The 57,671-nt window shown below is 41.7% G+C and carries 50 protein-coding genes and 3 pseudogenes (2 of these 53 cut by a window edge); 28 read left to right on the top strand and 25 right to left on the bottom strand.

Annotated features, from left to right (window positions below):
• Positions 1-795, bottom strand: the 5' portion of a protein-coding gene (locus V7K31_RS24740) for a protein adenylyltransferase SelO (protein WP_335097567.1). The gene continues 663 nt to the left of window position 1, outside the view; 795 of the gene's 1,458 nt are visible here — the first part of the coding sequence; it begins with the start codon at positions 793-795; its stop codon lies off the left edge, out of view.
• Between the two features lie 122 nt (positions 796-917).
• Between V7K31_RS24740 and V7K31_RS24745 the strand changes: the two genes are divergently transcribed.
• On the top strand, positions 918-1,580 hold the full coding sequence (locus V7K31_RS24745; RefSeq protein ID WP_335097570.1) for an SMI1/KNR4 family protein: 663 nt from the start codon (positions 918-920) through the stop codon (positions 1,578-1,580).
• Positions 1,581-1,858: 278 nt separating this feature from the next.
• On the opposite strand, the gene V7K31_RS24750 is transcribed toward V7K31_RS24745, so the two are convergent.
• On the bottom strand, positions 1,859-2,314 hold the full coding sequence (locus V7K31_RS24750) for a hypothetical protein (RefSeq protein ID WP_335097572.1): 456 nt from the start codon (positions 2,312-2,314) through the stop codon (positions 1,859-1,861).
• Between the two features lie 434 nt (positions 2,315-2,748).
• A complete protein-coding gene (locus V7K31_RS24755; protein WP_335097574.1) occupies positions 2,749-3,324 on the bottom strand; it encodes a GNAT family N-acetyltransferase in 576 nt (191 codons plus the stop codon).
• A gap of 297 nt (positions 3,325-3,621) precedes the next feature.
• Between V7K31_RS24755 and bioB the strand changes: the two genes are divergently transcribed.
• Positions 3,622-4,629, top strand: coding sequence for a biotin synthase BioB (gene bioB / locus V7K31_RS24760; protein WP_334944341.1), 1,008 nt, complete (start codon positions 3,622-3,624; stop codon positions 4,627-4,629).
• A gap of 373 nt (positions 4,630-5,002) precedes the next feature.
• Here the strand turns inward: bioB and V7K31_RS24765 are convergent, their stop codons facing one another.
• Both V7K31_RS24765 and V7K31_RS24770 read right to left on the bottom strand, forming a co-directional pair.
• Positions 5,003-6,541, bottom strand: a complete 1,539-nt coding sequence (locus V7K31_RS24765; RefSeq protein ID WP_335097576.1) for a M16 family metallopeptidase — start codon at positions 6,539-6,541, stop codon at positions 5,003-5,005.
• Positions 6,542-6,587: 46 nt separating this feature from the next.
• Entirely contained in the window at positions 6,588-8,231 is a 1,644-nt protein-coding gene (locus V7K31_RS24770; protein WP_335097579.1) for a M16 family metallopeptidase, read from the bottom strand.
• 149 nt (positions 8,232-8,380) lie between these two features.
• On the opposite strand from V7K31_RS24770, the gene V7K31_RS24775 reads away from it, so the two are divergent.
• Positions 8,381-8,995, top strand: coding sequence for a TetR/AcrR family transcriptional regulator (locus tag V7K31_RS24775; protein ID WP_335097582.1), 615 nt, complete (start codon positions 8,381-8,383; stop codon positions 8,993-8,995).
• A gap of 280 nt (positions 8,996-9,275) precedes the next feature.
• On the opposite strand, the gene V7K31_RS24780 is transcribed toward V7K31_RS24775, so the two are convergent.
• Complete coding sequence (locus V7K31_RS24780; protein ID WP_335097585.1) at positions 9,276-10,667, bottom strand: malic enzyme-like NAD(P)-binding protein; 1,392 nt, start codon at positions 10,665-10,667, stop codon at positions 9,276-9,278.
• Between the two features lie 364 nt (positions 10,668-11,031).
• On the opposite strand from V7K31_RS24780, the gene V7K31_RS24785 reads away from it, so the two are divergent.
• The gene (locus tag V7K31_RS24785; protein ID WP_335097588.1) at positions 11,032-11,964 is read left to right on the top strand and encodes an alpha/beta fold hydrolase; all 933 of its coding nucleotides are present in this window, start codon (positions 11,032-11,034) and stop codon (positions 11,962-11,964) included.
• A 168-nt stretch (positions 11,965-12,132) separates the two neighbouring features.
• Here V7K31_RS24785 and V7K31_RS24790 read toward each other — a convergent pair whose 3' ends face one another.
• Positions 12,133-12,501, bottom strand: coding sequence for a phospholipid-binding protein (locus tag V7K31_RS24790; RefSeq protein WP_335097591.1), 369 nt, complete (start codon positions 12,499-12,501; stop codon positions 12,133-12,135).
• A gap of 268 nt (positions 12,502-12,769) precedes the next feature.
• Here V7K31_RS24790 and ilvN point away from each other — a divergent pair, with 268 nt between their 5' ends.
• A complete protein-coding gene (gene ilvN / locus V7K31_RS24795; RefSeq protein ID WP_298906950.1) occupies positions 12,770-13,288 on the top strand; it encodes an acetolactate synthase small subunit in 519 nt (172 codons plus the stop codon).
• Between the two features lie 754 nt (positions 13,289-14,042).
• Positions 14,043-14,243, top strand: a complete 201-nt coding sequence (locus V7K31_RS24800) for a heavy-metal-associated domain-containing protein (RefSeq protein WP_335097594.1) — start codon at positions 14,043-14,045, stop codon at positions 14,241-14,243.
• 273 nt (positions 14,244-14,516) lie between these two features.
• On the opposite strand, the gene V7K31_RS24805 is transcribed toward V7K31_RS24800, so the two are convergent.
• From V7K31_RS24805 to V7K31_RS24830, 6 genes are all read right to left on the bottom strand, one after another.
• On the bottom strand, positions 14,517-15,479 hold the full coding sequence (locus tag V7K31_RS24805) for a general stress protein (protein WP_335097596.1): 963 nt from the start codon (positions 15,477-15,479) through the stop codon (positions 14,517-14,519).
• Between the two features lie 253 nt (positions 15,480-15,732).
• Entirely contained in the window at positions 15,733-16,353 is a 621-nt protein-coding gene (locus V7K31_RS24810) for a protein-S-isoprenylcysteine O-methyltransferase (RefSeq protein ID WP_335097600.1), read from the bottom strand.
• Between the two features lie 330 nt (positions 16,354-16,683).
• Positions 16,684-17,550: a DUF4435 domain-containing protein gene (locus V7K31_RS24815; protein ID WP_335097602.1), complete on the bottom strand. Its 867-nt coding sequence runs from the start codon at positions 17,548-17,550 to the stop codon at positions 16,684-16,686.
• Positions 17,547-18,881: an AAA family ATPase gene (locus V7K31_RS24820; protein WP_335097604.1), complete on the bottom strand. Its 1,335-nt coding sequence runs from the start codon at positions 18,879-18,881 to the stop codon at positions 17,547-17,549. Before V7K31_RS24820 ends, V7K31_RS24815 begins: the two co-directional genes overlap by 4 nt.
• A 125-nt stretch (positions 18,882-19,006) precedes the next feature.
• Complete coding sequence (locus V7K31_RS24825; RefSeq protein ID WP_335097607.1) at positions 19,007-21,268, bottom strand: pentapeptide repeat-containing protein; 2,262 nt, start codon at positions 21,266-21,268, stop codon at positions 19,007-19,009.
• A gap of 9 nt (positions 21,269-21,277) precedes the next feature.
• Positions 21,278-22,285, bottom strand: a complete 1,008-nt coding sequence (locus tag V7K31_RS24830; protein ID WP_335097610.1) for a zinc-dependent alcohol dehydrogenase family protein — start codon at positions 22,283-22,285, stop codon at positions 21,278-21,280.
• A 69-nt stretch (positions 22,286-22,354) separates the two neighbouring features.
• Here V7K31_RS24830 and V7K31_RS24835 point away from each other — a divergent pair, with 69 nt between their 5' ends.
• The 3 genes from V7K31_RS24835 to V7K31_RS24845 all read left to right on the top strand — a co-directional run bounded on the left by V7K31_RS24835 (position 22,355) and on the right by V7K31_RS24845 (position 24,925).
• Positions 22,355-22,618, top strand: a complete 264-nt coding sequence (locus V7K31_RS24835) for a hypothetical protein (protein ID WP_335097613.1) — start codon at positions 22,355-22,357, stop codon at positions 22,616-22,618.
• 107 nt (positions 22,619-22,725) lie between these two features.
• Entirely contained in the window at positions 22,726-24,363 is a 1,638-nt protein-coding gene (locus V7K31_RS24840) for a mucoidy inhibitor MuiA family protein (protein WP_335097616.1), read from the top strand.
• A gap of 301 nt (positions 24,364-24,664) precedes the next feature.
• On the top strand, positions 24,665-24,925 hold the full coding sequence (locus V7K31_RS24845; RefSeq protein ID WP_335097619.1) for a hypothetical protein: 261 nt from the start codon (positions 24,665-24,667) through the stop codon (positions 24,923-24,925).
• 236 nt (positions 24,926-25,161) lie between these two features.
• On the opposite strand, the gene V7K31_RS24850 is transcribed toward V7K31_RS24845, so the two are convergent.
• Positions 25,162-25,362, bottom strand: a complete 201-nt coding sequence (locus tag V7K31_RS24850) for a hypothetical protein (RefSeq protein ID WP_334944303.1) — start codon at positions 25,360-25,362, stop codon at positions 25,162-25,164.
• Between the two features lie 163 nt (positions 25,363-25,525).
• Here V7K31_RS24850 and mnmE point away from each other — a divergent pair, with 163 nt between their 5' ends.
• The 4 genes and pseudogenes from mnmE to V7K31_RS24870 form a co-directional block, all read left to right on the top strand.
• Entirely contained in the window at positions 25,526-26,920 is a 1,395-nt protein-coding gene (gene mnmE, locus V7K31_RS24855) for a tRNA uridine-5-carboxymethylaminomethyl(34) synthesis GTPase MnmE (RefSeq protein WP_335097622.1), read from the top strand.
• A 95-nt stretch (positions 26,921-27,015) separates the two neighbouring features.
• On the top strand, positions 27,016-27,519 hold the full coding sequence (locus tag V7K31_RS24860) for a GNAT family N-acetyltransferase (protein ID WP_335097625.1): 504 nt from the start codon (positions 27,016-27,018) through the stop codon (positions 27,517-27,519).
• Between the two features lie 6 nt (positions 27,520-27,525).
• Positions 27,526-28,296 (top strand): SDR family NAD(P)-dependent oxidoreductase, encoded by a 771-nt coding sequence (locus tag V7K31_RS24865; RefSeq protein WP_335097627.1) that lies wholly within the window; start codon positions 27,526-27,528, stop codon positions 28,294-28,296.
• A gap of 679 nt (positions 28,297-28,975) precedes the next feature.
• A pseudogene (locus V7K31_RS24870) lies at positions 28,976-29,110 on the top strand (ISKra4 family transposase); the annotation flags it as partial.
• A 180-nt stretch (positions 29,111-29,290) separates the two neighbouring features.
• On the opposite strand, the gene dacB reads toward V7K31_RS24870, so the two are convergent.
• The 4 genes and pseudogenes from dacB to V7K31_RS31960 all read right to left on the bottom strand — a co-directional run bounded on the left by dacB (position 29,291) and on the right by V7K31_RS31960 (position 32,097).
• Complete coding sequence (gene dacB / locus V7K31_RS24875) at positions 29,291-30,754, bottom strand: D-alanyl-D-alanine carboxypeptidase/D-alanyl-D-alanine endopeptidase (RefSeq protein ID WP_335097630.1); 1,464 nt, start codon at positions 30,752-30,754, stop codon at positions 29,291-29,293.
• A 75-nt stretch (positions 30,755-30,829) separates the two neighbouring features.
• Positions 30,830-31,372: a tellurite resistance TerB family protein gene (locus V7K31_RS24880; protein WP_335097633.1), complete on the bottom strand. Its 543-nt coding sequence runs from the start codon at positions 31,370-31,372 to the stop codon at positions 30,830-30,832.
• Between the two features lie 369 nt (positions 31,373-31,741).
• Positions 31,742-32,030: pseudogene (locus V7K31_RS24885) on the bottom strand (IS4 family transposase); the annotation flags it as partial.
• Positions 32,020-32,097, bottom strand: coding sequence for an IS4/Tn5 family transposase DNA-binding protein (locus tag V7K31_RS31960; RefSeq protein ID WP_442941374.1), 78 nt, complete (start codon positions 32,095-32,097; stop codon positions 32,020-32,022). The gene V7K31_RS31960 and the pseudogene V7K31_RS24885, both read right to left, overlap by 11 nt.
• Positions 32,098-32,585: 488 nt before the next feature.
• On the opposite strand from V7K31_RS31960, the gene V7K31_RS24890 reads away from it, so the two are divergent.
• Positions 32,586-32,957, top strand: coding sequence for a hypothetical protein (locus tag V7K31_RS24890; protein WP_334831340.1), 372 nt, complete (start codon positions 32,586-32,588; stop codon positions 32,955-32,957).
• A 234-nt stretch (positions 32,958-33,191) separates the two neighbouring features.
• On the opposite strand, the gene V7K31_RS24895 is transcribed toward V7K31_RS24890, so the two are convergent.
• Complete coding sequence (locus V7K31_RS24895) at positions 33,192-34,331, bottom strand: glycosyltransferase family 4 protein (RefSeq protein WP_335097636.1); 1,140 nt, start codon at positions 34,329-34,331, stop codon at positions 33,192-33,194.
• Between the two features lie 63 nt (positions 34,332-34,394).
• On the bottom strand, positions 34,395-35,564 hold the full coding sequence (locus tag V7K31_RS24900; RefSeq protein ID WP_335097639.1) for a glycosyltransferase family 4 protein: 1,170 nt from the start codon (positions 35,562-35,564) through the stop codon (positions 34,395-34,397).
• 667 nt (positions 35,565-36,231) lie between these two features.
• Here V7K31_RS24900 and V7K31_RS24905 point away from each other — a divergent pair.
• The 3 genes from V7K31_RS24905 (at position 36,232) to V7K31_RS24915 (ending at position 40,238) form a co-directional block, all read left to right on the top strand.
• Positions 36,232-38,445: a hypothetical protein gene (locus V7K31_RS24905; protein ID WP_335097640.1), complete on the top strand. Its 2,214-nt coding sequence runs from the start codon at positions 36,232-36,234 to the stop codon at positions 38,443-38,445.
• A 189-nt stretch (positions 38,446-38,634) separates the two neighbouring features.
• Positions 38,635-39,255, top strand: coding sequence for a PEP-CTERM sorting domain-containing protein (locus tag V7K31_RS24910; RefSeq protein WP_335097642.1), 621 nt, complete (start codon positions 38,635-38,637; stop codon positions 39,253-39,255).
• An 83-nt stretch (positions 39,256-39,338) separates the two neighbouring features.
• Entirely contained in the window at positions 39,339-40,238 is a 900-nt protein-coding gene (locus V7K31_RS24915; protein WP_335097645.1) for an Rpn family recombination-promoting nuclease/putative transposase, read from the top strand.
• Here V7K31_RS24915 and V7K31_RS24920 read toward each other — a convergent pair.
• Positions 40,235-41,113, bottom strand: coding sequence for an aspartoacylase (locus tag V7K31_RS24920; RefSeq protein ID WP_335097647.1), 879 nt, complete (start codon positions 41,111-41,113; stop codon positions 40,235-40,237). The genes V7K31_RS24915 and V7K31_RS24920 overlap by 4 nt on opposite strands.
• A 533-nt stretch (positions 41,114-41,646) precedes the next feature.
• Between V7K31_RS24920 and V7K31_RS24925 the strand changes: the two genes are divergently transcribed.
• Positions 41,647-42,849 carry an AGE family epimerase/isomerase gene (locus V7K31_RS24925; protein ID WP_335097650.1) on the top strand — a complete coding sequence of 401 codons (1,203 nt, stop codon included), beginning with the start codon at positions 41,647-41,649 and terminating at the stop codon, positions 42,847-42,849.
• 94 nt (positions 42,850-42,943) lie between these two features.
• Here the strand turns inward: V7K31_RS24925 and V7K31_RS24930 are convergent, their stop codons facing one another.
• Positions 42,944-43,699 (bottom strand): response regulator, encoded by a 756-nt coding sequence (locus V7K31_RS24930; RefSeq protein WP_335097651.1) that lies wholly within the window; start codon positions 43,697-43,699, stop codon positions 42,944-42,946.
• Positions 43,700-44,024: 325 nt separating this feature from the next.
• On the opposite strand from V7K31_RS24930, the gene lipA reads away from it, so the two are divergent.
• Positions 44,025-44,948, top strand: coding sequence for a lipoyl synthase (gene lipA / locus V7K31_RS24935; RefSeq protein ID WP_335097653.1), 924 nt, complete (start codon positions 44,025-44,027; stop codon positions 44,946-44,948).
• Between the two features lie 176 nt (positions 44,949-45,124).
• Entirely contained in the window at positions 45,125-45,262 is a 138-nt protein-coding gene (locus tag V7K31_RS24940; protein WP_334949164.1) for a photosystem I protein PsaX, read from the top strand.
• 21 nt (positions 45,263-45,283) lie between these two features.
• Here V7K31_RS24940 and V7K31_RS24945 read toward each other — a convergent pair whose 3' ends face one another.
• Positions 45,284-46,150, bottom strand: a complete 867-nt coding sequence (locus V7K31_RS24945; protein ID WP_335097655.1) for a branched-chain amino acid ABC transporter permease — start codon at positions 46,148-46,150, stop codon at positions 45,284-45,286.
• 225 nt (positions 46,151-46,375) lie between these two features.
• Between V7K31_RS24945 and hrmK the strand changes: the two genes are divergently transcribed.
• Together hrmK and larE are read left to right on the top strand one after the other, a co-directional pair.
• Positions 46,376-48,226, top strand: coding sequence for a hybrid histidine kinase/response regulator HrmK (gene hrmK / locus V7K31_RS24950; protein WP_335097657.1), 1,851 nt, complete (start codon positions 46,376-46,378; stop codon positions 48,224-48,226).
• A 118-nt stretch (positions 48,227-48,344) separates the two neighbouring features.
• The gene (larE, locus tag V7K31_RS24955; RefSeq protein WP_335097660.1) at positions 48,345-49,175 is read left to right on the top strand and encodes an ATP-dependent sacrificial sulfur transferase LarE; all 831 of its coding nucleotides are present in this window, start codon (positions 48,345-48,347) and stop codon (positions 49,173-49,175) included.
• A gap of 53 nt (positions 49,176-49,228) precedes the next feature.
• Here larE and V7K31_RS24960 read toward each other — a convergent pair whose 3' ends face one another.
• Positions 49,229-50,296 carry an SGNH/GDSL hydrolase family protein gene (locus V7K31_RS24960; RefSeq protein ID WP_335097663.1) on the bottom strand — a complete coding sequence of 356 codons (1,068 nt, stop codon included), beginning with the start codon at positions 50,294-50,296 and terminating at the stop codon, positions 49,229-49,231.
• 954 nt (positions 50,297-51,250) lie between these two features.
• Between V7K31_RS24960 and V7K31_RS24965 the strand changes: the two genes are divergently transcribed.
• Complete coding sequence (locus V7K31_RS24965) at positions 51,251-51,463, top strand: hypothetical protein (protein WP_335097665.1); 213 nt, start codon at positions 51,251-51,253, stop codon at positions 51,461-51,463.
• 140 nt (positions 51,464-51,603) lie between these two features.
• Here V7K31_RS24965 and V7K31_RS24970 read toward each other — a convergent pair.
• Positions 51,604-51,840, bottom strand: a pseudogene (locus tag V7K31_RS24970) (DNA methyltransferase); the annotation flags it as partial.
• 544 nt (positions 51,841-52,384) lie between these two features.
• Here V7K31_RS24970 and V7K31_RS24975 point away from each other — a divergent pair.
• The 5 genes from V7K31_RS24975 to V7K31_RS24995 all read left to right on the top strand — a co-directional run.
• On the top strand, positions 52,385-53,110 hold the full coding sequence (locus tag V7K31_RS24975; protein WP_335097667.1) for a Uma2 family endonuclease: 726 nt from the start codon (positions 52,385-52,387) through the stop codon (positions 53,108-53,110).
• Positions 53,111-53,341: 231 nt separating this feature from the next.
• Positions 53,342-54,124 carry a COP23 domain-containing protein gene (locus V7K31_RS24980; protein ID WP_335097670.1) on the top strand — a complete coding sequence of 261 codons (783 nt, stop codon included), beginning with the start codon at positions 53,342-53,344 and terminating at the stop codon, positions 54,122-54,124.
• Between the two features lie 319 nt (positions 54,125-54,443).
• Positions 54,444-54,668: a type II toxin-antitoxin system HicA family toxin gene (locus V7K31_RS24985; protein WP_335097673.1), complete on the top strand. Its 225-nt coding sequence runs from the start codon at positions 54,444-54,446 to the stop codon at positions 54,666-54,668.
• Between the two features lie 170 nt (positions 54,669-54,838).
• Positions 54,839-56,626, top strand: coding sequence for an aspartate--tRNA ligase (gene aspS / locus V7K31_RS24990; protein ID WP_335097676.1), 1,788 nt, complete (start codon positions 54,839-54,841; stop codon positions 56,624-56,626).
• Positions 56,627-56,733: 107 nt separating this feature from the next.
• Positions 56,734-57,671, top strand: the 5' portion of a protein-coding gene (locus V7K31_RS24995) for a DNA cytosine methyltransferase (RefSeq protein WP_335097678.1). It continues 235 nt past the right edge of the window; 938 of the gene's 1,173 nt are visible here — the first part of the coding sequence; the start codon lies at positions 56,734-56,736; its stop codon lies beyond the right edge, outside the window.

The following is a 57,671-nucleotide window of genomic DNA, read 5'->3' on the forward strand; positions in this document are numbered from 1 at the left end:
GTCAGTATTCAGAACTCCATGACAAAAGCCAGCCGCCATCCACTGCGCCGCTAGTTCTGCAACCCGTTTAACTAATTGGGCGTAAAACAGGGCATATTTATCTTGTTCAGTACTTAAGTGTCGATAATACTGCTCAATTACGTGGTCTAAGAGCTTCTTAGTTAAATCTGGACGCTGGAAATAGTGCAGTCGCTCAAAAGTCCCAAACCGAATATGAGAACTGCTCATCCTGACCATCACAGACGAACGGGTAGGCGAAGGTTCATCGCCCCGCCAGAGTGGTACACCTGTTTCAATCATGGTCAGACAGCGCGAAGTACGTACACCCAAGTAGTGCAGTGCTTCCGCAGCCAGAACTTCCCGCATTCCACCTTTAAGCGTGAGCATACCATCGCCACCACGGGAGTAGGGCGTCCTCCCAGAACCTTTTGTGCCAAAATCGTACAATTCGCTATCATTGGCGCGTACTTGCCCGTAGAGAAAACCTCTACCATCACCCAAGTGTCCGTTATATTCACCAAATTGATAGCCGTGGTAACGCAGTGCCAACAAGGGTTTACGTCCCTGAAATTTACCAAAAGCTGTGATAAAATCTTCGTCTTTGACTACTTGGGGGTCTAGACCGAAACGGGGTAATAGTTCATCGTTACGCCAACGCAGGATGTGTTGGGGAAATTCCGCCCCTGCAACCTCATCGTAGTAGTCACCGCCTAGAGATTCTAAGGCGCTTTCGTAGTTGAGGGTGAGAAAAGGATTGCTAGAATTCTTGTAGTTTGGAGTTTCAGCCAGAGTCATTACGAGCAAAGCTTAATTCATTCTTCCCTTAATACTACCTCTGGCTTCAGCATCAGCATAAACCCAAAAAGCGACCCATATCTAAAATATGGCAGCGCCACCATCAAAATCTGGAGCGCATAATGAATAAAATTTTGCAATTAAAGAAAAAGTTAACTCAATTAGCTATTTTAGACGCTACATTTGAGGTTTTTGGCTCAGAATCACACGAATATCAATTTAAACCTTGTTTGAGTCACAAAGATATTCAAGTGTTTGAATCCAGATACAATATTACGTTACCAAGTGAATATCGAAACTTTCTCTTAGAAATTGGTAATGGTGGTGCAGGTCCAGGATACGGCTTATCTGGTCTGCTGGGAGTTGAAAATGAAGATGTCATCGCAGAAAAAATATACCAAGAGAACTACGAAATTCTCTCTAAACCATTTCCTTTAACAGAAGCATGGAATGATTTGGATTTGATTGTCAACAATAATCCGGGTTTTGTTGCCAACAGTGATGCCTACTTCGACGATAAATTCATCCAGGGTACTCTCACCATTACAAATTATGGTTGTGGAATTTATGCGATGTTAGTCATTATTGGGGAGCAGTCAGGAAAAATCTGGATAGATGACCGTACTAATGATAATGGGATATATCCTGCTTCATTGAGTTTTTGTCATGCTTTCCATGACATTAATGCTGATGATTTTCATCAAGATAGTGATGAGGAGCAGGCTTTGAGTTTTTATGATTGGTATGAAGACTGGCTCAACCGAAGTTTGGATCAAATCCGCTAGTGAAAAGGATAGTTATAAACCGCATCTAGACAGGTATAAAAACTTAATTTTCTCTTAATCCGCCTCCTCGGACTTTGTTTGTATAGCCGCGAATTCCATTCGGGAGCATCTCAATAAGTGTAAAAAGCCTTGTAAAACCTCACCCCAACCCTCTGGGATGCTTTGGAGAGGGAGCAAGAATCTTGTTTGTTTTTCTTCTGGTATATTTGCAAAACTGAGATGCTCCCTTCCATTCGCCCCGGCTCTAGATTGACTGTAATTAAATAAAACTCAGTTTTTTATTTTGTAATTGGTTGTGATGTTGGTGCAGTAATTCCTACTGAGTTTGATGTTGGTTGTGATGCCTGTGAAGATAGAATTTTTCTCACTTGTAGGTTATAAGCTTGCAAAATTGATTGAACTTTTTTCTGTTGATCTTGATTCAGATCCAAAGATGTTAAGACTGTTCTAATTCTCTGACGGGATTGCAATGCTGCCTTAAATTTAGTAGTTTGAGACTGGTTTAATAGAGCCTCAATATCCTTATCTCTTTGCTGGCGAGCCATTTGGATTTGTAGGCGCTGTTGATTTGTGAGTTTGCTTGTCTGGCGTGATGCAGAACTAGTCTGAGTTTTTAAGGCTGGTGTAGTGGCAGGATCTGGAACTGGTGCTGCCAAGACAACTCCGTGTAAGATACTAGCAAAGGCGAAGATAGTAGAAAAGACAGATAAACGCTTTATAGAATTAATCGACATTTTGAAAAACTCCTCAATCATTTAATAAAAGTTGACACATCGGCTCAAGTAAACCTTGATAACTGAGCCAAGTCGTGAACAAATATTACTATTGCATTGGCTTGTGGAGTTGTTGTGTATTTATTATGAATTTGCTATGAAAAGTGTAAGTTGGACACACGACAGCTTATTTAGCTAAAAATAGCTGTAAGCATTGCCTACTCTACAAAAATAGCCTAATTTGCGTTAATAAATAGCATTTATAAATCAGTAAATTTAGAAGCAGGGATAAGTAGGTAGGCGTAATTAAATATAAGATCAAACCTCACCCTCAATCCCTCTCCGTGAGTTCGGAGAGGGAAGCCGGAGGTAGGGTGAGGTTTTATATTTAATTTGACCCACTTACTTAGTTGGGAAATATAATAAATATTATTGAAAATTATACTCAGACATTTTTAAAATTTAGGTGCTTGCCAATTAGGATTGATGAGACTTGTCATAATATGATCTTCCCATTGCCCATTAATTAATAGATAGTCTCTAGCATATCCTTCAATGACAAAACCGAGTCTTTTGAGTACATTGCCACTGCTGCGATTGTGAGGCATATAATTAGCCATAATCCGGTGAAAATTTAACTCTTGAAATACATATTGAGTTGCGGCTTTGAGTCCTTCTGTCATATATCCTTTACCTTGTTTATTTTCAGCAAGGCTGTATCCTACATAGCAAAAATGAGCGGCTCCTCGGAAAAAATTACTAAAATTGACCGTTCCAATAATTATATTTGGATTTTTTTTGGTAAAAATAAATAGTTTTAACGATTGCCCATTGATAAATTCCAGAAAATTATTCTCTATTTGATACTGCCAATATTCTTCAGTGAAAAAACCATCAGCCCAAAGAGGGTAGAATGGAGTGAGATAAGTTTTATTATCATTGAAGTATTTGAGAATTTGGGGTATATCTTCATGGATCGATGGTCGTAATAATAGGCGATCGCTTGTTATTAGTGGCAGTTCTGATATCATAAATTACTTAATCTACGGGATCTCTTCCCAAAACATTCTTGCTAATTTTGTAAATTCTCTCATCCCTCCGGTTTAGCAGCAGTCAAGTGAGTATTTTTGCTCTTAATCTGCCATTCAACCAAAATCTTGATAAGCTGATGTTTAATATCTAGAGCGGAAAGATTGAGAGCCAATGGGTGAAAAAGTACAGGGCGCGGCATAACTTCGATAAAATCGCTTTGCCCAAACGCTGTACCGCAGGAGATTCAACCAAAAGACAGCTCAAGATTTAACCCAGTCTACAAGAAGGATAGTGATGTGGTGGGAATACGCTACGATTGGCAGGAATTAGAGATTCGGGCGATATACAACACGCCATTGCTAGAGCTGATTTATCAAGCTGCTAGCGTGCATCGTCAATATCATGACCCAACAAAAATACAAGTTTGTAAGCTCATATCTATAAAAACGGGAGGCTGTCCAGAAGATTGTAGCTACTGTGCCCAATCTTCCCGCTATAAAACAGAGGTAAAGGCGCAAGCACTCCTAGAAAAGGAAACGGTAGTTAACATCGCCCAGAAAGCGAAAGAAACTGGTGTTAGTCGCATCTGCATGGGTGCTGCTTGGCGCGAAGTGCGGGATAACTCACAATTTGAGGAAGTCCTGGAAATGGTCAAGGATGTAACCGCAATGGGCTTAGAAGTGTGCTGCACTCTGGGTATGTTGACGGCAAATCAGGCCAGGAAATTGGCAGAAGCGGGACTTTACGCCTACAACCATAACTTAGATACCTCGCAGGAATATTACAGCACAATTATTACCACGAGGACATATAGCGATCGCTTGAACACAATTGAGAATGTCCGTCAGACAAATGTGACTGTATGTTCCGGCGGTATCCTGGGTTTGGGCGAAACTGCTGATGACCGTGTTGGTATGTTACAAACTTTGGCAAACTTACATCCACATCCAGAGTCCGTGCCGATTAATATTCTCTCACAAGTAGCGGGTACACCCTTAGAAAATCAGCCTGATGTCCCTATTTGGGATATTGTGCGGATGATTGCCACAGCCAGGATTTTAATGCCAGCTTCCGATGTGCGTCTTAGTGCTGGTAGGGCTAGACTTTCTCAAGTAGAACAAGCTTTCTGCTTTATGGCAGGAGCCAATTCGATCTTTTCCAGCGACGATAACAAGATGTTGACGGTGACAACTCCCTGTCCAGATTACGATACTGACCGAGAAATGCTGAATTTACTTGGTTTGGGAATGCGTCCACCTTCCCAAAGACACCAGAAGGTAGCAAGTCCGGCTGTTGTGGCGTAAGTCCTGAGAGTGAAGAAAAAACCTCTGGGAACTCCAGAGGTTTTGGTTCCTGATTTAGTTTCTACTTGCTACTACAATTTGTCCTCAGTCATTTCCCGATAGTGAAAGGAAATTATTTGAATGCCGAGAACCTCGACTTACCTCACCCTCAATCCCTCTCCGATATAAAGGAGAGGGAAGCTAGAGACAGGATCAAGTTTTGCGTAAAATTGTGGCTAATTGAGGGTTGGAATTTTAACGCAAAGGAAAGGCAGCGCAGTCTTGGGGGTTTCCCCCATGAGCGACTGCCGTCGCTGAGGGAAGCGCAGAGGTACGCAGAGAATTCGCTAGGAATTAATGAAATGTTGTACTAAGTTTCTACCTATGTACGCGATTAATTCTTCGGCTGTGGCTGCGAACCAGGAATCGTTACATCTATTGGCGTTACCTGTGCTGCTAGCTGCGTCAATGGCGGTTGAATGGCAGTTTGATTCCCTACCACTAGAGTCACGATCTTTTCTGGCTTGAGGTATTCTCGTGCTACCCGTTGCACATCGGCGGCTGTGGTGACGGCGACGGCTTTTTGATAGCGAAAGAGAAAATCAGCAGGATAGCCGTAATATTCGTATCGTATCAACCGTGACAAAGTTTGGCTGGGATCTTGAAAGTTGAATACAAAGGAGTTAAGTGTAGACTCTTTGGCAAAAGCCAGTTCTTTTGCTGTGACTCTTTGAGTTTGGGTGCGCTTGATTTGCTCTTGTAAGGCTTTGACAAACTGGACGGTAGCATCCGATCGCGTTTGTCCACCAGCAATAAATATTCCCGGATAATCGTAGCGGGGACTCCACTGGCCATAGACAGAGTAAGCTAAACCTTGACGCGATCGCACTTCATTAAATAAGCGTCCACCAAATCCATTTAACACCCCATTCAATACATCCAGCGCCGCATAATCGGGATTGTCGAATCGTCCACCTAAATGGCCCAGAAGCACACTACTTTGGGTTAGTTGTGGCTGATTGACAAAAAAGACTCCACCTGTATTAGCTGGCGAAACATCTGGTAATTTGGGTTTAGCAATACCTGGGTTGCGATTCCAGTCGCCAAACTTAGCTTGAACGAGCGATCGCATTTTCTTCGCCTCAAAATCCCCCACAATCCCCAAAATCATATTATTGGGGTGGAAATATTGCCGATAAAACTTGAGCAAATCTTCACGAGAAACTTGATCCACCGTTGCATACTCGATTGTGCGAGCATAGGGGCTATCTTTCCCATAAATCAGTTTTTTAAATTCTCGACTAGCAATTCCACCTGGATTGTCATTGCGACGGGCAATGCCACCCTTAGCTTGTGTCTTAGCCAAGTCTAGCTTTTCTTGAGCAAATACTGGCGATCGCAGCACCTCGGCAAATAGCCCAAACACCGTTTCTAAATCTTCACTGAGTGCGTCAAAGCTAGCACCACCAGAAGCTTCACCAATACTAGCTTCCACAGATGCCGCCCGTTGTTCCAATATCTCATTGAGTTCATCAGGCGAATGCTGCTTAGTTCCCCCACTTCGGATCACCGCACCTGTAAAACCAGCTAAACCGACTTTCTGTTGTGGTTCCAAGCGATTTCCTGTCCGCACAAACGCCGTCCCATTCACCAACGGCAATTCGTGATCCTCCATCAAATAGACAACCAAGCCGTTTTGAAGAACAAACCGCTCATACTTAGGTAACTTAATCTCAGGTAGCGGTGGTAACTGCAACTCTGTATAATGCTTTGCCTGAGTCGTCGCCGCCAGAGAAAAATTACAAGTTAAAAGTAAACACGCAAAAACAGCAACCAAAGCATAAATCAACCCCTTTCCATTTTGGATTTTAGATTTTAGATTTTGGATTTTCAACGCTATCTGCCTTTTACCCTTCACCTTATACCTCTGCATATCTTTCTTCCTTCGCGCCCTTCGCGCCCTTCGTGGTTCGTTACTCTTAAGCTTCTTTCGACAACAACTTACCAATCGTGCGATTCTCAGCCGTAAAAGTCTCCTTAGCCACCCGCTCAATATCAGATGTTGTCACCGCCGAAATCTTATCCAAATGCTTAAACAAATTCCGCCAAGAGCCAGTTTTCACCTCATATTCCAACAATTGTTCAGCCATCCCCATATTTGAATCGAGGCTACGTAACAAACCCGCCCGTGCTTGAGTTTTCACCCGTTGCAAATCAGCCGCCGCTACAGGCTCAGTTTTTAATTTGTCAATTTCTTGGCGCAAAGCCACCGCCAATTCATCAACTGTATGACCAGGAGCCGTGAGAGCATAGAAAAACATCAGATTTGGGTACTTATCTCCAGGAAATCCACTATAACCTTCAGCACTTAGCGCCAAACGCTGCTTTTCTACCAAAGATTTATATAGCCGCGACGTGCGCCCATCACTTAATAAACTGCCAATGATTTCATAGACGGCATTATCTGGATGGGTAATTGCCGGACGATGATAACCTTCTAAATACCAGGGTTGAGAAGTTAGCTGTAAAGTAACTTCTCGTGTTTGTTGTTGTGGCGGTTCCACCGGGATTTGTTCAACAGCCTTGGTTTTTGCTTGATAGCGGCCAAAATAAGTTTGCGCCAGTTTTTTCACCTCAGCCGCGTTGACATCTCCGACAATGGCGATCGCTAAATTACTTGGTACGTAGTGAGTATCAAAAAACTTTTGGACATCTTCTGGTGTCAGATTGCGGATATCTTCGTCATAACCAATCACCGGACGCTTATAAGGATGGACATTGTAAGCAGTATCAATAAATTTCTCCAGCATTAATCCAATGGGTGAATTTTCCACCCGCATCCGCCGCTCCTCTAAAATTACATCTTTCTCTTTATAAAACTCACGACTAATTACAGGATCGAGAAACCGCTCCGACTCCAGCGACATCCAAAGTTCCAGCTTATTGGCAGGAAAGCTATAAAAATAACGGGTGGCTTCAGTTGAAGTATTGGCATTTAAACCCACACCTCCGGCTTGTTCGACAATTTGCCCCAATTCGTTTTGCTTGACAAGTTTACCTGCTTGTGATTCTACTTGCTTAAACTCAACTTGTAACCGCGCAACTTCATCTTTTTTGCCATCGGTTTTCGCTGTTTTAATTTGAGCATCTAACTGCTGCAAGCGCTCTAGTAGGGGTTTTTCTGCCTTATAGTCTTGTGTACCAATGCGCGTTGTGCCTTTAAAAGCCAAATGCTCCAGAAAGTGAGCTACACCAGTTTTACCATCTACCTCATCGACACCACCAACATTCGCATAGGTAAGAAAGGAAACCACAGGCGCTTGATGTCTTTCCAAGACAATGAATTTTAGACCATTATCGAGGCGAAACTCCGTTAACTGTTTGATCGCTCGATCCAGATAAGGTTGAATCGAACTTTCAACTGGTGGAATTTGAGTTTTAGCTGTTTGGGGAGGAAATACTGTCTGAGTTTGAGCCAGAGCAATTTCTGGCAGCAAACCGTACCAAAAGATAATCAAAGTTAACAAAATGACAAACAATCGCCGCAATGTGACAGATACTTGATCTGACCAATCCAAAATCCCAAATTTCAAATCCAAAATTGACCGACTGTTCTGGTTCATAAGCGAAAATTAAGATAAAGTTACACTACCTAAGAAACAGGGTACTTAGCAAAAGAGCGTTAATCTTGTATTAAGCTTTTTAAGCTTTTTTACTCGATGTTAGACAATAATGCTACAAATCGTGTTTCGCAAATATCACCATAACTTTTATGCGACTTTTTAATTCTTCCCCGCCTTCAGAGGCTCAGACGCGTACCCGGATTTTAGAGACAGCACAACGGTTGTTTGCCTCTAAGGGATTTGACGGCACTACCACCCGTGATTTAGCACAAACAGCAGGTGTCGCTGAAGGCACTCTATTTCGTCATTTTCCCAATAAAAAAGCAATTTTGGTGGAAGTAGCTACGAGTGGCTGGGTGGAGATTCTGACAGATTTACTGACAGAATTAAGTGAAATGGGTAGTTATAAAGCCATAGCTCAAGTGATGCGTCACCGGATGTGGAATTTCCAAAAAAATGCCGATGTGATGCGTGTTTGTTTTATGGAGGTGCAGTTTCACCCCGATTTGCGCGATCGCATCCAATTAGAAGTGATTACCAAAATGACTGATGTCGGCGAAGCGTTCTTTCAAACAGCGATGGATAAAGGCATTTATCGCCAAACGGACGCCAAGCTAGTTGCAAAAGTTTTCTTGGGAATGTTTGCGATCGCAGGTTTTTCTAACAACACCCTTCTTGAACCTGACGCTTCCCCCCAAGAAATGCAGCAAATGGCCGAAGGACTCGCTGATATCTTCCTGAATGGAGTCTTAGCCAAAGACTGAAGAGTTAGGAGTTAAGCTGTTGCGGCTTTAATTTGCACTAATATTTTTTTCAATATGATTGTGGGGTGGGACGAAAAGCCCACCCTGATAGTGCCATGAAAGCACCCTGCTAACCCTCCTTAAAAAGGAGGGGATTAGAGCAAGGGACTTCCAAATAAAAAATATCCAATTATTTATTGTGGGGTGGGCATCTTGCCCGCCCGGTAACCAAAGGCGGGCAAGATGCCCACCCCACAAGATTGAATAATTTATTTCTTGGAAATCCCCAAGCCTTTTATATTTAATTCTGAGCGATACCTTCTTCACGCGCAGCGCGTTGCACAGCCGCAGCAACAGCAGTGACGACGCGCTTATCAAAGACTGAAGGAATAATATGTTCCCGATCCAAATCTGAAGGCTTGACTAAGGAGGCGATCGCATTTGCAGCTTCCAGACACATTGTGGTGGTAATTGTCTGTGCGCGACAATCTAAAGCACCACGGAATACCCCTGGAAAAGCTAGGACGTTATTGATTTGATTGGGGTAGTCGCTGCGACCAGTAGCGATCACAGCCACATCTTCACTGATTAATTCTGGCTGAATCTCTGGAATCGGATTTGCCATTGCAAACACAATTGGGTCTTTGGCCATTGAATGCACCATTTCTGGTGTCAATACTCCCGGTACACTGACACCAATAAAGACATCTGCCTCTGGCATGGCACCCGCTAATGTCCCCTGAGCTTTCACGGCAAATTCGAGTTTTTCTTCTGTCAAGTCGGTGCGACTAGTAGAGATAATCCCTTTAGAGTCGCACATCCAGATTTTTTCTGCCCCAGCTTTCCGGAGTAACCGAGCGATCGCTACTCCCGCCGCCCCAGCACCGTTAATCACAATCTTGATTTGGGCTATTGACTTTTGTACCAACTTTAGGGAATTAAACAACGCGGCTAAGGTGACAATTGCTGTACCGTGCTGGTCATCGTGAAAAACGGGGATATCTAACTCTTGGCGCAATCTCTTTTCAATTTCAAAGCAGCGAGGTGCAGCGATATCTTCTAAATTCACGCCCCCAAATACCGGAGCGATATTCTTAACTGTCTGGATAATCTCATCTGTATCTTGGGTGGCCAGACAAATGGGAAAAGCATCCAGCCCCGCAAATTCCTTAAACAGCATTGCTTTACCTTCCATGACTGGTAGGGCGGCTGCTGGTCCGAGATTTCCCAAACCCAAAATGGCACTACCATCGGTAACAATGGCAACAGTGTTTTGTTTGATGGTTAACTTGTAAACTTCCTCTGGGTCTTGAGCGATCGCCGTACAAATTCGACCGACTCCGGGCGTGTAAGCCATTGCGAGATCGGAAACACTCCTCAGGGGAATTCTGCTGACAATGCTGATTTTGCCACCGCGATGCAAATTAAAAGTGCGATCGTAGACACTGAGTAACTTGATGTCTGGTAATGCTTTCACTGCTTGCACAATAGTTTCAGCGTGTTCGGTACTAGCAGCATCAACGGTAATATCGCGGGTGGACTCTTTGCGGGTTTGCTCGATTAAATCAATTTGACCGAGATTACCGCCACTGGCTGCGATCGCCTGGGTTACTGACGCTAACATCCCGATGCGATTGGGAATCTGCAAGCGCAGCGTCAAACTAAAACTAGAATTAGGAGTTAGGTCTGCCATGTTGATTTTAGATTTTAAGTTTTAGATTTTATCAGCAGTTACGCAAACAATAGCCGAAACCGTAATTTTCTGGTAGGGGCAATTGATGAATTGCCCCTACCGCGTGTGATTTTGCGTAATATCATGTCCGGGTAATTAGTTGTGATTCCCATAGTCATTGCACCCCACCCCTTAATCCCCTCCCCGCCGGCGGGGAGGGGAGACAAAACGCAGCTTTGGCGGGGTGGGGTTCTTCGGGTTTAATAAGTAATCAAGCGGACATGATATAAGTGCTATTTATATTCAATTGAGACGAAATTCTCAAAATAATGGCAAAAATCAAAGTTTTATAATAGAATTTAACGCTGAAAAATCGGAGGTAAGTGTGACCACTGCGATACACTGGCAAGAACGGGTTGGTAATCAAAGGGATTGGGTTTGGCGCGGCTGGCAAACTCGCTACACTTACATTCGCCCTAGCCAAAATCACCACAATACAACACCCCTGATATTGCTACATGGCTTTGGCGCTTCCATTGGTCATTGGCGACATAATTTAGAGGTGTTGGGTGAACATCACACAGTCTACGCCATAGATATGTTGGGTTTTGGCGCTTCTGAAAAAGCCGCAGCTAATTACAGCATTCAATTCTGGGTAGAGCAGGTTTACGACTTTTGGCAAACATTTATCCGACAGCCAGCGATATTAATAGGCAATTCTAACGGTTCACTGATTTCTATGGTCGCTGCCGCCGCTCATCCCGATATGGTGCGGGGTATGGTGATGATGAGTTTACCCGACCCCTCATTAGAGCAAGAAGCAATTCCTCCTGTGCTGCAACCAGTTGTCAGAGCAATTAAAAATATTGTTGCTTCGCCGTTGATTCTTAAACCTGTGTTTAACTTCGTGCGCCGTCCTGGGGTGGTGCGTCGCTGGGCAGGTCTTGCCTACACTAACCCAGAGGCGATTACCGATGAACTGATCGAAATTTTAGCAGAGCCTGCCCAAGACCGGGGTTCCGCTAGGGCTTTTAGTGCTTTGTTCAAAGCTGCGATCGGAATTAATTTTAGTCCTAGTGTCAAGAAAGTATTACCAACCTTAACAATTCCCATGCTGTTAATTTGGGGACAAAAAGACCGGTTTGTTCCCCCAGCCTTGGCTAACCAATTCGCCCAATGCAACCAGAAATTGGAGGTGCTGAAATTGGAGGATGTCGGGCATTGTCCCCATGATGAATGTCCAGAACAAGTTAACCAAGCTATTTTAGATTGGATTGAGAGATGGGTTAGCGCTCGCCAACCGTTGGTTATGCCCTAAATATTATGCAATGGGTGTATGCAATGGATGCGATCGCGTCAGCCAGTACCGTTACCACGACTGAATTTGAAATTGTTTAACACTTAGCACAGCACGGTGTAAATAAAGCACCCATTTTAAATGTCTAAAACCCTTACGCAATAGTAATTACGAATTACTATTGCGTTACTAGCCAATCGTGGCTTGGTCAGTGTTAACATCTGTAGCACCAGTCACAGAACTGGCTACAGAAGTCATTTTGTTGAGAATTTCTTGACTGGGAACTTCACCTTTCAATACTACAGTGCTGCCTGTCTGAGCAACCCAAAGAGTATCAACATCATCGAGATCGGGATCTTCATCAAATGCCAACGCTACCCGCTTTGCTAAACCACTTTGGTCGTATTCTCCACTTAATCCCAGACGTTCTGGGGGTATTGATTGACTATCAGTAGATGCAACGCTAGTACTCGGATCTTGGGCTATTGCCTGTGGAGTCGGATTTACTTCGGCATTTTCAGGTTTTTCCATTCCAAACAATCTTTGTAACCAACCCATAAAAACTTTTCTCCTATTAGAGCCTGATCAAATCTGAGTATAAAAGCTTTCCAAAAATGCCGCATCTGCCAATGAAAAGATATACATCAATGAAATTCCGGCTTGCAGTATGATTTCTGCCCAATTTATCTCCAGAAAATGCAATGAGTGCAACTATTCAGTTTAGAATAGAAGGTCGCACTGATAATTTAGTGCGGTAGTACCTCTAGCGTAGCCGTTAGTTAGTGTCTGCGTTCCTCAATTCCTGCTCTAGCCTCTATTGGCGAAGATGAAACATACCCTTTCAGTTCTGGTAGAAGATGAGGCGGGTGTTCTTTCCCGCATTTCTAGTTTATTTGCGCGTCGCGGTTTTAATATTGAAAGCCTTGCTGTAGGTCCTGCTGAACAAGGAGGAGTCTCCCGAATTACGATGGTTATACCTGGTGACGATCGCATTATCGAGCAACTCACCAAGCAACTGTACAAGTTAGTCAATGTCCTGAAAGTACAGGACATTACCGAAACTCCTTGTGTCGAGCGGGAATTGATGCTTTTGAAGGTGAATGCTAGTAGCAGCAATCGCTCAGAAGTAATCGAACTGTCTCAGATTTTCCGGGCGCGAGTCGTGGATGTGGCGGAAGATTCTCTGACCTTAGAAGTTGTGGGAGATCCAGGTAAAATGGTAGCGATCGTGCAGGTGTTGCAAAAATTTGGTTTGAGAGAAATCGCCCGTACTGGCAAAATTGCCCTAACTCGTGAGTCGGGTGTCAATACCGAGTTACTCAAGTCTTTGGAAGCAAAGGTTTAGTTGGGAAGTTAAATAATCAACTTGTGGGGGCGAACATCTGTGCATAGGTGTCAACTTAAGCTTAAACCCCTTTAAAACCTCGTTTCCAGCAAGAAGGCTGGAAATGCTGCTCTTGGCGGCTCTGCTGCCAGTAAGGGAGGCCGAGCCTCTAGAATGGCGTTCCCAGTCGGAGACTGGGAACCAGACAAGGATATTTGTAGATTGGATTGAGGAACGAAACCCAACTACGCTGGTTTTGGTTTTTGGCTTTAACCCAAGCGTATTGGTTAACTCAGGGCTTTTGTTGCAAAACCCATAGCATATTTATGCCATAAGATAGCTGCTTTTTGAATGTATATATGCTTTGAAAGTTGGATAGAAGTATCTATAGCATCGGAATAAGTTAAAAACTACAGATAAAAGGTTTTGTGACTTACCTATAGACGCTTGTATGTTCAGGCAGTGCTTCCAGAACAACTAGGAACGCCTATAGAAGAATCTGGAATGTCTGACGGAATCCTCAGAACAAACTAAAAAAGCGGCTTTTTATAAGTTAGTAGTACTAGGTATATTTTCATAAATAACTTTATATATTTTGGCATCTTAATTCGTTTTACTACCAGCAAATTCTATTAATAACGATTTATGTATAGCTATTATTTACTACTATTACTGTGATACCCAATTACCTTACTTCAGTAAGATGTACGCTCACTATCCTAACCGTTATTATATTTATTAAATGGAAATTACAGTTGAGGTAATGAGGTAAGTAATGGCAACTAAATTGAAAGTTACAAATATTAAAGGTGATGAGTGCGTCCAGAAAATAACTAAATCTATTCAGACTATGGTATCTGATGCCAAAGTAGATGTGGACGTTAATGCCAAAACCGTAACTGTAGATGGTTCGGCTTCTGAAGAGACAATTAAACAGATAGTTCAATCTGCTGGTTATACTATAGAGGGCTATTAATTACATTTCTAAATTTCTGAGGAGATTTAGAGATGTAATTTAGCCAGCACAATTGCTTAATCATAATATATTCGCCCGTTTTCCGGGCGGAATATTATTAACAAATTACTCTACTTGAGCAAGAATATTTTCCTCCTCTGACACACTTGAAATACTTGACTTTCGCCTAACTTATAAGCTGTAAAAGATACAGCTAAAGATCGGAGAATTTTGAAAGTATTGCTGTATATTTATTTGCTCTGACACACTTGTTAAATTTTCTGGTCCTCGTTTTCAGGAACGAATTAACATTGGGTCATAAATTTGACACTCTTGAACACCATAATTGCTCAAAATAGAGCTAGCATGATCAAGCTCATTGTCTGCACCACTAACGATGAGTATGTAATTGCCTTGATCAATTTGCTCGTTGTAAAAGCGTGCCCACTCATCTGCTATTCCTAGTCTTATAGGGTCAAACCGCTCACTTAAATTAACGCCTATTGACCCTTTGAATTGAGAGAAGTCTTTGCAAATTAAGGAAATCTGGTTTACTGAAAAACCTGCGGCACACATATTGTTAATTGCCGCTTCAACATTATCTATGTTATTAAAGCAACTAACAGCATACTTTGACATTATCCCACTTTTATTATGAATGGCAGTAGCAGAAGTCCTTGTGGTCAGATAATTTGTAGTTACATATTCACTGTTGAGATGCTCGTAAATGCCAAACTCTTCAATACCCCAACGCTGTAGAATTGCTGCTACTTTAGCAATTTCAATAGATGTACAATCCACGATTATTAAATAGTGTCCATACTCTACTCGCTCGTTATATGTTCTAGCTTGCTCTTCCGACATTCCCCAACCAACTAATGCACCAGCAAAAGTCCCAGTAGCAGCACCAATACTTGCGCCTACAAGGGTTGTAACCAAAGCAGTTGCGGCTGCGCCAGCCAGCATTATTGGCCCAACTCCAGGGATTGCTAAAGTCCCAAGACCTACTAATAAACCAGTCAACCCACCAACAGCGCCCCCTGAAAGCCCTCCTACTGTTGCACCTTCGTCAGTTTTATCACCAGTGCGCTCTTTAATTTGATCATCGGCAATCTGATGATTGCGGTCTGCATTTTGTACAACTACAGATACTTTCTCCATCGCCAAGCCAGAATCTCTCAACTCATGTAGTGCCTGTTCTGCATCTCGACGATGAGTAAATACGCCTACAGCACGTTGATATTGACTTAAAACCATTATTACTCCTTGGTAGTAGGGGAAAATTAATCACCGACAAATTTAGTATTTCAGTACTTATAATATTAAATACGAGTTTGTTTAACTGAAAATCATCTTAAGTAATAAAATATATTTCCTCTCCTCTGCAATCATTACCCCTAAGACTCAACCAACTGCCCTTTCGCACAAGCAATCCCCCACTGCGGAAATTTCGCTATCAACCTCTTGATAACGCACAAATGAGGGTTATTTCCCTGATAAAATTCCTCACTCACTCTTTGCTGAAACTGAGGAAACGGCTGAGTGTGAATAAAATTTTTGGAATCACTCGTCCTGTACGAGTTGTGTATTCCAGATACTGTTGCCCAAAAGTATCAATCATCATCTGTTCTTCTTGGGGCACACGAAGAAGATACATCGGTAAAAACGATACGAGGTAAGATAGCCCACTGATCCAGTTGTGTAAAAGTAGAACTTGGGCAATTCCCCACAGCCAAAAAGCAGCATACATGGGATGGCGAATGTATTGGTATAGTCCAGTCTCAATTAGTGCATGGTTTTCCCGAACTTCTAATGAGGCTGACCAGTTTTGCCCCAAGTCTGTATGGGAACGCCAAAATAATCCGATCGCAAAAATAAAAACAACAGTACCAAGCCAACCCGTCCAATCAGGGAGATCATAGGCAGCAAACTCAAACCAAGGTGTAAAGACACCTACTAAAGGCAGGATAAACATTCCTAGAAATGTCAAGAATAGCAGTAAATTCTCTAGGGCACTGACACGTCCATCTACAACTTTGTTCTGTTTTACCAGCCGCGCAAAGTAAAAGCGAATTGCAAATACAGTGATAAAGCAAATGAGAAAAATACCTTTGCAAGTCACTTCCGACATCTGTCAACCCTCCAGCAAGTCTTCTACCTGACGCTTAAGCTAGCACTTTCAACCGAAAAATTTCCTTTATATGCTGCTTCATCAAGATTTTATCAAATAAAATCGGCGAAAATCCCATCTTTTCAAGGGGTGTCCGGGATAGGCACCCGCCTTCAAAGTCATTAGTCATTTGTCCTTGGTTATTGGTACTAATGACTAGGCATTAACAAAGTGGCTGACGCATTAACTTAACTTTGTAGTGCGATCGCCTGATTTTCAACCGACGCTAATACTCTTCAAACGCTGGCGTGTCAAAAATAACAATACTATACATAGGTTACAAATTGGGTATTATGTATCATTCCGCAAAACCCTAAATGGCTGATTATTGCTTTCCCATGTACGAATGTCCAAGTAGAGTTGTGTCTGGTGAAAGTAGATTTCTTCATAAGCAAGCCGCAAACTACGCTCAAGACTGTTTGGTTCAACATCAGCAGCTTTGTTAGTGCCAAGCACTTTGCGTAAGCCAAATGACAGAATTTCCACCAAATCATGACCACAGCAGATTTGCCAAGGATCATGGTTATTGTTTTTCTGACTCTTTAGCCGTTCTTGCAAATCTTCATCTTTCAAAGAGAAAGCTTGGGATTTATTCTTAACCTCCTGAATCAGCTTGAGTTCATCAATTTGCAGAGTTTGCTCATCAATAAACTTGCTAAATATAATACCATCAAAGGTTAGATTTAATTCGTCACATTTAGAGATCCAAAGTAAATAACCTACCGACATTCCAGTTTCAACTAATACTAATCTTACGTCTCGATTAAACTGAGCAATTTTCTTTTCAGAACCAAACTCAGCGAGTACTTTGTTAAATGCAGGTGAGTTAATCAGCATAGTTTCAAGGTCATGGCTGTCGGTGCGAAGCAGATTAGGACTAGTGTATAACAAAGTTTCAAGGCGATCAAAATCTGCATCAACAATCGCTAAAACTCCTTGAAAATTTGATTGTTCCAAAATTTTTAAAATTTTAATAGCACGCTGTTTACTAGAAGGTTTTCCCGATGTTTCGATTAACTCACAAACTAATTGGTCAACAAATCGCTTATAGAAAGTTTTATCAGAACTTCCTTCAACTAATAAAAAAGTTCCAGTATATGTGCTTCGTCGTAATCGTATTTGGTTAGCAACACGGTCAACTGTCAGAAAATCTCTCACTTTTGTGGCCCTTTCAGTTCAACCGTCAAATCCCAGCGATCTTGAATGATATCTGGTGAATGAGTAGCCATTAGTATATTTAAATCTGCAAGCTGTGTAATGTCTTGCAAGTCCTTTAAAAACTGAACTTGCCAACCTACATGAAGAGATAATTCAGGTTCATCAATTAAAACTAGAGAATTAGGTTGGACTTTAAATAATAGTTCATATAGAAGAACTAATTCATGTTGTTCGCCAGATGATAAATCTGTTGGCAAAAGATTTTTTGAATTAGATAATGGTGAATCATAACTTGTTGTGACAACGAATCCTTTTTCTTTACTAAAGTTTATCTCTTTGTAGGAATATGCAAACTTATTATTAATAATTTTCCTTAATAAATCAATTTTACTTGCAATATCAGCAAAAACATTTAGCTTCTTTTTCACATCTTGAATATATACTGATAAAGCATTTTTGGTACTTTCATCTATATCTTGAGGCTGGATTTGAAATTCTGAATCTTCATCTTTATCCAAAAGACCTACTTCTATAAGACGAGAGCGAGTCGCTTCAAGTTGGTTTAGTTGATGACGAAGTTGTTCATCTGTTAAATCTGTGGATGGCTGTTGCTTAACTACCCTAACTGGAAAAGTTCTGTCAAGAGATTGAGATGTTGTACCGTATTCCTTAAATTTATCTTGCATCAGTTTAGCAAGTTCATCAGAATAGGCAGACACAGTTGACAACATTGAAGGTGTTTCAGCAGACCGTCTGGAAGAACGGTTAGGAACAAAATTAAGCAAACGTTGTGATTCAATGAGGCGAATATGAATATTGCTTTTCAATTTTTCTAGCCAATCAGGCTCTTCTTGTGACTTCAAGTTTGAGAACAAAAAATTATCATAAAACTCTATATAGTCTTCAGAATAAAGAGTTCTTACAGGATATGTTTGCCCTCTTACTGGTATCATATCATCTGATTCAAAATTAAGGAAAATTTCTCTGTCAGAACGAGTATTTACTGCCTTTAAAGCAAAAGAAGCTGGTTTTGAATCGTGTTTATAAAAGTTGAAAACAATATTATTCGTTTCTGAGTCGTCTGCATTCTCGGCATTTTTAATTATTTCAACATTAGTATTATCATCAAATTCAACTCTAAAAATTCTAAACGGGATAGCTCTCAAGTGTGCGTATCGAGAGTTGAAAAAACTATTTAAAATTCTTAAAATCGCTGTTTTTCCAAAACCATTTGGGCCATGAATGATGGTGATCCGTTCATCTATATTCAATGGAATCACATGGTCAAAAATTCCAAATAAGCCACTGACGGAAATTTGCTTAATTCGCATAGTCATTTAGTCCTATAGGCATTGGCTTGAGCATAATATACCTTTAAGTCTACAGCCTAAATTTGTGCTAACAGACGCTAATTCAGCGATCGCTCGTTTTAACGTTAGTGCAAGGTACTGGGAGATTACTTCAGATAAATCAGCAAATTCAATCCCGGAATTGTGCGGGAAAGTGTCCACAAGACGAGCGTGATGTAAATTACACCCAAACTCCATTGATACCAAGCTAGTGCAGAGATGATACCTGGTAAGTGTTCGTCTCGCAGGCGAATGTCGTTAAATCCTAATTTAAGTAGGTTGTTGAGGCTAAAATCATAGTAGTTGAGCCAGTTCCAACGGCGATCGCACAAGAGGGGCATATATCGTTCCCGAAATGTCTCATTTCTGGGTATAACTGGCAAACGTCCAATCAATAATCGTAACTGGCGAAATGTGCCATCTTCTGTGAAGTAAGAAACATCCATTAAATCGTGATAGCGACCTTGTTGGTAAAGTCGGATCAATAAAGCCATTGGGACGGGGACAATAATTATTAAAAGACACCCCAATGTCAGCCAAGGTTGTTCAGCATTGCGAAAGATAGCTAGTAAGCTGAAGAATTCTAAAACGCTAAAACTGACTAATATCGAAATGGTTTCGTAGGATGTGGGAATAATTGGTACGGGATGAAGCCGACGAAAGCGATCCACTAGCCAAAATAGTAAGCCGAAATAAGCGATCGCTAATCCTCCCACGCCAAACACTAACCAAAAATTCGTACCATAGCCACTCAACAACAGCAATACACTTAATGCCAACCAACTCCAAGCTTGTAGTAACCATTCACTGATAGAAAGTGCTTCACCTACAATTAAGCGATCGCTCAATTGTGTATATTTTTCTAAATCGATGTCTGCTAAGGAGAGTAACTCACTGCTGTTGCGAAATAATTTTATTAGACGACGTTGGGCGATCGCTTCGGCTTGAGTTGCAGAAAAACCCAGGTTAATCAAATTTGCAACAGTTGCACTATTAATATTTGTAGCCGTCAGACGATGGCTCATTTCTATTAATCGTAGTCGCTGTTTTGTGTATTCCAGTTCATTAGCATCGCTAACTTGCTGTTGCTGACGAAAATTTTGCCCCAAATTCCGCAAGACATTTTGATTACCTTGCAATGTTGGGATGCAGAACATCTTACCAATCTCACCGGGATTACCTAAAATTTTTGCTTGGTTGGAGTTAAAAGTTAAACCACGTACGCTTAAACAAGCCTCTGGGGTAAATATCGCATCGCTAAAATCTGCTTGGTTAAGAATGTTCGCACCTTGCAGATTTACCGATTGGTTAAACTCCGCTTCCCGGAAGCTCACAGCTTGCTCAAAAGTCGCTTCTGTTAAAAGGAGGAACTGATTAAAATTCGCTTTAGTAAACTGTACTTGATTGGCAAAGCGCACATCAGAAAAATCAGCATTTCCTTGCCACTGCACACTATTGAATTTAGCTAACTGCTTAAAAGTTACTTGGTTGAAGTTGGCAGTTTTTTCAAAGATGCTGCCTTGAAAATCAGCAAATTCCTGAAACTTGGTTTGTTTAAAATTAGCTTTTTCAAAAAAAATACTGCTCTGAAAATTGCTTTGTTGGCGGAAGTTAGCACTGCTAAAACTAACGGAACGAGCAAATCTAGTTTCAGTCCAGTTAGTGGGTTGGAGAAAAGTTGCGCCTTGGGCATCCACAGACTGAAGAAAGAATGTATTGGGGAACTTGACTTCGCCATTGAAGCGAGTTTGCACCAGTGTCAATGCACCACGAAAGACGGCAATTTCACTGGATGGAGTTGAGTGTGTTCCTAATAGCGATCGACAATCTTTGGAGTTGGGTAAAGCGTAGGCGTAGCCCATCGTAGACATTGTGAGTGACTGCAAGCAAACGAAGCCCAAACGTTCTAGTTCTTGTTGTTCAGTGGCTGTGAAAATGGGAGCGATCGCTTGCGAGTACAAGGGTGTTCTTAAACCCAAATCGCTACCCACAAAATCCCCCAGAATCAGGGCATAACTGAGGTCTAAACCCAGAGGTTTTGCACCTAGTTGTTTTCGCAGCAGTTGGTAAAAAGCATCACGAAAGCTGGCGTTTTCTGGGCGCAAATCAATCACCATCTTCTGCAAATCCACGGTCAAATTGCCTTCGCGGAGTGTTGGTGTGTGTATACGTTCTTGTAATAGTTCTAGGGTTAAGGGTGGGCGTTCTGGTTGCGTTTGTGCTGCCCAGGCAGGTAGGGGGAGGAAGAGGAGAATTGATAAAACGCAAAGGAACGCAAAGGAAACCGCAGAGGAGCGCAGAGAACCTCCTTTGGGTGCGTTTGCGTTTAGCTTCTGCCTGCCTATGCGGTTAAAAAATAATTTATGCAAGTTGTTGGATCATTCGTCGCTAATCTGTAGAACAATTTTAGCTGTCACAGAACCGCTTTCAATCAGTTGGTGGGCTTTAGCCGCTTCTTTTAAAGGAAACTTTTGACTAACGTGAATTTTTAACTTGCCTTTATCGATCCAGGTGGCACATTGTTTGAGAATTTCTGCATGGTGTTGGAGGCTCTCTTCTAATCCTAGCAACGCTGGTGTCAACATTAATTCAAAACCAATGCGGAGATTACGTAGTCTGGCAGTTTTCCAAACAGTATTGGCATCTGGTTCGAGAATCGTCACAATATCGCCATATACTCGCACTGCGGGGAAGGTTTTGTGAAAGGTTTCGCCGCCTATGGTGTCAAAAGCCAAGTCTACGCCTTCGCCACCAGTCCAATCTAATATCGCTTGCACAAAGTCTGTTTGTTTATAAAAAATTACATTGTCTGCACCGAGTTCTTTGACGAAATTAGCTTTTTCCTCAGAACTGACTGTGGTGGAAACGGTAGCACCTTTGAGTTTCGCCAATTGAATTGCTACATGACCGACACCACCAGCACCCGCATGAATCAAAACCCGTTCCCCAGGTTCCAATCTTCCCCGTTCATATAAAGCTTCCCAGGCGGTGATTAACACCAAAGGCGCTGCTGCTGCTTCGGCAAAGGAGATAGACGCGGGTTTACGTGCCACAAACCGCTCATCAACAACGGTATATTCAGCATAATTTCCTTGGTGTGCGCCCAAGCCGCCATAGCAAAAATATACCTGATCACCTGGGCGAAAACGCTGAACACTAGCACCCACCGCTTCGACTATACCTGCACCATCACATCCTAAAATTGTCGGCAAGCGATCGGGGTAGAAAGTGCCTCGGCTACGAAGTTTAGTGTCAATGGGGTTAATGCTAGCCGCCACCAAACGTATTAAGAGTTCAGTATTATCTACAGGAACAGTAGGGTTTGGCACTTCCTGTACTTGCAGAACTTCGGGACTGCCAGCTGCTGTCATCAAGACTGCTTTCACAACTCTTTCCTCCTGGCTTTAGATGCACGTTCATTTGCAACTTTAGCGCAAGAGGGTGGATACAGAGCTATGTCTGAGGGAAAACCGCGACGCCGAATAGCCCGTCGTAGACATCGCCATCAACTCAAATTTTTAGCAAAGTGTCCAAACTGTGAAGCACCTTTCAAAATACCTGCACTGTGGGAGGATAGGTGCTGTCATAAATGTAGGGCGCGATCGCATGGCAAAATTGTCCCTACTGTTGATCTAATATATCTCCTAGCTGCGGCAAAAAATATTGTCCAGCAAAATGCTGATACTACTTTTAGTACGCTTGAACCAATTCACGGGTAAAATAATTCATAATTACGAATTACGAATTACCTAAAGGGGTTGACGGTTAGACCGGGAAGCATTGACAATTAACCAGCAGAATCATTAGAAATGGGGAAAAACTGGCAGTGGTTAACCCGGAAATACCATCTTGGCGCAAAACAGTACAAAGCGAGATTGTGGCTGTTACCGTGTATTCTGACAGAGCATTGGTTACACGGCGGGGTGTAGTTTCTTTGACAGGAATTGAACAGGAATTAATCATTACACCAGTGCCAGTGACTCTAGAAACTGAGTCTGTCAGGGTTAGCGGTACAGGTAGGGTAGGGGTGCGATTGGTGGGAGTTAGTAGCGATCGCATCTACACTACTGAACCTGTAGCGGAACGAGTAGCACATTTGACAAGGCAAATTCAGCAATTAGAAACAGAAAAACGCCATCTGCAAGCCCAAGTGGATGCTTTAGCATTGCAGTCTAGTTTTATCGAAGGCTTACGGGAAAAAACAGAAGAACCATTTTCAGTGAGTTTGTCTCGGAAAAATCTCAGCCTCAGCGAAACTTTGGATTTCCTTAACTTTCTCGGAAGCCAGTATAGTGAGTATGCGATCGCATCTGGAGAGTGCAAAACCCAGCAGCAGGAATTAGACAAACAACTGCAATCACTCCACACCTCATTGCAAAAAATTCAAACACCCCATCCTAAAGAAAGTTTTAGCTTAGTTGTAGCAGTTGAAGTTACGGGTGAAGGCGAATTTGAATTAGAGTTATCATACTTAGTGAATCGCGCTAGTTGGACTCCGCTTTATGACTTGCGCTTTAGCACTACCAGCGATATTGTGCATCTGAGTTATCTTGCAGAAATCACCCAAAGCAGTGGCGAAGATTGGATTGGTGCAAATCTCACCCTTTCTACCGCTAAACCAGGATTAGGTACACTCCCACCCAAACTTGAACCTTGGTATATTGATGCGCCACTTCCGCAAAGAGTGCGAGAACGACGCTCTCGACTAGCTGCCCAGCCGCCACTGCTGCCTACCATACCAGAACCGCCTGCTTCTGCTGCTAGAGCAGATTGGCAAGAAGAAGACGAAGTTACAGAGGATAGTCTTATCCCAGCAGAAACCGTGATAGCAGAAGTATCCAAAGAAGGGAGTGTAGTTACCTTTAAATTGAATGGTGGTGGTAACATTCCCAGTGATGGCGCACCTCATAAAACGACGATTTTCAACGATGATTATCCTTGTAACTTTGATTATATGGCAATGCCGCGCTTGGTAAGCTTTGCTTATTTGCAAGCTAATGTGAAAAATAGTCCTAATGGTGCGACTTTGTTATCAGGTAAAGCGAATATTTTCCGCGACAACGTTTTTGTTGGGACAACTCAGTTAGAGAATATTGCACCAGGGCAAGAATTTAAACTTAATTTAGGAATTGATGAAGGTTTAAAAATTGAGCGCGATTTAGTTGAGCGTCTGGTAGACAAAAGATTGATTAGCAACCAGCGCCGGATTACTTATAGTTATCGGTTGATAATTACTAACTTACTGGAGAAAGAAGTAAATCTGAAAGTAACTGAACAATTGCCAGTTAGCCGCAATGAGCAAATTAAAGTGCGCCTCAGTCGCAGCAACCCACAAATTCAACTTGGTGAAATGGGGATTTTAGAATGGCAGTTAACTCTTCCACCCCAAGAGCGACGAGAGATATATTACCAGTTTAATGTTGAATATCCGCCTGAGTTAATAGTAGTTGGATTAGATATTTAAACAACATTACTAATGGTACTTAGACAAAAAAACTCAAAAAATAGCCTCAAATCTATATACAGAAAGATTTTGACATCGTTTTGCTTAGTTTCTTGATATATCTGGGTTTGGGCTATTTTTGAGCAGAAGGTGTATTCCCCTTACTCTGTATGGGTTTGAGGCTTATTTCTACCTCAAAAATGTTTAAGTCCCGTTAAGCATTTATTTCTTCTCTCTGTGTTCTCTGCGCCTCTGCGGTTAGTGAAAAAATTAATTTTGACAAAGAGTTTTAGCCTTAACTGAACTGTATTGCGTTATGCTTATGAATACGCCTAGAATCTTTGTTGATTTTCATAATGCTGATAATCAGGGTAGCCTACGTCTAAACTGTATTGGCACAGTTGAAGATCTAGCTCGTCAGAACATTGAATTGCAAGACGGAAAATTGCTCACATTATACAGTGAGGATTTAGAAGTAGAGGGAGTGATACAGTATTCCACTGAAGAACAGTTGTGGGTTGCTGCGATTGATTGGAATCCAATCAAGCAAATGGATGATCTTGCAGTTCAGGTAAAATACTAAATGTTTTGGTGTGGCATAGCCAACAACTGCACAGCAATGATTGGTTAATGTGTCAGATAAGTTACAAAACCTATCTGCAAAGCATAATTAGCAGAATATCGGTTAGAAGCGATCGCTAAGGCGTAAGGTTGTTATCAAAGCAGCGATCGCTTGGCGGCAAAACTGCGAGAATTAAATATAGATCCAGATACTATTTAACTTCTGCGCTGTCTTGCTTGTGCCTGTTAACACGAATGCTATGCATCTTCAGGAAAAACCCATTTTGGCGGTTCCGTCATTTTTTTTCGCAGACGTTCTTGTGCCAACTCCAACATTTTGTCTAAGGGAGTCTCTTGAATAAATTTTGCAGCGGCCTCTCTAAACTCGATATTGGGGCATTTATTCCCTAAAACACAACCGTTAACGCAGGCTTGGGCGCAGTTAATTTTTTGCTCCACAGTAAATTCCTCTCTAAAAGTTATGAGTTATAAGTTGCGAGTTATGATTTTCAACCTCCAGGTAAATTTTACCTTGTCAGTTGCTATCTGATTAGTCTAAATATCTACCATTTAGAAAGTTATCAGTTATGATTTTGACTTCTCACTTTTATCAAGGGCGCTCATGTCAGAAGTTTTTGCTACTACTGGAACTATCGCTGCGATCGCTACTGCTGTTGTTCCCCAACAGGGCAGCGTTGGCATTGTGCGGGTGTCGGGTTCGCAAGCAATGGCTTTAGCTCAAACTCTCTTTCAGGCACCAGGGCGACAAGTTTGGGAAACTCACCGGATTCTCTACGGTTACATTCATCATCCCCAGACGCAACAATTGGTGGATGAAGCTCTATTGCTAATTATGAAAGCGCCTCGTTCTTACACCCGTGAAGATGTAGTGGAATTCCATTGCCACGGGGGAATTATGGCAGTGCAGCAGGTGTTACAACTGTGTTTGGAAAATGGCGCAAGATTAGCGCAACCGGGAGAATTTACTCTCCGCGCCTTTTTGAATGGAAGATTGGATTTAACTCAAGCCGAAGGTATTGCTGATTTAGTGGGAGCGCGATCGCCCCAAGCTGCCCAAACTGCTTTAGCTGGTTTACAGGGAAAATTAGCTCATCCGATCCGGCAGTTACGCGCTAACTGTTTAGATATTTTGGCAGAAATCGAAGCTCGAATCGATTTTGAGGAAGACCTACCTCCGTTGGATGATAAAGTCATAATATCAGAAATCGATAAAATTGCTGCCGAAATAACTAGATTATTGGAAACCAAAGACAAAGGTGAGTTGCTACGCACTGGTTTAAAAGTGGCAATTGTTGGACGTCCGAATGTGGGTAAGTCCAGCTTATTGAACGCTTGGAGTCAGAGCGATCGCGCGATCGTGACTGATTTACCCGGTACAACCCGCGATGTGGTGGAATCACAGTTAGTTGTCGGGGGAATTCCCGTGCAAGTGCTAGATACTGCGGGGATTCGGGAAACAACAGACCAAGTGGAAAAAATTGGTGTCGAGCGATCGCGTCGCGCTGCAAATGCAGCTGATTTAGTCTTGCTTACCATCGATGCTTCAGATGGTTGGACCCAAGACGATCAAGAAATTTACGAACAAGTACAACACCGTCCATTGATTCTAGTAATTAACAAAATCGATTTAGTAGAAGAAAGCGAAAGAAAAACTCTTCAATCCAAAATCCAAAATCCAAAATCTAAAATTGTCACAGCAGCAGCCCAAAATCAAGGTATTGATGCTTTGGAAACAGCCATTTTAGAGATAGTTCAAGCAGGAAAAGTCCAAGCTGCTGATATGGATTTAGCCATTAACCAAAGGCAAGCAGCAGCCTTAACTCAAGCTAAAATTTCCTTGGAACAGGTACAAGCAACAATTGCCGAGCAGTTACCTCTGGATTTTTGGACAATTGACTTACGGGGTGCGATTCAAGCACTAGGAGAAATTACCGGAGAAGAAGTTACAGAATCGGTTTTGGATAGAATTTTTAGCAAGTTTTGTATTGGTAAATAAAGGGTACATTGGCAAAAGCAAAATCCAACCCAACATTTATACTAATGTTTATGAAGTTTCACCATTACTCAACTAAACCTAAAATTGATAACTAAATGTACATCTCAATTCGCCAAGCAACCATACAAGATACGCTGATAGTTTCGGATGTGTTGTTAGAAGCAGCTTTGTGGCTTCAGGAGTGTGGTATGCCTCTGTGGCATGATAGCGAAGTTTCGCCAGAAAGTATCTCTGAAGATGTTGCTAACGGCTTGTTTTTTATTGCTGAATGGGCAGGTGAACCAGCTGGTACAATCAAGTTTCAGCTTGAGGATTTACTTTTCTGGCCGGACATTTCTCAGGAGGAGTCAGCATTTGTACATCGCCTTGCGATTCGGCGGCGTTACTCTGGTGGTAAAGTCTCTTCAGCACTGCTTAGTTGGGCAGTCAAACATGCACAAACACTTGGTAGACATTATTTACGTCTAGATTGTAAGGCTTCGCGATCGCGCCTAAGAGCGATATATGAAGGCTTTGGTTTCCGTCATCACAGCGACAAACAAGTTGGTGCTTATTTTGTCTCTCGCTACGAATATGAAATACCTCCACAAGTAACCTAAATTCATATGTCTTTTATCGATGAAATTAATCCTGTCAACGCATTGATTGTGGGAGCCAGCCAAGGTATTGGTTTAGGTTTTGTGAAAAAATTCCTACAAGATGACAGAATAGCGAAAGTTTATGCAACTTTTCGTCAACCGAAATCAGCCTCAGATTTAATAGCTCTTGCAGGCGAACATTCTGAGCGATTAATTTGTCTGGAGATGGATATTACTGACGAGTTGCAGATTGTTGAAGCTGTTCAAAAAATATCTGTCCAAGTTGACAAACTGCATTTGGTAGTCAACTGTGTAGGACTGTTGCATGAAGATAATTTGCAACCTGAAAAAAGCTTAAGACAGATAAATTCAGAAAATTTGCTGCGTTACTTTCAGATAAATAGTATTGGTGCTGTATTGTTGGCTAAACATCTATTGCCTCTGTTTCGTCATGGAGAACGCAGTGTATTCGCCACTATTTCTGCTAAATTGGGTAGTATTGGCGATAACAAACTTGGGGGATGGTATGGCTATCGCGCTTCTAAAGCAGCACTCAATATGTTGATGCGAACTGCGGCAATTGAGTATAAAAGAAGTTGTCCTAAAGCATTAATAGTGACATTGCATCCTGGTACAACTGATACGCGCCTTTCCCGTCCTTTCCAGGGAAATGTAGCTGCTCCCCAATTATTTTCAGTGGAACGTACTGTTACTCAATTATTGGCTGTGATCGAACAGCTTCAAGAAGGCGATAGTGGACAGTTTTTCTCATGGAATGGAAGCAGATTGCCTTGGTAACTGCGTTACGCTGGTGCTAATGAAACTCACTAGGACTTACGCATTGACAGGAAAAACTAAATATGCAGTATGGATTTCAGGCATTAAACCTAGATTTTTCGACACTTTTTAGGCGATGCCTGGGTTGGGCTACGCCTACGCTATTTATCAAAGGATGATATCTAAAAGCCTAAAACGACGTATTCTCGTTGATGCACAAGATAATAAATTTGTACAGTGCGTAAGTCCTACTCACATTACTTGTAACCAAAGCCTATGAAGTTTTTTGTGCCAGCAGCTAAGGATGATATTAAAGCAGAGCAGGTATATAGTGCGTAGGCGCAGCCCGTCGTAGACATCGCTCAGTCTGTGAAAGCACCAATAACCCTAAAAGCGTATTTGGAAGTTACAATGGCGTGACAACGAAATTAATATCGAATGCGAGGTAGGAAAACCTTTACCACCTTCTTACCAAACAGGGAAAGAGCTAGTTATGACAATTTTTGAGTGTGAAAACCTTTATAAGATTTGTACTCTTAGCCGTGGAGGAGTAAAGGGAGAACCTATTTTGGTTGGAAAAAACTCTCAATCTTCAGCAACATATTTTTCAGATAATACAAACAATTGACGGGAGCATCCCTCTTGGGCAAATATACCAGTTGTTGGGAGAATGTAGGGAAATACCTAAACCGCCCAAAACATGACCCTCGAAAAACAAGCACGTCTACAAGCCTGCTTAAAAGAACTAGCAACCCTGCTATATGAACAGACAGACAAGAGTAAACTAAGCGATCTTGAAAGCATTGAAAAAACAGTGCGAACTCAGATGTTAGAATAAGTTAATACTGCGATCGCTTCAACTAGTACCATGCGGCGTAAATATACATACCATTTTTAAGCCTTGCAATCCACCGAATTTTCATAGCTTTTAATGTCTGCTTACTTCCGCCAAGCTGTACTAGTTACCAGAGTAGGCAAATGTAGAGATGCGAAATTTTGCACCTCTAAACATTTATTAACAACGCTGCAACTGTGTTAATAACACAACAATTTCATCAATAGCTTGGCGCACAACTGTTACAGGTTGCTCCGATTGATTCACGATAATACTAAAAACCAACGGCTCATATTTAGGCGCATTCATATATCCAGATAGAGAAACCACACCCGTTAAGGTACCTGTTTTTGCTTGGACAATGCCCTCAGCAGGTGTATCTTGAAAGCGGCCTTTCAAGGTTCCACTTTTACCCGCCACGGGTAAAGATGCGCGATACAGATATCCTGTTGGTGTTCTTGCTATTCCTCGCAAAGTTTGTACAAAAGCTTCTGGTGTCACTAAGTCACCACGTGATAAACCTGAACCATCCACTAAAACATAATTTGCTGGATCAACTCCCAATTGAGTTAAACTTGCTTTGACAACTTCCAAACCGACATCAGCGCTAGTCTGATTTTTCACTCTGAGTTTTTTCACAGCTAATGCTCTCAGCAGTGCTTCAGCATAAAGATTATTACTATTCTGAAGAGTTTCCATTAATAATTCAGATAAAGGTGGCGACTCGACAAATGCTATTTCCTTTTGATTAGCACCACCACTTACGACTAATGTTTGCCCCAAGGTAATTTTTTCTGTTGCCAAAGCAGTACGAAAGCGCCGTAAGAAGTAATAATTAGGGTCAACTACAGGCAAATCTATTAAAGAAGGTTCAGAATTCGTTGTCAGTTGTCCTTGAATTCGTAATACTGTTCCTGATAATTCGCGGGTAACGTTGACGTAGATTGGTTGATTTTGGGCAACGGTTACTGACTGATTAATTATCCGCCATTGTTTCGCCTCGCCAGCATCAATCCACAGCACTTGTAAAGATTTACCTACAGCCTGCGGTACAAGTTTTAAGCTAAAAATATTTTGATTGAGAATAAAGCTGCTGACTGGTGCGCCATAGTCTGACTGCACATCTTCCCATTGCCAGGTAGGGTTAACAATATCTCCTTGAATATAACTATCATCAGCTATTAATCGCTGAATTTGAGTAATACCTTTCTGTTTTAGCTGCTGTGCCAATTTTTGCAGTTGAGTATCACTTAAGCTTGGATCTCCTCTACCGACAACACGTAAAACACCATTGCCATTCTGATAAATTGAGGTGCGAATCCGAAAATTAGCACCCAACTGCTGCAATGCAGCTGCTGTTGTCAGCAACTTCAGGTTAGACGCGGGAGTAAAATATTTCTGAGCATCCCGACTGTAAAGAGTTTGCCCGGTTGACAGGGGTTGTACCAAAATTCCCCAGCGCCCCCGACTGAATAAGGGACGATTGATTACAGCATCTATAGCTGTTCCCAGTTGGGTAGAGCAAATTGATTTTGTGGTAGTTGTTGGTGCAACTGGGGTTTGTGCTTTAGCTGCTGACTGGGTAACACTAATTTGAGTACCCAGAAACAGCAGCATCAAGCCAAGAGAAATTTTCCTGGTCATCAGATAGTTCTTAAAACTACTTGATGATAATACCTTGGTGTGGCATTTTTTTAACGTTAGTTTGACGGGAGGAAATTAACGCTTTCCTTTTACTTTTTGTTTTTCCTCTTTTTCCTCTTCTTCTTCTTCCTCATCTTCCTCGTCTTCCTCGTCCTCCTCGTCTTCCTCTTCTTCTTCGTCTGCCCCAAATACTTCGTCTATGAGTTCTTGTGCTCGCTTGTCTGAAATTTTCAAGGCTTCCTGAAGCTCAGAGATATAATCCTGTTCTGCTTCGGGTACTTCTTCATCAATCCCTACCACTAAGATAGCTGTGATGTATGCAGCTTCTCGATAATCTTTATTCGGTAAGGATTCGATCGCCTGCTTGATTAGAACTTCACCTTCTTCTTCTTCTAGTAAGCTGACGACTTTCTCGGTCAACTCTTCATAGTCTTCATCAGAGAAATCTTCAAATTGGGAAACGGCACCCAACATTTGACTCAAACCGTATTGTTCTTCTATGGTTATACCTTCACCATCAGCAGCTGCGGAAAAGAGTCCTATAACTGCGATCGCAACTTGTGGTTCTAGAGCAACTGAACTGGTGCTACGGCCTTTGGGCAACTTGCGTTTAGACATAATTATCCTTTAAAGGTTACGTGATATTTCAGGAAGTAATACCCTGCGGTAAGATAAGCTTCCTAAATTTAGGATTCCCAAAAGAATCCCGAAAAATACAAACCTATTACTTGTTAATATGAATATTTGTTTCGCAAAAAATACGCAGAGGGTACATCCCTCGGTGTATAAAAATGGTTAAATTTCCTTGAATTATCAAGGTTTTTAGGACTTTGACCTCTCTCCTAAGAGGCTATGCGTTAGTCATATCTTTCTTAACATTGCTGTAAAGCATACAGGGAAGGAGCCAGAGAAGTAAGGAACGGCGGCATAGTTGACAAAATCAACTTTAAATGGAGTAGGTGGATGTCCACAGTAGGCGATCGTTAACTACAAATTTTGAGATGGGGAATCAGAGTGGAGAAGTTTCCAGGTGGCGGCGATATCGTGTAATCGCCGCAGCCCCCGCCAAATGGTCTTTACGCCTGGTTCACCATCGGCTTTTCGACCCAAAAAACCACGCCTGTCGGGCAATCATCCGTACTGCTTGGTGTAAAGATGGTGGCTGAACTGGTGGGAGCGGATTTTTATTGATAGTGGCACACAAGGATTGCCATTCATAGAGTTCTAAAACAGTGTCACAGGGCAACTCAGGATTGACGCGTGCTTCATAGTACAAGGCGCTTGTTTCGCCTAACATCCCCTAAATCTGCTTGTTGTAATTCTGACTCTGCCCACTTTTCCATGAACCACCATCACCCGCTACTCTACTTTCCTTCAAAACTATACCTATCAACCGTTTCGGTCTAATTTTAAGTCTTTTGTCTGTTTCTTAAGAAAGATGTGACTAATGCATAGCTTTAGCAAGGAGAGGGGAGCGTTTGCTTTACTCAAATACGGGGTGACGTTCAGACTATATTGCACCGAAATCATAACCGCCATATATAAATATGAGGTTCTCATTTAAAATTTGTTGAGAGTTTATTTGAACTTAATTTTCGCTGAAATGCACTAAAGTTAGTGTAAAAGAGTGGTGGATAATGATCGCTATTCCTGCACCTCAGACATCGCTTTTTATCCCCTAATTCAGTACATTTGGACTATAATAGATATATAGAGTCCACCAAGCTTAGTGAAGTGTAAAACTGCTCTGTGACAGCCTTTTGGTAAATGGATTCCAGGGTTAGTCTTATACTTAAACACTACATTCTTAACCTTAGAGGAAAATTATTAAATGATGCAACTGAGTCATTATCCAGGTGCGATCGCACAAGCTGCCCAACGGGCTAATGAAATAGACTCTCAGTTGATGGCTGTGCAGCACCAAGTTAACCGATTTGAAGGCAATGCCGATCGTGTCGCCGCTTTTGAGATGGATTTGAAAAATGATGCTCAACGCAAGGCTCGTCGCTTTGAAGTGCTGCTTGTGAATCAGGAATATCAAAAGTCAATAGATACCCAGATTCGATTAACTGTCGATAAAGCAAATGCGATCGCTCATTTGGAATATCTGCGTAATCAGTTTAGTGTAGCTAAGTTAGAAGCAAGATTAGCGATCGCCCAACAACTATCTGATTTTGAATCTCGTGAATTAGTTGGTTTGTAATCACACCCATAAACCCCAGACTTAAGTCGTTGTCATTACCAACATTTTTTAAATCTTGGGCTTCGTTGCCATTCCGCCTCGGAATAAATTCCAAGGCTATCAGCCCAGAATTTAAGTTCTGGGCGGGATATCGGTCAGCACGACACTTTGACTGTTACAAAAATGTGGGTAACGACAAGGATTTAAGCCTGGGGTTATGCAAACAAAATCGGTGATTGTAGATTCAGCAGGTAACTAGAATTTCTGTGACAGTAGTTGAGCAATTTGCTGATTAATAATTGCAACATCAAAACGTTCACTAGCCGTAGTCCTGGCATTATTGGCTATAGTTGCAGTTATTTCCGTCTCCTGTAAACAGGTGATAATTACTTGTGCAAGTTCCTGGGGTTCTCCTGGTGTCACTAGAAAACCATTAAGTCCATGTTCTACCAATTCCATTACACCCCCAGCTTTTGCTGCAACTACAGGTTTTCCACATAGCATCGCCTCAACAATCACTCTACCAAAGGGTTCTGGGGAAGTAGAGGTATGTGCCACCAAGTTACAAGCTGCCATTAACTGGGGAATATCTGAACGAAATCCTAAAAATTTGACGCGGTTTTCTAATCCCAGTTGGGCAACTTGTTGGTGTAACTTTTGGACGTAATCTTGTTCGCCAAACAGTGCATCACCCACTAAAATTGCTGTCACTTCTTGCGGACATTTAGCAAGGGCATCAATTAAAATATGCTGTCCTTTCCAAGGTGCAAGACGGCTAAAGTGTCCGATGACAAATTTTCTCTCTAATCCTAAATGATGCTGTAATTTATTAATGTCAGACTCATCAGTTTGATAAGTTTTTGGATCAAAGCCGTTATAGACAACTTCGATAATATCTGAGCGTCCTCCTGATTGCACAAAGGCTGTTTGACTAGCTTGAGAATTAGCAATTACTAATGATGCAAAACGATTAGCTAAATTAACAGCAATGCGAAGATTAGTTTGGCTGAAATGTTCTGTAGAAAGAATATCATGTAAATGATAAACCAGAGGGCGACGACTGAAAAAGCTTGCTAATGCTCCTACAACTAATGCTTTTTGGGTGTTGGCATAGATTAAATCGTATTCCCGCGCTTTTTTAACTACCTTAGTAATCAAAGGTGCAAGTTGTCCCAGACTCTTTAATCCTTGTATCAAACTGCTTTCTTTGCGAACTTGGATTGCTTGAGTTGCGAGAACTTCTACTGGGATATTATTTTGCTGTAGTAAATGTTTAAATGGTCCATCTGCAAATAAACCTACCAAAGCGCGATCGCCATATGGTTTAGCAATATCTATTAAACATAATTCGGCACCACCTGGTTTACCGCTTTGGTCTAGGAAAAGAATTCTCATTCAACCTCTATTTTATCTAATTTTACCCACGTAGCGACCCTAACATTTATTATATTCACTTGTTTAAGCTAATAAAATATTCCGTACTTGTTGGGCGATTTGATTCCAGTCGTAATGTGTAGTTGCATATTGGCGACAGGCTGATCTTGAAGGTATGGGAATATTTCCCAAAAGCACTTGCTCTAATTTTTCAGCAATAGCTGAAGCTTCGGTTGAAGTAGTAATTAAATCGGGTGAAAATTCTGCTAAAATTTCTGGCATTCCCCCAACTGGGGTACATAAAACAGGAGTACCACAAGCTAGAGACTCGATTATTACTAATCCAAATCCTTCAAAAGATTGACTAGGCATAATAGTCAATTCAGCAGCTTGGTAAGCTATAGGTAATTGCTCATCAGGTAGAAAACCTAAAAATTTAACGTTGTCGTCTAGTCCTAATTCTGTAGCCTGTTGTTGTAGTGCAGCTTGGATGTGACCACGACCTGCGATCGCTAGCCAAACATCTGGTATTCTGGGCTTAATTATAGCCAGTGCCTGCAATAATTTGTCAACTCCGGTTCGATGTACTAAGCGGCGTGATGTAAATATAATCCGGCGATTATTAGGCCAGCCTAGCTGTCTACAAGCCTCTTGGGATGATAAATTTGACTGAAACCAGTTAATATCAACTCCACCAGGAATAACATTAATTTTACTCCACGGTACTTGATATTTATCATGTAAAATTTTACCAAATGCTTTGCTCAAAACAATGAAGCGATCGCAGCGATTATAAGTCTTTTGTTCTATTAGCCAGTGCTTGATCAAAAGACTGAGATTTTTATTAACTACCTCTTGCTGACTCTCAGAAGCCCAAGGTCCATGAAAGTTAAAAGTAACTGGTACTCCCTTTGGTAAAATATCTAAAATAGGAAAGCTATATAATGCAAAGTGCAAATTAATAGCATCTGGTTTGCTTGTTCTTGTTTTCTGAAAGTTAGTGCGAATCGACCATAATCTTTGCCAAATAGCGCTATCAACAGAAGCCAAGTTAGTCAGCTTAACCGGCGAATTTATTTCAGCTTCTGGTAAACCGACTCCACATAATTCAACTTGGTCTTTATTTGCTGCTAATTTATGAGTTAATTCATAAATATACCTTTCCAATCCTCCAGGACTTTTGGGAAACCAGCCTAATCCAAGGGTGAGAATAGATGCAGATGCTGAATCAAAACTTTTTTGTTTATTTTCCACCGATGTGTCTCCTATAAATGTATTAAAACAGTAGGGTCAATTTATGAATTCCCCCTACAGCGTGTTGTCTAAATTACTAAAATTTACGAATAGACACTACGAATAAGAGTTTGGGAGCATCTCAGTTTTGCAAATATACCATAGGAGAAACAAGATTCCTGCTCCCTCTCCTTACTAAGGAGAGGTTTAGGCTTTCTACAAAAGTGAGATGCCCCCTAAGAGTTTTTTGTAGAACACCAATTTATAAACTATTTATATGTCCACGTCAACAAGGAATTAAAATCTGTGTTTTTATTAACCAGATAATACCGACTATGACAAATATGATACTTACCAATCAAGGAAGGTGAATGCTAGACAGTGAGAAGGATAAACTACTATAAATCAATAATTTTCAAAGGAACTTGTATTAATTTTGACTATTATTGTTTGAAAATAAGTAACCCTTGATACATTAAAGAATATTTTTTAAGATATTAAATAATCATGTAATTTTCATAAAGTTTAGGTAAATAGCATTTTTTTAATCTTGTTCGTTTGTTATTCATATATTATCAGATTTCGTAGCTCTACATAACTTATATTTTACCCAGGAAAAAATAGTTATATTTTGTGCGGATTTTATAAAAAATCATTGTATTTAAATAATTAAAAGCTTAAAAGTTATATGAGAAATAAATTACTGACGCAGTTAGTAAAACTCCGTCACAAGCTCAATCAGCAGATCAATAAATTATCTAGTACTAGATATTTACACAGAAGTAAAACTTTCAACTTTTTACTCAGCTTGACTGTGGGAGTCATTGTTACCACTCTTGGAATTACAACAGATTGGGCGACAACTGGAACAGCTACACTTACCTATAAAACATCGTGGATAGGTAACACTTTTGGTAGGGGAAATCTGCGGGTACAAAATAATATTGAGGCAATGTATGTTGCTCCTGATGGCACAGTTTATACCAACAGCCATTGGGATGAAGCGGGAATGGAGGCAGCCATATATAAAGATGGTAAAGTTATTGGTGCTATTGGCGATACTCACGGCTGGAGTCGTGGAGGTGGCATAGCTGTAACAGCAAATAGTAAATATATTTACCTTGCCATGACTCAGGGATCAAAGGGCAAAACCGATGAAGATTATCCCCCTGAAGGAACAACTTGGCATAGCGTTAGACGTTATGATTTGTCGGGAAAACCTATGCCGTTTCCGAATGGGCGTGGCTGGGATAAAAGTATGTTGATTACCAGCACTAAAAGTGAAATCACTGGATTAGCAACTGTGGAAAGCGAGTTGTATGTGAGTGATTTTGCTGCTAATCGGATTCGTGTCTATGATACTGATACGATGAAGGAACTCCGCAGCTTTACCGTTACAAATCCGGGAGCAATAACTATTGATCCCCAAAAAAATCTGTGGATTATTCAAAGCAAAAATGGTGGTAATCCTGCCAAGATTCTACATTATTCCCAGAGTGGAAAGCAATTGCCCGAACAGATTGCAGATATCGTCGAACCAACAGCGATCGCAGTCGATCATCAAGGTAAGCTGTTAGTGGCAGAAAATGGCCCACGTCAGCAAATGTTGATTTATGACATCAAAGATAAGCCAGTGCAGGTGGGTAGTTTTGGCTGTAAGGGCGGTATCTATGCAGGAGTTCCTGGTGAAGTTCGAGATTTGAAACTTTATGGACTTACCGGAGTTGGTACAGATGCTTCAGGTAATATCTATATAAATAGTAATGGTTTCAACAAATCAGGAACAGATTTGCGGAAATTTTCGCCATCGGGAAAACTAATGTGGCGATCGCTGGGATTGATATTCGTCGATAATGCAGATGCTGATCCTAAAACTGATGGTGTAGATTTATTCACCAAACAAGAACACTATCTGATGGACTACAGTAAGCCTGCTGGTAAGCAATGGACTTACAAAGGCTACACTTTAAATGCTTTCAAATATCCTCAAGATCCACGTCTGCATACATCACCAGATGGAACCTTTGTTCGCCGCATCCAAGGGAAGCCGTTTTTGTTCCTTACAAATATGTATAGCAGCTTTCTGCAAATATATCGTTTTAATCCAGCCACAGATGGCCAAGTTGCCATCCCAGCCGGAATGTTTGTCGGTACTAATGGCGATAAAAAATCAATAGCGGAAAATTGGCCACCGCATCAACCAGAACAAGGAGAATGGATCTGGCGCGATCGCAACGGTAATGGCAAATTTGAAAAGAACGAATATGATACCAGCAAAGATTATCCCTATCTCGGCGGCTGGTGGGTAGACAGCAAAGGAGATGTTTGGAAAGCTTTGCGAACCCAAGATGGCATTCGACACTATCCTTTACAGGGAATAGATCCTAAAGGCAACCCCATCTACAGCTATAGTTCGATGGAAAAGCAAACTATTCCCAGCATCTTTAACGACTTGCGGCGGCTCGAATATTTCCCCCAAACAGATACCATGTATTTGTCAGGCTTCACAGTAGATCACCCTGCCTTCGGCGACGATACAGGAGTTGCTGGATCTGAGATTGCCCGTTTTGACAATTGGAGTCAAGGAAATCGGACTCCTCGTTGGCGAATTGTGATTCCCTACGACACCACCGGCAAACGTGAAGTATCTACAGCTGCAATGAGTGTGGCAAAAGATTATGTATTCGCCGTCACAGTTAAAACCGCAGAGGTAAATGTCTACAATGCCACGACGGGAGTGCAAGTACAACAGTTAAAACCAGGCCCAGAAGTTGGCAGCGAAAGTGGCTGGATTGATATACCTTATGGTATCCGCGCTTTTCGACGTTCAAATGGTGAATATTTGGTATTTGTGGAAGAAAATTGGAAAGGAAAGGTGATTATCTATCGGCTGGCGAAGTGAGCATTTAGAATTACGAATTTTTTTATAACTTGTGAACTCTTCTGGGATAAAATCTATTCGTCAAGGGATTTTGATTAAATTTACGATTTTGGCAGTTTTTGATTTCTTGATGTGAAATTCGGCGTTTACTGCCGTGTCACGCGATTACACTGAATTGCAGTAATTTGTCAATTGGAGGCTATGTAATCAATGAAAAGCTTTTTCGCCCTAGCCGCAGCGCAGGTAGCTACTAGTTTGGCACTCTGTGCGACTTCCATGATTGCTTCTACTAATCTGGCTCAAGCTGCTGATTTAACATTTAACTGGAAGGGTGATGCTGGTTATTCGGCTTTTGGCTCGTTCAGCTACGATGAAACCACTACCCCAGCCATAATTTCCGAAAGTGGTGCTGGAAGTACAAAAGCCTTGCAGTCACTCAATGTTTCTTTTTTCAATCCATCACAGGAGTTGATTGGAACTAAAAACGAGGTTGTTAATGGTGTATCAAGCAATCAGTTTTTCCAGTTTAATTTTGACACGACTACAGGCAATTTATTTGGGGCTTTTGATGTAGGCACTGGTAGTGGTATAGGTGATGTTTTTCTCAGCAATGTTGAGGCTCCCGGCCGTATCTTCATCTCTCCGGGGGCGATCTCTTATCTTTACCGAAATACTACAGCAGACAATAGTCAATTTCTCGATTCGAGTACGAATCAGATTAAAGCATCTGTGGTTCCTGAACCGACAACTATTTTGGGAACCTTGGTAGTTGCTATGTTGGGTGTAGCACTCAGCAGCAACAGAACTGTTTCCAAAAAAAATATAACCTGATGAGGCTGCCGACTTTTCCCGTTAAGTCGGGAACCATCGAAATAGCAAAGATTCGCATATTTAAGAAATAAATAAAATGCTTCATGCGTCGAGACTCAATTTTTTACAAACTGTTTCAACAATCCCCCAGTCTTTTATTTGAACTCTTGACGAATCCCCCGACAAATGCAGATGCTTATCGATTTGATTCGGTAGCTGTCAAGGAACCCAAATTTGAAATTGACGGGGTATTTTTACCACCAGAAAGCGAGACTCCTGGAGTTGTATATTTCTGTGAGGTACAGTTTCAAAAGGATGAACAGCTTTATGAAAGGGTGTTTGCTGAATCTTCGTTATATTTCTACCGCAACCGCGCCAGATTTAACGACTGGCAAGCAGTTGTAATTTATCCATCTCGCAATACCGAACAAAATAACATTTACCCTCATCGGGGATTTCTCAATAGTAATCAAGTGCATCGGGTGTATTTAGATGAATTAGGGGATATTCGCCAATTACCTTTATGGGTAGCACTGATGGTACTAACTACGGTAGAGTCAGAACAAGCACCAGAAGAAGCAAGGTATTTGTTAGCAAGAACTCGGCAAGAAGTACCATTAGTAGCGAGTCGCGCCATAATAGATATGGTAACGACGATCATGATGTACAGATTTGAACAATTGAACCAAGCAGAGGTAGAGTCTATGCTAGGAATAACACTACAGCAAACGCGAGTTTACCGAGAAATTAAGGCAGAAGGACGAGAAGAAGGACGAGAAGAAGGACGAGAAGAAGGACGAGAAGAAGGACGAGAAGAAGGACGAGAAGCGATGGCTAATGCTATTTCCCGACTATTGACTAAGCGGCTTGGAGAACTGTCTGAGGAAATGCGCTCATCCATTTCTGGTTTACCTTTCCCTCTTCTCGAAGAATTGAGCGATGCATTGCTTGATTTTACTACCTTGGCTGATTTGCAATCATGGTTAGAAGGGCGAATAAATTAAACTACCTGTTGCTGCTTTTGAGTTAGATACATCGCAATTCCTTTCTCGTAGTAAGCTGCTTCATTAATAAAAATAGGATAAACAGTAGACGCTCCGTCATAGAAAATATTTTTTCCTTCAAAAGTCAGAAACATTGGATCACCGGGATTCAGAGGTTCATAATCCCTAAATTGAAGCTGAGGATGAATCATAGCTTGAATCTCCCCGCGATCGCTTCTAGGATAATCTATAGTTCCAATATATTTATATAATGTAAGCTGACTATTTTCCTGTAAAATATTACCTTGGTTGCACTCTTCAAAATAGTCTAAAATCGTATAAACAAGCTGCTCGGTTTTCTCAAATAATTCGGCGTTTAAAACATTCTGAGCCACCGCCCCAACTTCTATAACAAAACCCAATTCGCACAAAGAACGGAGAAAGCCACTTTCTTTAGATTGCTGATTAATACATACTTTTACTAAAGGATTTATTGAACTCAAATAAGCAGCTAACCGAATTAAAAAAGGATGCGTATCAGACAAAATTAGACTTAACCCCATGTTGGCAGTTGTGCTGTGCAAATCAATAATTGCATCCACAAATGGCTGATTTTGCGGTTGCAATATCTGTTGGATTGCTTTCGCCCGTGTATCTTCATAACTTGAGAGTTTGGGATTTTGTAAGCCTTGATTGGTGAAGCAACGATTTAAATCTTTGTCAATGTATCGTTTGCTTTCTTCAATAGCTTTGAGATTGCCAAGTAATGCTAGAGTTTCAAAACTTGATCTATTGATTAAATTAGAATATTGCTGAAACTTTTTGACTAGATGTACTCCTGTTAACTCATTTCCGTGGTTTCCTCCAACGATCGCAACTCGTTCAATCTGACTCATAACAACCTCATGTCTAAAAAAATTGTCGGGTAGACACTATAATGCTCATCCTACGGTTATTGAGAATAATGCAAGATACAAGATAGAAGTATAGTTGCTAATAATATAGACAAACGTCCAGCTTACTAGTTTGGAAGTTTAACCTTCACTGAGGAAACTACAATCCCCATAAATTATCTATCTCTTGATAGTTTTTATAGTTTTTCCTGATTACGTGCTTTTCGACTAGCTGCATTATTCCTCCCCACGTTTTCACATTCTACAAGCAGTTTTGTAGCTCACACCAATGGACAAGGCAAGGGTCTGATAATTTCATAGCTTTCTTTTTACTATATAATTATCTTCCCATCAAAGTCTATATTTGGAAATGTCTGTCTACAAAATGGAAAAAGTTTATTAATACCTTCTGCTGAGTAAATGTTGTAAGAGACTGACGCGATGTCTACGACGGGCTATTCGATGTCGCTCCATGTTTGAACCAAAATATGATAACTGTTAAGCTGTTGGTTTTAGCACAAAAGGGGAGGAAATTTATGGGGTATAATTTTCAAGCGATGCCTCCGGCGGGCTACGCCTACGCTGAACTTTACAAAAACGCCCTCCTCAACGACGTACTTCCATTTTGGGAAAAATATTCTCTCGATTGGCAGCAAGGCGGCTATTTTACCAGCCTCGATCGCTACGGCCAAATTTATGATACAGACAAATTCATCTGGCTGCAAAACCGCCAAGTGTGGACTTTTTCGATGCTTTACAACCAGCTAGAAAAACGCGAAAACTGGCTGAAAATTGCCAGCAATGGCGCTAATTTTCTCGCCCAACATGGCAGAGATAGTGATGGTAACTGGTACTTTGCCCTCACCCGTGAAGGGAAACCACTGGTTCAACCTTACAATATCTTTTCTGATTGCTTTGCGGCGATGGCATTTAGTCAATATGCACTCGCTAGCGGCGAAGAATGGGCAAAAGATGTGGCAATGCAAGCTTACAAAAACGTATTACGCCGCAAGGACAATCCGAAGGGCAAATATAATAAAACTTATCCCGGCACACGCCCGATGAAATCATTGGCTGTACCGATGATTTTAGCCAACCTGACTCTAGAAATGGAATGGTTGCTGCCAAAGGAAACACTAGAGAATGTCTTGGCTGAGACTCAGGGCGAAGTGATGACTGATTTTCTCGACCAAGAACGGGGACTAATGTACGAAAACGTTGCCCCTGATGGTTCCCACATTGATTGTTTTGAGGGACGGCTGATTAACCCAGGTCATGGTATCGAAGCTATGTGGTTCATCATGGACATCGCCCGTCGCAAAAATGATCCTAAAACTATTAACCAAGCCGTTGATGTGGTGTTAAATATCCTGAATTTTGCTTGGGATAGCGAGTACGGCGGATTGTATTACTTTATGGATGCAGATGGTCATCCCCCACAACAATTGGAATGGGATCAAAAGTTGTGGTGGGTTCACCTAGAGTCTTTGGTTGCGTTAGCGATGGGCTATCGCCTGACCGGGCGTGAGGTGTGTTGGGAATGGTATCAAAAAATGCACGATTACGCCTGGTCACATTTTGCTGATTTAGAGTACGGTGAGTGGTTTGGCTATCTCAATCGGCGTGGGGAAGTATTGTTGAACCTTAAAGGCGGCAAATGGAAAGGATGTTTTCACGTACCGCGTGCATTGTACCTTTGTTGGCAGCAGTTTGAGGCGGTGAACTACCCCAACCTATAGATGGACATAGCTCCCCAATTCATCGGGAATAGCCTCCAGAACTCCGTAGTTCTATTGGTCATAATTATCTTACCAGAAAAAATGAGTACAAATACTACTTGATTTTCTGTTTAATAAAAGTCACAACCTGAGTTAATTGTTTCTTCAAGCCATCAATTTCGGCTTGCATTGTGATCATTTTCTCGTTCAATGCCTTAATTTCTGCGTTGGAGGTTCCTTCGACGCTAGGGGTTGCGATCGCCGCATTTGTAGCAATCGGGGTTGCGATCGCCGCATTTGTAGCAATCGGGGTTGCGATCGCCGCATTTGTAGCAACTGGGGTTGCGATCGCCGCGTTTGTAGCAATCGGGGTTGCGATCGCCGGATTTGTAGCAATCGGGGTTGCTGCCGTAGCATTGGCGACACTAGAAGTTGCAACTGTGCTATTTTTGACAGAAACTCCTGCTCCTACTGGAACTAGTTCTGGGCGTGGCAGTTTCGCCTTGGTCATAGCTAACTTAATTGCGCTAATTAGTTGCTTCTGATCAAAAGGCTTGCCCAGAAATTCAAAATATTCAAATGGTTCTGTGATTTTCTCGGTAACTTCTTCCTTCCGACCAGACATGACCACCAAAGGAATTTTCCTTAACTCTGGATCGGCTTGAACTTTCTGGAAAACCTCCCAGCCACTCATTTTAGGCAACAGGAAATCCAGCATAATCAGGCTGAGTTTTTCCTGAAGGATGAAATTTAGTCCTTCCAAACCGTCTTTTGCTTCCAGTACCTCAAAATTGCCCGGAGGCAACATTTCTCGTACTTTTACCCTGACAACTGTAGTGTCATCGATAACTAAAATTTTGTTACTTGCCACGACTCTTTTCTCTAATAGAAACTTTAAGTGTAAATAGCGACTTTGCCGATTGTCCTTGAGAATTCTCCTACTATATACAAAATTTTTAGCAATTGGGGGATAGTATATTTCGGTATAAATGACACTGCTAGAGGTGTTTTGCAAAACTTTTGCTGGCGCTCTTTTCAATTTGTGTCATGGTGATATTTAAGGCTTTAGCTTTGATCTAGGGCATAAGGGACATAGTGACTTGATTAAGAGGGTTCCTGCTCCTTGCGTCTATTCTTATCTATCATTTGTTAATTGACAGACCACTACTCTATATCCGCATCTTGCTTGGATCTTTATGATTTTGTCACAACAAGCCGAATTAAAGTCTGAAATTACGGCAATGCCTAGCTGGTTACGTCGTCCGATTGCCAAAGCCAGTGAAATCTCTACCGTACAACGCATTATTAAGCAGCGCCAAATTCACACAATTTGCGAAGAAGGCCGCTGTCCCAACCGGGGAGAGTGCTACGCCCAAAAAACTGCAACTTTCTTACTAATGGGGCCTACTTGCACACGCTCTTGTGCTTTCTGTCAAGTAGATAAAGGTCATGCACCAATGCCCCTTGATTTACAGGAACCCCAAAAGGTCGCCGAGGCGGTGCAGCTTTTGGGATTGCGTTATGTGGTGCTGACTTCTGTAGCCCGTGATGACTTACCCGATCAGGGTGCAGCGCACTTTGTGAAGACGATCGCAACTATTCGCCAGTTGAACCCAGAGACTCAAATTGAAGTGCTGACCCCAGACTTTTGGGGTGGTGCTGGTGTTGGAGAGGCTGGTCAACGCCAGCGCCTAGCGATGATTGTGAAAGCCAAACCAGCTTGTTTCAATCACAATATCGAGACAGTGCAACGCTTAACTGGGCCAGTGCGCCGGGGAGCCAAGTACGATCGCTCGCTCTTGGTGCTAGCTATAGTCAAAGAAATCGATTCGACAATTCCCACCAAATCAGGTTTGATGCTGGGACACGGAGAAACACTTGATGAAGTTGTGGAAGCAATGGCTGATCTCAGGGCTGTGGGGTGCGATCGCTTAACTATCGGGCAGTATATGCGTCCTTCTCTAGAACATCTGCCAGTCCAAAAATATTGGACTCCAGAGGAATTTGATCAACTCGGCAGATTAGCATGGGAAATGGGATTCAACCATGTTCGTTCTGGGCCTCTGGTTCGCAGTTCTTATCATGCTGGAGAGGAGGGAGTGGGGGAGCAAGAATTTTAGATTTTAGATTTTGGATTTTAGATTGAAATTTAATCCAAAATTTAAAATCCAAAATCCAAAATTGAATTGCCCAATGCCCAATGCCCAAGTTCACACAAATATTCTTAAAGAATTTGAGCATTTGGTACGACAGTTTGGTATTTCTTAAAAAGTCTTGACATTAGGAGAATCGGATTATGACTGCTAAAGCTAAGAATTCCCCAGTTGCCGACAGTGGAGCTAAACCTCCCTACGCCTATCGCACAGGCTGGGCTATATTCTTGTTGGCTATCAACTTGCTGGTAGCAGCCTGGTATTTCCACATTATTGAATAATTAGAAGTGGAGTGGTGCTGCTCAAATCGTTCCTTTGAATAAACCTTTGGGACGAATGAGCAGCACCAAAATCATGATCAACAGTGCTACACCTTGTTTATACTGGGAACCCAGCCAAGGGGTGCTGATTTCTTGGACGATGCCAATAATAAAAGCTGCCGCGATCGCACCGTAAGGATTACCAATCCCACCAAGTATTACTGAGGCAAATAATGGTAAAATTAAAAACCATCCCATATTCGGGCGCACGGCTGTAATCAATCCATACATACTGCCGCCCAATGACGTAAGAGTGCCAGCAATTAGCCAAGTCCAAAAAATTACTCGATCAACATTGATACCTGAAACCCTAGCTAAGTCCAGATCGTCAGCAACTGCTCGCATCGCCTTACCAATTTTCGTATTTTGCAGCAGATAATGCAGCGCCAAAATTACTAGCACCGCCAATCCCAATACCAATAATTGATTTTGCGGCACCTTTAAACCCAAAATATCTAAAGCCGGGGTAACAGGTAAATCGTAATTTTGGTTCTTGCCACCCCAGATAAAAATAATCCCATTGCGGAGAAATAAGGCAAGTCCGATAGAAATAATAATCAGTGTCGTGGAAGTAGCACGCATAGAGCGCATCCTTGACCACAGTAACTTTTCCGATAACAGCATTGCTGCTACTGTTCCCGCCGCCGCCAGGATCATCGACAGCCAAATATTGACTCCAATAGAGTTGATCAGCCAAGTCAGATAGGCTCCTAAAGTTAGAAAGTCACCATGAGCAAAGTTAGATAACCGTAAAATTCCATAGGTAAAAGTTAGTCCGACTGCCGCTAGAGCAATTATGCTCCCCACCGCAATCCCATTAACGATTAGTTGGGCGAATTGTGTATCCATTAGTTTTAAGTTGCTTTAAAAAATTTCACTACAGTGATTCATCCAATAATTTTTATGGTCTAGGCCAAACCAGACATCATAAGTTATGGTTGATAACAACATAAGCTATGGTTTATAAATAAAAATCATGGTTTATAAGTAAATAAAGAATTGTCCGCTAATATACATAGAATCCTGTTCGGATTTTTATGTGAAGCTAACACTTGTTCAACGGTCTAATTGACCATGCAGCAGTACTCAAGCTTACCAGACCAGAACTCACAGATAGATGCAACGCCAAAACTTTTGACAACAATTCTGCAACTTCGCACACAGCTGTGGTTGGAGAGCAGCTTGAACCAGCTGCAAAGTCGCCTTAATGATTGCCTGCTTTCTGCTTATAAGACTGCCTCACAGGCAGAAGCCGCACAAGCGGAAGTTTTCCAAACTGTGGTTGACGAGATTAACAGTGCTGTTCACAGCAGTAATCTGGCGCTTGCAGATTGTGCCATAGGTATCGCTCTGTTTCAACCACAAGAAACTATTGCCACAGTTTGCTATGTTTCTCCTTCTCCATCCGCAAACTCACAACCTTTATTTGTAGAACTGCTGACAGCAGAAAAAAAGCTGCTGTTGAGATTGCAAGAGGTTATAGAAGTCGAAGATTTGCAACAGCTTGAGAATCAACAACCACCCAGCGCTTGGCGATTAGCTGATGATTCTGGCAGCATCATGGGCTGGCTAATTATCGCCGCAACGTCCCGAAGCTGCGATCGCCAGTCGCTCATAGAATCACAGGCTCAACTTAGATCACAATTGATGGCAAGGTCTGCCATACACTGTAGGACAGTCTTGCTACAACTTAGACATATCCTATCTTCGCAGCAACAATATCAACAATTAAGTAGCTCTAATCAAGAATTGGAGCGCACCAATCAACTGAAAAATCAGTTTCTGGCAAATACTAGTCACGAAATTCGCACACCACTTAGTTCTATAATGCTGGCAATCAGCATGCTTTTAGCACCAGGATACGAACCAACTAGAGAACGCCAGCAAGAGTATTTAAATATGATGCAGTCTAGCGGCAAGCACTTGCTAGAGCTAATTAATGATATTTTGGATCTCTCTAAAATTGAAGCAAATCAGCTGGATGTGCATTGGGAAACAATAGATGTGGAACTGTTGTGTAGCAATGTTTTGGCATTGGTGAAAGAGAAAGCCGCTAATAAGGGTTTGAGACTGTGCAAAGAAATTGACCCTGATATTACAACCCTAGTAGCCGACTCCTTACGACTCAAGCAAATGCTGTGGAATTTACTCTCCAACGCCCTAAAGTTTACGAGTAGAGGAAGTGTTGGCTTACAGGTTGCTTCCATTGGTGAATTTGTCCATTTTACAGTTTGGGATACTGGCACTGGCATTTCCCAAGAAGACCAAGCTCTACTGTTTCAACCCTATTTCCAAATTGCCAAGGCTGTAGCTGATGGTGTTGAAGGTACTGGTTTGGGTTTAGCAGTGACTCGGAAACTCGCCGAAATTCACGGTGGTTCTGTGAAAGTGGAATCGGAAATAGATCACGGCTCCCGTTTTACCCTCGTACTTCCCCTTAAGCAAGAGGCGGGAGTGGATGGAGATCAGGGAGTAGAGGAAGCAAAATTTTCCTCATCTCCTCTGCCTTTCACCCCTAGTTCCTGTGTAGACATTTTGCTGGTAGAAAATGACTTAGCCAACGCTCATTTGATGCAAATTTATCTACGTAAATTGGGATATCAGGTGACTTGGGCCAAGAATGCTAGTGAGATGTGGGAAGCTCTAACACAATTAGACCCAGCCGTGATTTTAATGGATGTCTACCTGGCAGATGGAAATGGTCTGAACTTGGTGCAACAACTGCGAGAACATGGGCAATATGGGGCGATTCCGATAATTATCCAAACAGCAATGGCGATGAAAGGCGATCGCGAAATTTGTTTAGCAGCTGGAGTAAATGACTATATTTCTAAACCGATTGATTTACAACTTTTAGACAGTCTGGTGAAGAAGTATAGTAAAGCACCAACCTCGGTTGATGGGGAGTGGGGAGTAGGGAGTTAGGAGTTAGGAGTTAGGAGTTATTATTTCCCCCATGCCCAATGCCCAATGCCCAATGCCCAATGCCCAATGACTACAATAGAAATTGTTGGGTGCTATAGGGTTTTGGCAGGATTGGCAAATGATGTTGACAGAAAAATTTGAGCAATTAATAGCCTTATTTAGAGAAATGGAGCAGGCGTTGATTGCCTACTCTGGGGGCGTTGATAGCACTTTGGTTGCCAAAATTGCTTTTGATGTGTTGGGCGATCGCGCTTTGGCTGTCACGGCTGTTTCTCCTTCGCTGTTACCAGAAGAATTGGAAGACGCAAAAATTCAAGCTGCAACGATTGGGATTCCTCATAAAATCGTCCAGACTCACGAGATGGAAAATCTCAATTACACCTCTAACCCGGTTAATCGCTGTTATTTTTGCAAAAGTGAGTTGCACGACACTCTCAAACCTTTAGCTTTAGAGTTGGGTTATCCCTATGTAGTGGATGGGGTGAATGCCGATGATTTGCATGATTATCGCCCAGGAATTCAGGCGGCTAAAGAAAGAGGGGCGCGATCGCCTTTAGCAGAAGTCGGTGTCACGAAATTAGAAGTTCGCCAACTTTCCCAACAACTCGATTTACCTTGGTGGGATAAACCTGCTCAACCTTGCCTCAGCTCCCGGTTTCCTTACGGTGAAGAGATTACTGTAGCTAAGTTGCAACGAGTCGGTAGAGGAGAAATTTTTCTGCGTAAACTAGGTTGGCAGAATTTGCGCGTGCGATCGGAAGGTGATACAGCACGCATTGAATTACCACCAGAACAAATTAAACACTTTGTGTTGACTAACAATTTACAAACATTAGTTTCGGCATTTCAAGATTTCGGATTTCTCTACGTAACCTTAGATTTGGAAGGGTATCGCAGTGGTAAGTTGAATCAGGTTTTGAATCGGGAAGCCTTGGGCGTTAAAGTATAGGATTTTGGAGATAGAGTTTATATTAAATTAAAGCGCCAGAATTGAGCGATCGCTCAATTCTGGCGCTGAGTCAGCTTGTATTCTATCTGTTGTAGTGCCGATCGCCAGACATCATATCCCTCTTGAGACAGGTGCAACCCATCTGTGGTCAACTCTGGGCGCATATTGCCTTCCATATCCGTAAACCAGCTATAAATATTTAGATAATTAGCGCCTTCTTGTTTAGCAATCACGGTTAGTTGTATGTTGATGTGACGAATCCGGCTATTAGAAACTTTTGGTAGGCGAGTAGGCAAAATTGATTCGACAATGATTTGAGCATGTGGGTGAGTCTGCCGTAAGCGGTGGATAATTCGGCGATAATTACGCAAAATTGTTTCATCACTAGCGCCTTTGCGTAAGTCGTTAATCCCAGCCATGATGTAAATCACATCTGGCCGCGTTGCCGAAAATGCCCCCAATCTTTTTAAAACCCCAGTGGAAGTATCTCCAGATATGCCTTGATTCAACCACAATTTACCAGTAGGTAGTTTTTCTCTAGGAAACCACATGCTCAAAGAATCACCAACTAAGATACTTAGATGATTTGCACCTTGACCTTGAGCGATCGCTCTGGCTTCTAAAGCTAGTAAACTTTTCCAGTCGTCATAAGTTAGTTGACGTTTCTTGATCGACTCCCACAAAGATTGAAAATTATCACTATCCACGCGTGTATAAATCTGACCTGTTTTCAGAGCCGCCAATCTTTGGTAATAAAGTTGATTACCGGATGTCAGTGAGAGACTAGCTGCTTGGCCGCTGGAGTTGAGTAGTGACTCTGTTGGGGCTGGTAATCCCTGACTGCTGGGTTCTGCTAAGGAGAGATCAACGCTATTGATATTTTCCTCACCTACTGTTGGCTGCGAACTTTTTAGGGGTTGCAACGCTTGGCCTCTGAGTTCTGGTAAGGAGAGATCAACGCTAGAGATAACTTTTGTACTGACTCTTGCCTGGGAAGCCTGTTTTAAATCCCACAGGGATCTAGAATTTTCTGGCAGGACAATCGACAGATGTGGAAGAGCCGATGCGGGTATTGCCAATCCTGTTAACAAACCTGCTGCCAACAGATAAGGGTCCTTCATCGCTTTGTCTCTCCTCTACTCATTGCTTTTCCCTATGACAGCATTAGTTGCCTGTATTCAGGAAAATTTTACTTCGGTTAAGTTATTATTCTTATTTACACTGTATAGTTCTGTAAAGCGTGTTCACGATATTATATTTGATAATTTACGATCTCTTTAAAGTATGGTTTTCTCAGTGGTATACAAGTCTTATTCTTGAGAATACTTTTACTGAAAGCATTGTTGTCATCATCCGACCACTTTCCATAACTCAGTTGTCACAAGTATTGCAAGTTTTTGTAAACTCGGCGATTACTGAGTGATTTTTGAGTATCTCAGGACAGAGGTTTTGCTTTTGATACTGCTAATATTAGGAAATAACCATTTGATTTTAGGTTTCCAGATTTCAGTAAATTGTGCGATCGCATCAGAGTTTGCTAGACCGAGAGGCCATGTCTGACCACAAGCCCTTTCACGTCTACGCTTTTTAATTTCTCATCTAAAATTGAGCGGTGCAAATGCATCAGTTTTGAACTTGGCATGACTAGAGTTTAACTGTTGAGAATATTGATATCATACGATGCTGTGCCCTCAATGAGCAAGCATCAGGTTTGCCATGCTGAGAATTTTAGAACTTACTCAAAAAAGAGATAAGACCCGTAATCAAACAGAGCTATAGATAACTCTGGAGTCATCTATAGCCCTGTTAGATACTATACGCGTTATGCTGGGATGACAAAAGTTAAATTTATTTTCATCCAAAAGTAAACTCTTACGTTTGATGCGATGATTGAGGGTTTTATATAAATTGTCGAGAAGCATGACAATGCCCAGCACTTAGAACTGTTGTTCTCTATATAGGTAATTTTAAATTTATGTTTACTCATTGAAGTATGAGTTGAAACACATTTAAATTAAGTTTTAACTCTAGAGAATAACCTCATTTAAAGTGCTAATATTTAGGCTGAATCATTAGTGTTTTCCTTTTATTCCGTGGCTAGAGCTAGTACAGCGATTGGTGTGAGTCCTATTATTAAGGAGATTGTGCAAAAACAGGCACATTCGACACGTTTAACCCTGAAAGAAGTTATTCTTATGGGGATGTTAGCGATTGATAAACTAGATGATCAAGCTCGTCAAGAGCTAGCGGATCAAGTTCATCAAATGCAGGTGAATGGAGAAATTTAATTGAGGAGTTATGAGTTACGAGTTATGAGTTATGAGTTATAAATCTTCACTCATAACCCCTGACTCTTTACTTAATTTGTTTATTAGCTAAATCGATAACGACTTCCCATTACATAATTCTCATTAATTTCAAAAGATATTCATCGGCGTTGCAGAGTTTCAGCAACAAACCCAGTTGTATTAGAACCAGCAAATGGATCTAACACCATATCACCTTCATCAGTTAAGAATTTGATGAACAACACGGCGACCCATTGAGGAAAACGTACTGGATGGGGCTTAATTTCTGCTGTTTTGCAGCGTCGTAAATAAGCGCTATTCGATTCAGTATTAGCAATTTCTAGCAAATTTGGCAAAACTGCACCCTGGTTATCCTTTTATAAAAGGAGTCAGAAGTCAGAATTCAGGAGCGATACCCTGAGCTTGTCGAAGGGTCAGAATACCCCAGCAGTCAAGTCCTACTGTGTATACACAAGTTATCCGATTACTCAAAAGTCCTCTAAAACCTCAAAGAGTCCTATCTTTAATCCCTCTCCTTACGGAGAGGGACAGGTTTTACTACGTAGTAAAACCAGGGTGAGGTATTTCAGGGACTATGAGACTTAACCGAAAATGGCCTCACCAAAGACTTGTGTATACACCGTAGGCAGTCAAGTCAGGGGTTTCAAGCTCTTTAATTCTTTTCTTCTCCTGGACGACTAAAGTCGGGGGCAAAAGATGCACGATTCATCCACTTTTTCCTTCAGAATTCAATTCTGAATTCTGGCGACTGACACCTCTATTCTTCTTCGGTTATTTATCAGAAATATCATGTCCACTAGGACGTATTTTTGCTTTATGCGTAGCCCAACCCAGGCATCGCCTGACAAAAAGCCACTAGTCAGCTATAAAATAAAGACAAATCAATAAAAGTGGGTGTTTATGGCAACCCAACTCGGTGAAGCTAAATCTTCAACAGAACTGGTAATATCTTGGGAAGCATTGCCCGCAGATTTTCACCTAGAGGATGAACCAGTGCAAAATACAGGTCAGCCACTATTGGCTGGTGCTTTGCACGAAAGCCTTGAGATAAGTGGTTTCATCCAACCGCAGATGTTAATAGCCTCGAATTTTGGACTTTGTGCGACGATAAACGGGCAATTTGTGGCTAAAGCACCTGACTGGGTTTATGTGCCATCAGTAAATCAGATTTTAGGAGAACGCAAAAGCTATACACCCAATTTAGAGGGTGATATTCCGGCAATTGTGATGGAATTTATATCTGACACTGAGGGTGGAGAATACTCTTTTAAGCGAACCTATCCACCAGGAAAATGGTTTTTTTACGAGCAGATTCTTCAAGTCCCAATTTACTTGATTTTTGGCCCAAATGGCGGTTTGTTAGAATTTTACCAACTCGAAAACAGCCGCTACGAGTTAAAGCAACCTGATGAAAATGGTCGTCATTGGATTGATTCAATGGGTTTATTTCTGGAAACTTGGCAAGGAACAAAAGAAGCCCGTACTGGTTACTGGTTGCGCTGGTGGGATGAGGCAGGTAATTTGTTACTTTGGGCAGTAGAACAAATTGAACAGGAACGTCAGCAAAAAGAACGGCTAATTGCCTATTTACAATCTCAAGGTATTGATCCAAATAATTTGCCCTAGCATATATAGACAAAACTTTCAAGTATTTCAGGGACTAAGTTTAAGCAAAGAATTGCTGGGTTGCCTATAAAGAAGTGGCGCGTCATGCAAAATTCCAGCACAGGTGAAAAAGCTAGTGGAAGAGAAAAAAGCAAGATAACAAAAAAAATAGCATTTTTGATGAATCAAAAAACAGAATTATTCGTCAATTAAACTATCAATTCCCTACCTATTTCTACTGGAGGATGATTTATGTCATCACAACTGCTGCGATTTATGTCTTTGGGTATTCTTGGTTTATCTTTGTGTCTGGGCAATTCGGCAGCAATGGCACAATATGATTCTACTGGCGATGGTGTAGTAGTACCAACAGTACCATCAGGTGGTACATCAGCACCAGTCCCAATAGACACATCGACAGGCACACCATCTTCACCCTCGGCTGACGGTACAACTCGCTTTAGCTGTCAGACTTCCAATAATCAGTACACCGTTATGTATCAGCCACAAAGTCAATCAGGACAATTCTTTCCTTGGGCGGCGCCTGCGGCTTTGGGCGGTGGTTGGGATGCACAAAGGCGTTGTGCAGCAATTGCCAGTCGTTTAGAACTTTATCGTCCAGATGGCTTACAAGAACTCCAGACAGCTGTAGAAAATAACGAAAATATTGTCTGCGTCACAACTGAAGCTAACCCAACCTGTAGAATTGTGCTGACAGTACCGCGTGGGAAAGACCCCTATGTTATCCGCAATAGCGTTTTCCAAAACTTAACTAGTGCTGACAGTGGACAACAGACTATAGCCGTTAACACTTATGGCGATCGCAGTAGTGGAGGAAACGAATTATATAATTTAGGACGCACACTTCTGGGCAATGGTAATAATCGGGTTAGTTCATCTAGAGATGGGATTAATCTGAAACCTTTTCTCGATCGCCAAGATGGCGGTACTGGAAACAATTTGCGGAGTGGAGTAGCAATTCGTCGTCAGTCTCAGCCTAACGGTGCTCGTCTAAATCCTGGTAATTTCCGCTAATTGATGGTTCATTAGTTGATATATAGCGGTTCCCAGATGCCTGAAGTGCATCAGATCAAAACCTCACCCCCAACCCCCGCTTCCATTCCTCTCCCCGAAAGGTCGAGAGGCTTTGAACCCCCATTCCCGACAAGGGAAGAAGGGTTAGGGGGGTTAGGTTTTCAAGGCTTTGATGTTGTAAGGAGAGGGATTAAAGATAGGACTCTTTGAGGTTTTAGAGGACTTTTGGGAATCAGATAACTTGTGTGTACACGGTAGCCCTACGAGAGAAGAGGGGGAGAATTCAAAGCCTCTCTCCTTGCAGGAGAGAGGAATGGAAGTGAGGTTTTCCAGATCCCGTGAAAAGTCAGAAGTAATTGCAGCGTTAAAAAGAGCAGGTTCTGAGGTAGCAAGAATCCGAGATAGTCACCATTTTTTGATACACAGTGATGGTCGTGGAACTGTTATTCCAGTGCATTCTAATCAAACAATTGGTTCTGGTTTGTTAGCACAGATACTCCGTGACTGTCAGATCAGCCGTGATGAATTCCGGGGACTATTGTAAAAATAGGTAAAATTTACCCTTGCGGTGTTATGAGTTCCTTTATCTATATAGTGTGAGATTATTCCATTTTTTATTGCACTAGAACTACTACAATTACTATTGATGCTAGATAATGGGAAGGCTTTGACATTTTCTTGCCAATCTAGCCCAGATAAACAGAACTAACACTTATGCGAACTCACTATTGCGGCGAACTCCGAAAAGAACATATTGGAGAAACTGTTACCTTTTACGGATGGATAGACCGTCGCCGCGATCATGGTGGTGTGATATTTTTAGATTTACGCGATCGCTCTGGAATTGTCCAAATCGTCAGCGATCCGCAACGCACCCCACATTCTTACGAACAGGCGAACGCCCTGCGAAATGAATATGTTGTCGAAATCACTGGTAGAGTAACGCAACGTCCCGAAGAATCGCTGAATACCCGCATCCCAACAGGCGAGGTAGAAATCTACGCCGATAAAATTCAACTCCTCAATGCTGTCCGTAAACAGTTACCTTTCCAAGTTTCCGTAGCTGACACCGAGACAGTGCGGGAAGACTTGCGGCTAAAATATCGTTATTTGGATTTGCGACGCGATCGCATGGCGCAAAATTTGCAGCTGCGTCATAAAATTGTCAAAGCCATGCGTCGTTATCTGGAAGATTTGGAAGGTTTTATCGAAGTCGAAACCCCAATCCTTACCCGTTCTACCCCAGAAGGGGCGCGGGATTATGTTCTACCCAGTCGCGTCAATCCTGGTGAGTGGTATGCTTTGCCGCAATCACCCCAGCTATTTAAACAATTGCTGATGGTATCCGGCTTGGACAGATATTATCAGATTGCCCGTTGCTTTCGTGATGAAGATTTACGCGCCGACAGACAACCAGAATTTACTCAGTTGGACATGGAAATGAGCTTCATGTCCCAAGAGGAAATTATCGAACTGAATGAAAACTTAGTTTGCCATATCTTCAAAACAGTTAAAGGAATTGAGTTACAGCGCCCTTTCCCCCGTCTCACTTACGCCGAAGGGATGGAACGCTACGGGAGTGATAAACCAGATACACGCTATGGTTTGGAATTAATTGATGTCTCAGATGTTGTGAAAAACTCTGGTTTCAAAGTCTTTCGGGACACTGTTACTAATGGTGGTATCGTCAAAATCTTGCCCATTCCCAACGGTAACGATGTAATTTCTAATGTCCGCATTAAACCAGGCGGTGACTTATTTAAAGAAGCCAGTGAAGCCGGTGCTAAAGGTTTAGCTTATATCCGCGTCAGGGATGATGGGGAAATTGACACCATTGGCGCGATTAAAGATAACCTTAGCGTTGAACAAAAACAAGAAATTTTACGCCGCACAGGTGCAAAAGCTGGACATTTGCTATTGTTTGGGGCTGGTGATGCTGTTACAGTTAATAAAACATTAGATAGATTACGGCAAGCGATCGCTAAAGAATTTGAGTTAATCGATCCAGAAAAAATCAACTTACTCTGGATTACAGACTTCCCGATGTTCGAGTGGAATGCTGACGAAAAGCGTCTAGAAGCACTACACCACCCGTTTACAGCACCGCATCCTGATGATTTGAGCGACTTAAAGACTGCACGCGCCCAAGCTTACGACTTGGTACTTAATGGCGTGGAAGTTGGCGGCGGAAGTCTGCGGATTTATCAGCGAGAAATTCAACAGCAAGTGTTTGAAGCGATCGGTTTATCCCCTGAAGAAGCACAAAGTAAATTTGGCTTTCTTTTAGAAGCATTTGAATATGGTACACCACCGCATGGTGGTATCGCTTACGGTTTAGATCGTTTAGTGATGTTGCTAGCTAGAGAAGAATCCATTCGGGATGTAATTGCTTTTCCGAAGACACAACAAGCACGTTGTTTGTTAACAGATGCACCTTCGAGTGTAGATGCTAAACAGTTGAAAGAATTGCACGTTGCTTCGACTTATAAACCAAAGTCTTAGTAAACTAGCGAATTGTCTAAGTAAGGTGGGCATTGCCCACCTTACTTGACTTAAGAAAGCAAAGATAATGAATAATATACCTATTTGCCCACAGGCATAATTTGTAGATGACAACAAACAAACTCAAAGCCTTAGAGCTTTTTGCTGGTATCGGTGGGTTTCGCCTGGGTATGGCAAATGCAAATATTCAAACAGTATGGGCGAATGATATTAACGAACTTTGCTGTAAAATTTATGAAAGTAATTTTGGCAAATACTCAATTACTTTAGGCGATATCAACGAAATCTCCATCTTAGACATTCCCAATCACGATATATTAACTGCTGGCTTCCCTTGCCAACCGTTTAGTCCGGCTGGCAAAAAACTTGGTGTAAGAGATATAGTTAGGGGAACACTATTTGAGCGCATTATAGAAATATTAGACCAAAAGCAGCCAAAATATTTTTTTTTGGAAAATGTCAAAAGACTTTTGACAATGGAAAACGGCTATCATTTTAGATTAATTTTAAATGCACTTTCTGAATTAGATTATTTTATCGAATGGCGACTAATAAGCCCCTTGAGCTTTGGTATCCCTCAAAATCGGGATAGAATTTTTATTTTTGGCACAAAATTAAATTCAACAGATATAACACCTAATACTTTAGAAAAGCTATCAGTCTTTTTAACTGGAGAAGACAATATTTTATTACCAAATATAGAAGTTCCATTGGTAAAATATATGTTACCAATCATGACGATGAAAAGTAAAAATGATAACTGGGGAATTGCCTATAAAAACCAGATGTTCACTCAAAATATTTCGTCATTGCCTAATATCAAGCCGAGAAAGAAGCTTCAGGATATTCTTCAGGATGAGTCAATGGTGGATACTCAGTTTGATTTTACTGCCGATACGCTGGAGCGGATTAAGCAAAGTAAGCCTGTAAATCGTTATTGTAATGGAGTTGAAATTTTGTACAACCAAGATGGAGGTGCGAGACTTGGTTATACCATATTCGGAACTAATGGCATTGCATCAACATTGACTGCCTCAACATCAAG

Source organism: Nostoc sp. (assembly GCF_036917675.1).
In the GTDB taxonomy this organism is placed as follows: domain Bacteria; phylum Cyanobacteriota; class Cyanobacteriia; order Cyanobacteriales; family Nostocaceae; genus Nostoc.

What these genes read in the sequence shown, in the direction of transcription:
- V7K31_RS24745 (WP_335097570.1), top strand. Translation starts at nt 918, where the DNA reads ATGAATAAAATTTTGCAATTAAAGAAAAAGTTAACTCAATTAGCTATT.
- V7K31_RS24750 (WP_335097572.1), bottom strand. Translation starts at nt 2,314, where the DNA reads ATGTCGATTAATTCTATAAAGCGTTTATCTGTCTTTTCTACTATCTTC.
- V7K31_RS24755 (WP_335097574.1), bottom strand. Translation starts at nt 3,324, where the DNA reads ATGATATCAGAACTGCCACTAATAACAAGCGATCGCCTATTATTACGA.
- V7K31_RS24765 (WP_335097576.1), bottom strand. Translation starts at nt 6,541, where the DNA reads ATGCAGAGGTATAAGGTGAAGGGTAAAAGGCAGATAGCGTTGAAAATC.
- V7K31_RS24770 (WP_335097579.1), bottom strand. Translation starts at nt 8,231, where the DNA reads ATGAACCAGAACAGTCGGTCAATTTTGGATTTGAAATTTGGGATTTTG.
- V7K31_RS24775 (WP_335097582.1), top strand. Translation starts at nt 8,381, where the DNA reads ATGCGACTTTTTAATTCTTCCCCGCCTTCAGAGGCTCAGACGCGTACC.
- V7K31_RS24780 (WP_335097585.1), bottom strand. Translation starts at nt 10,667, where the DNA reads ATGGCAGACCTAACTCCTAATTCTAGTTTTAGTTTGACGCTGCGCTTG.
- V7K31_RS24790 (WP_335097591.1), bottom strand. Translation starts at nt 12,501, where the DNA reads ATGGGTTGGTTACAAAGATTGTTTGGAATGGAAAAACCTGAAAATGCC.
- ilvN (WP_298906950.1), top strand. Translation starts at nt 12,770, where the DNA reads ATGAAACATACCCTTTCAGTTCTGGTAGAAGATGAGGCGGGTGTTCTT.
- V7K31_RS24800 (WP_335097594.1), top strand. Translation starts at nt 14,043, where the DNA reads ATGGCAACTAAATTGAAAGTTACAAATATTAAAGGTGATGAGTGCGTC.
- V7K31_RS24805 (WP_335097596.1), bottom strand. Translation starts at nt 15,479, where the DNA reads ATGGTTTTAAGTCAATATCAACGTGCTGTAGGCGTATTTACTCATCGT.
- V7K31_RS24810 (WP_335097600.1), bottom strand. Translation starts at nt 16,353, where the DNA reads ATGTCGGAAGTGACTTGCAAAGGTATTTTTCTCATTTGCTTTATCACT.
- V7K31_RS24820 (WP_335097604.1), bottom strand. Translation starts at nt 18,881, where the DNA reads ATGCGAATTAAGCAAATTTCCGTCAGTGGCTTATTTGGAATTTTTGAC.
- V7K31_RS24835 (WP_335097613.1), top strand. Translation starts at nt 22,355, where the DNA reads ATGTCTGAGGGAAAACCGCGACGCCGAATAGCCCGTCGTAGACATCGC.
- V7K31_RS24845 (WP_335097619.1), top strand. Translation starts at nt 24,665, where the DNA reads ATGAATACGCCTAGAATCTTTGTTGATTTTCATAATGCTGATAATCAG.
- mnmE (WP_335097622.1), top strand. Translation starts at nt 25,526, where the DNA reads ATGTCAGAAGTTTTTGCTACTACTGGAACTATCGCTGCGATCGCTACT.
- V7K31_RS24860 (WP_335097625.1), top strand. Translation starts at nt 27,016, where the DNA reads ATGTACATCTCAATTCGCCAAGCAACCATACAAGATACGCTGATAGTT.
- V7K31_RS24865 (WP_335097627.1), top strand. Translation starts at nt 27,526, where the DNA reads ATGTCTTTTATCGATGAAATTAATCCTGTCAACGCATTGATTGTGGGA.
- dacB (WP_335097630.1), bottom strand. Translation starts at nt 30,754, where the DNA reads ATGACCAGGAAAATTTCTCTTGGCTTGATGCTGCTGTTTCTGGGTACT.
- V7K31_RS24880 (WP_335097633.1), bottom strand. Translation starts at nt 31,372, where the DNA reads ATGTCTAAACGCAAGTTGCCCAAAGGCCGTAGCACCAGTTCAGTTGCT.
- V7K31_RS31960 (WP_442941374.1), bottom strand. Translation starts at nt 32,097, where the DNA reads ATGGAAAAGTGGGCAGAGTCAGAATTACAACAAGCAGATTTAGGGGAT.
- V7K31_RS24890 (WP_334831340.1), top strand. Translation starts at nt 32,586, where the DNA reads ATGATGCAACTGAGTCATTATCCAGGTGCGATCGCACAAGCTGCCCAA.
- V7K31_RS24895 (WP_335097636.1), bottom strand. Translation starts at nt 34,331, where the DNA reads ATGAGAATTCTTTTCCTAGACCAAAGCGGTAAACCAGGTGGTGCCGAA.
- V7K31_RS24905 (WP_335097640.1), top strand. Translation starts at nt 36,232, where the DNA reads ATGAGAAATAAATTACTGACGCAGTTAGTAAAACTCCGTCACAAGCTC.
- V7K31_RS24910 (WP_335097642.1), top strand. Translation starts at nt 38,635, where the DNA reads ATGAAAAGCTTTTTCGCCCTAGCCGCAGCGCAGGTAGCTACTAGTTTG.
- V7K31_RS24915 (WP_335097645.1), top strand. Translation starts at nt 39,339, where the DNA reads ATGCGTCGAGACTCAATTTTTTACAAACTGTTTCAACAATCCCCCAGT.
- V7K31_RS24920 (WP_335097647.1), bottom strand. Translation starts at nt 41,113, where the DNA reads ATGAGTCAGATTGAACGAGTTGCGATCGTTGGAGGAAACCACGGAAAT.
- V7K31_RS24925 (WP_335097650.1), top strand. Translation starts at nt 41,647, where the DNA reads ATGGGGTATAATTTTCAAGCGATGCCTCCGGCGGGCTACGCCTACGCT.
- lipA (WP_335097653.1), top strand. Translation starts at nt 44,025, where the DNA reads ATGATTTTGTCACAACAAGCCGAATTAAAGTCTGAAATTACGGCAATG.
- V7K31_RS24940 (WP_334949164.1), top strand. Translation starts at nt 45,125, where the DNA reads ATGACTGCTAAAGCTAAGAATTCCCCAGTTGCCGACAGTGGAGCTAAA.
- V7K31_RS24945 (WP_335097655.1), bottom strand. Translation starts at nt 46,150, where the DNA reads ATGGATACACAATTCGCCCAACTAATCGTTAATGGGATTGCGGTGGGG.
- hrmK (WP_335097657.1), top strand. Translation starts at nt 46,376, where the DNA reads ATGCAGCAGTACTCAAGCTTACCAGACCAGAACTCACAGATAGATGCA.
- larE (WP_335097660.1), top strand. Translation starts at nt 48,345, where the DNA reads ATGATGTTGACAGAAAAATTTGAGCAATTAATAGCCTTATTTAGAGAA.
- V7K31_RS24960 (WP_335097663.1), bottom strand. Translation starts at nt 50,296, where the DNA reads ATGAAGGACCCTTATCTGTTGGCAGCAGGTTTGTTAACAGGATTGGCA.
- V7K31_RS24975 (WP_335097667.1), top strand. Translation starts at nt 52,385, where the DNA reads ATGGCAACCCAACTCGGTGAAGCTAAATCTTCAACAGAACTGGTAATA.
- V7K31_RS24980 (WP_335097670.1), top strand. Translation starts at nt 53,342, where the DNA reads ATGTCATCACAACTGCTGCGATTTATGTCTTTGGGTATTCTTGGTTTA.
- aspS (WP_335097676.1), top strand. Translation starts at nt 54,839, where the DNA reads ATGCGAACTCACTATTGCGGCGAACTCCGAAAAGAACATATTGGAGAA.